Here is a 56370-nt window from a genome sequence, read left to right on the forward strand (position 1 = left end):
CGGGACACCGGCGCCGTGCCGTCGGGCTCGTCAGTCGTTGTTCTGCCCGAGGGCGTTGTCCTCGACGGCCAGGCTGTCGCTGGCGATCGTGTCCTCGACGGTGCTGAGGGAGCTGAGGGTCTCCCCCACGTCGAGGTCCGTCAGATCGCTGCCGAGCGAGTGGGACGGCGTGACGGCCGCGACGACGAATCCGGTGGCCAGGGAGGCGATGGCGAGCATGCTGCGCTTCTTCATGGCCGGTTCAACTGCGCCGCGGGTGAAGGGTCACGGTGTCGCGGCCGGAAAGCGGATCACCCACGGCCGCCGGAACGTTCCTGCCGCCCCCACCAGAAGATCAGACCGCTGCCGCGTCCACCCGCCGCGTCAGCGCCGCGGCCGCCGCCCCCACGAGCCCCGCGTCCGTGCCCATCTGGGCCGGTGTCACCGCCAGGCGCTGGACGAAGGAGAGGGTGGCGTAGTCGGCGAGGGCCTTGCGCAGGGGGGCGAGCAGGACCTCGCCCGCCTTGCCCACGCCGCCGCCGATGACGGCGATGTCGATCTCGACCAGGGTCGCGGTGGCCGCGATCCCGGCGGCCAGGGCCTGTGCGGCCCGCTCGAAGGAGGCCACGGCGACGGGATCGCCGGCGCGGGCGGCGGCGGCCACCGCGGCGGCGGAGGTGTCACCGTCGGGGCCGGGCACCCAGCCGTTCTCCAGGGCACGCCGGGCGATGTTGGGACCGCTCGCGATCCGCTCCACGCAGCCGCGCGCACCGCACGGGCAGGGGTCGCCGTCGAGATCGACACTGATGTGGCCGATGTGGCCCGCGTTGCCGGTGGGGCCGGGATGCAGCCGGCCGTTGAGGACGAGACCGCCGCCGACGCCGGTGGACACCACCATGCACAGGGCGTTGTCGTGGCCGCGCGCGGCGCCCTGCCAGTGCTCGGCCGCCGTGATGGCCACCCCGTCGCCGATCAGCTCGACAGGCAGCCCGCCCGTCGCCTCACGAACCCGTCGGACCAGCGGGTACTCCCGCCAGCCCGGCACGTTCACCGGACTCACCGTGCCCGCCGAGGCGTCCACCGGCCCCGCGCTGCCGATCCCGAGGGCGCCCACCCGCGCCCACAGCGAGGAGGCCGTCAGTTCACCCAGCACCGCCTCGACGGCACCCATCACGGTGTCACCGTCCTCCCGCGCCGGCGTCGGACGCTGGGCGCGCGCCAGGATCCGGCCGTGGCCGTCCACCAAACCTCCGGCGATCTTCGTTCCGCCGATGTCGAGCGCGGCCACGAGGTCGGTGTGCATCAGAGTCAGATCTCCCGGTCAACTGCGGAAAAGGGCAGGCCGGTCACGCCGTGGGGTGCGGGCCGGAAAGTGCGGTGGACAGTGTCCCCCGCATCTGACAACGTTGTCCAGGCTCTATGCTCGACGCCACATCCTCATACAAACTGTGGATCGACGCATCCCCATGGCCGAAGCCGCACCCCCGTGGACGAAGACGCATCCTCGTAGACGAGGACGCACCCGTGGACGAACAGGACAGGACCCGCATCGTGCCCGAGACCATCCGCCGCGCCGACCGCTCGCCCCAGAACCGCTACGGCAACCGGCCGACGATGAAGGACGTGGCCGCGCGGGCGGGGGTGGGCCTGAAGACGGTCTCGCGAGTGGTCAACGGCGAGCCCGGGGTCACGCCCGAGACGGAGCGCCGCGTCCAGGAGGCCATCGAGGCGCTCGGCTTCCGCCGCAACGACAGCGCGAGGGTGCTGCGCAAGGGCCGTACCGCCAGCATCGGCCTGGTCCTGGAGGACCTCGCGGACCCCTTCTACGGCCCGCTCAGCCGCGCGGTCGAGGAGGTGGCGCGGGCGCACGGCGCGCTGCTGATCAACGGCTCCAGCGCCGAGGACGCGGACCGGGAGCAGGAGTTGGCGCTGGCGCTGTGCGCACGGCGGGTGGACGGCCTGGTGGTGATCCCCGCGGGCGACGACCACCGGTATCTGGAGCCGGAGATCAGAGCGGGCGTGGCCACGGTGTTCGTGGACCGTCCGGCGGGGAAGATCGACGCCGATGTCGTGCTGTCGGACAACTACGGCGGCGCCCGGGACGGCGTCGCCCATCTGATCGCCCACGGCCACCGCCGGATCGGCTTCATCGGCGACATGCCCCGCATCCACACCGCCGCCGAGCGGCTGCGCGGCTACCGGGCGGCCATGGAGGACGCGGAGATACCGGTCGAGGACTCCTGGATGTCCCTGGGCGTCACCGACCCCGAGCGGGTGCGCAGGGCCGCCGAGGAGATGCTTGCCGGGCCCCGGCCGGTCACCGCGATCTTCGCGGGCAACAACCGGGTGACGGTGACCGTCATCCGCGTGCTGGCCGAGCAGAACCGCCAGGTCGCGCTCGTCGGCTTCGACGACCTGGAGCTCGCCGATCTGCTGCAGCCGGGCGTCACCGTCGTCGCGCAGGACGCGGCCGCCCTCGGCCGTACCGCCGCCGAGCGGCTGTTCCGGCAGCTCGACGGCACCCTCGTCACTCCCGAGCGCATCGAGCTGCCCACGCGCCTGATCACCCGCGGCTCGGGCGAACTGCCCCCGGCGGACTGAGGTCGCCATGGACGACCGGACCCTTGAGGCACTGGGACTCGCACTCGCGCCCCGCGACCATCCGCTGCTCTACCCCGGCACCTGGCCCGCGGACTCCGGGCTCCTGGACGGCGAGCGGTTCCTGTCCCTGGACCGGCTCACCCACACCGACCGCGCCCCCGTCCTCGCCATCGGCTCCAACGCCTGCCCCGGCCAACTGCGGGACAAGATGGCCGAGTCGGGCATCGCCTCCCCGGTCCCCATGGTCAGGGCCCGGGTCACGGGCGTGGAGATCGGTGTGTCCGCGCACGTGAGCCGCCTGGGCTACGTGTCGGCGTCGCCGGTCCACTCCCCCGGCACCGTACGGGAGTTGTTCGTGCTCTGGCTCGACCCCGAGCAGCTCGCGGTGATCGACGCCAGCGAGGGCGTACCGCTGCCCCTCGGCAACTACCGCCGCGCCTGGCTGCCTTCACCCGAGGTGCGGGTCGACCTGGCGGACGGCACGACGCTGCCGGGTGTCTTCTCGTACGTCAATCGCCGGGGCGTCCTGCGCAACGGCACCGGAGCGCCGCGCACCCATCCCGGCCAGCGGGAGCTGCTGACCGAACTGCTCCTCGGTTCCGCCCGGTTGAGGGAGCTGTTCGGGGAGACCCCGGAGGAGTTCTGCGAGCGGGCCCGCGCCGACCACGTGCTGTGCGAGCGCGGCACCCGGCTCTTCGCACGGGAGAAGCTGGTGACCGAGCACGGCCTGGAGCGGTACGCCGGTCAGCAGAGCGGGAGTCCCGGCACCGGTTCGTCGTTGTCGCCGCCCATGACGTAGACGTCGCTGACCCAGACGTCGGCGTTTCCGCTGTCGTCGTCGGTCTTCGCCCACCAGACGTTGGTCCACCGCCCGGACGTCTCGCGGCGGCCCAGGTTCTGCTGGCAGTAGAAGTAGTTGGTGCCCTCGCCCAGGACACCGACCTCGGTGCCGTCGGCGGTGTAGGACTTCGCGGTCTTCCACACCTCGCAGTTGTACTTGCCGTCGCCGATGGGGTGGCAGGCGGACGCGGGGATCGTGGCGCCGCCTCCGCCCGAGGTCTTGCTCGGGGTGGGCTTGGGCGTCGGCGTGGCCTCGGCGCTGCGGCTCGGGGTCGGGGACTTCTCCTCGGGCGTGCCGGTGGGCTTCGTGCCGGTGGGCTTCGCGTCGGCGGATGTCGTCTCGGGCGAGGACGGCGTGCCCGAGCCGGCGTCCGAGGTGGGCCCTCCGGCCGACTTGGTGTCGTCCCCGCTGTTCAGCACGGCCACGGTGGCGCCGGCGGTGGCGAGGACGACGGCGACCGCGGCGGCGGCGAGCAGGACGCGGTGCCTTCGGCGGGAGCGGGCGGGGCTGTCCAGCGGGCTGGTGGCCGCCGCAGGCCCTGCTAGGCCTGCTTGGCCTGCTTGGCCTGCCTGCCCCGCCTGTCCCGTCAGTTCCGCCTGTCCCGTCTGTTCCGTCCGTCCCGTCTGTTCCGTCCGTCCCGGCGGGCCGAAGCCCTGCGGCACCGCCGCAACTCCGATCTCCGTCGCCGCCCGGTCCGGCGGAGCCGTGCCGCGCAGGGTCGTGGTGGGCGTGTCGCGGGCGACGGAGTCGGCGACGGCCTGGAGCAGCTCGCGGGCCTCCTCGGCCTCTGGACGGGCCTCGGGGCGCTTCTCCAACAGCCGCTGGAGGACCGGGGCGAGCGGTCCGGCGCGGTGCGGTTCGGGCAGCGGCTCGCTGACGATCGCGGTGAGCGTGGAGAAGGTCGAGGTGCGGCGGAAGGGCGAGGAGCCCTCGACGGCCGCGTAGAGCGTGGCTCCGAGCGCCCAGACGTCGGAGGCGGGGCCCGGCTGGGAGCCCTGGGCTCGCTCGGGCGCCAGGTAGTCCAGGGAGCCGACCAGTTCGCCGCTGCGGGTGAGGTGGGTGGCCGAGCCGTCGCCCGGGTCCTCCATGGTGGCGATGCCGAAGTCGGTGAGCACGACCCGGCCGGAGCGGTCGAGCAGGATGTTGCCCGGCTTGACGTCGCGGTGCAGCACGCCGGCGCGGTGGGCGGCGGCCAGCGCGTCCATGACCTTGGCACCGATCCCGGCCGCCTCCCGGGCGTCCAGCGTGCCGCGCTCACGCAGCACGTCGTCCAGGGAGGGGCCGTCGACCAGCTCCATGACGATCAGCGGCCGTCCGTCGACCTCGGTGACGTCGTGCACCGCCACCACTCCGGGGTGGCGCACCCGGGCCGCCGCCCGGGCCTCGCGCTGCATCCGCAGTCGCAGTGCGTCGAGTTCGGGGCTCTCGGCGTCGATGTAGGTGCGCAGTTCCTTGACGGCGACCTCGCGCCCGAGGACGTCGTCGACGGCCCGCCAGACCACGCCCATGCCACCCCGGCCGAGCTGGCCCAGGACGCGGTACCGCCCGGCCAGCAGCCGCCCGGTCTCGCCGGTCCGCCCGTTCTCCCCCGAAGACACCCCTGCCCCGTTCCTGTGAGCCGTCCGTGTGTGGCGTACAGCCTAAGGGGCAGGGGTGACCGGGCTCCGCCGGGTGCCGACGGCCGTGACGGACCCGCTACTTGGCGGACGGCGTCAGGTCCGCGCGGCGCGGGCCGGCGTAGGCCTGGAGGCGGGCCAGGGTCAGGCCGGTGAGGCGGGTGACCTCGCCGGTGTCGAGGGCGCCGCAGTCCAGGCCGCGCAGGAGGTATCCGGCGAGGGCCTTGGCGGTGGCGGGCTCGTCCATGACGTCGCCGTCGACCTGGTTGGCGTAGGCGGCGAGGCGCTTGGCTGCGGCCTCGAAGCCCTCGCGGTAGAAGGCGAAGACGGCCGCGTACCGGGTGGGGAGGTGGCCGGGGTGCATGTCCCAGCCCTGGTAGTAGGCGCGGGCGAGGGCGCGGCGGGTGAGGCCGTAGTGCAGCTTCCAGGCCTCGTGCACCTTCTTTGTCGTACCGACCGGAAGGACGTTGGTGGAGCCGTCCGAGACGCGCACGCCGGTGCCGGCCGCCGCGACCTGCATGATCGCCTTGGCGTGGTCGGCGGCCGGGTGGTCGCTGGCCTGGTAGGCGGCGGAGACGCCGAGGCAGGCGCTGTAGTCGAAGGTGCCGTAGTGCAGTCCGGTGGCGCGGCCCTCGGCTGCCTGGATCATGCGGGCGACGGCGGCGGTGCCGTCGGTGGCGAGGATGGACTGGCTGGTCTCGATCTGGATCTCGAAACCGATCCGGCCGGGCGTGAGGCCGCGGGCCTTCTCGAACTCCTCCAGCAGCCGGACCATCGCGGTGACCTGCTCGGGATAGGTCACCTTGGGCAGGGTGAGGACCAGGCCGTCGGGCAGCCCGCCGGCCTCCATCAGGCCGCTGAGGAAGATGTCGAGGGTGCGGATGCCGCGGTCCCGGACCGGGGCCTCCATGCACTTCATGCGGATGCCCATGTACGGGGCAGCCGTGCCGTTCTTGCAGGCGTCGGCGACGAGCCGGGCGGCGCGGGCGGCGTGCTGGTCCTCGTCGGTTCCCTTGTAGCCGTCCTCGAAGTCGACGCGCAGGTCCTCCACGGGCTCGCGCTCCAGCTTGGCCCGCACACGCGTGTAGACCGGGCCGGCGAGTTCGTCGGACAGGCCGAGGACGGCCGCGAAGGACGCGGCGTCCGGGGCGTGTTCGTCGAGCGCGGCGAGGGCCTGGTCGCCCCAGGAGCGGATCGTGCCGGCGGCGAAGACGTCGCCGGGGACGTAGACGGTGTGGACGGGCTGGCGGGTGCCGGGGTCTCCGGGGTAGCGGCGCTCCAGTTCGGCGTCGACCGGCGCGAGGGAGGCGCTGATCTCCTCGCTGACGGCGCCCGCGAGGCTCGTCGCCACCTGCTCCTGCTGGCCCTGACCCATCCCACACCCTCCTGTTTTCCGCTGTACGGAATCAACAATCCGTAGAACGAAGTTATCCGGGGCCCTCCTGAAGGTCAACACCATGTCCACGGGGCGAAACCCCGCACTCTCGCCATGTTCACGTCCACCTCATGGCACGCTATGACACTCATTGGGCACGTCCGCACGACTCGTCCGGCAGTTCCCACCGAAGGAGCCACCGTGCCGCACCACAGCCGAGTCACGCGCCGTCTGGGCCTGAAGGCCGCGTTAGCCGCCGCGGTGACCACACCCCTCTCCAGTACAGCACTGACCTCCGAGTCCGCGGCGGCGGAACGCCCGCGCCGCCATCTGGAGGTCATGTCCTTCAACCTGCGCTTCGCGAGCACCGTCGAACCCAACAGCTGGGCCGTGCGCAGACCGGTGATGCGCGAACTGCTGCGGCGCGAGGCCCCGCACGTCATCGGCACCCAGGAGGGCCTGTTTCCGCAGCTCCTCGACATCGACGCCGACCTCGGCCGGCACTACGACTGGGTGGGCACCGGCCGCCTGCACGGCAGCGCCGACGAATCCATGGCCGTCTTCTACGACACCCGCCGCCTCACCCCGCTCGAGTACGACCACTTCTGGCTCTCCGACACGCCGTACGTGATCGGCTCGAACACCTGGGGCGCCGCCTTCCCCCGGATGGTCACCTGGATCCGCTTTCGCGACCGGCGCGCGGGCGGGCGGGAGTTCTACGTCCTGAACACCCACTTCGACCACCGCGGCCAGCCCGCGCGCGAACGCAGCGCCGCCCTGATCGCCGAGCGGATCGCCGGCTTCGACCCGGCCCTGCCGGTCGTGGTGACCGGCGACTTCAACGTCGCCGCACACAAGAACGTCGTCTACGACAAGCTGCTGGGCGCCGGACTCCTCGACACCTGGGACACGGCCGCCGAGCGGAGCCCGCAGTACGCGACCTTCCACGGCTACCGTCCGCTGGTGCCGGACGGCGACCGCATCGACTGGGTCCTGACCACCCCAGGCGTCACCGCGCACCGGGCGGCCATCAACACCTTCGCCCTGGACGACCAGTTCCCGAGCGACCATCTGCCCGTACAGGCCTCGCTGACCCTGGGCTGAACACGCCGAGGCCCCCGCGACCGCAGGAACGGTCACGGGGGCCTCGTACAGCCTGCCGCGGGATCAGCCCTTGCGGGTCTTGATCTCCTCGGTGAGCTGGGGGACGACGTCGAAGAGGTCGCCGACCACGCCGTAGTCGACGAGGTCGAAGATCGGGGCCTCGGCGTCCTTGTTGATCGCCACGATCGTCTTCGAGGTCTGCATACCGGCGCGGTGCTGGATCGCGCCGGAGATGCCGGAGGCGATGTACAGCTGCGGCGAGACCGACTTGCCGGTCTGGCCGACCTGGTTGGTGTGCGGGTACCAGCCGGCGTCGACGGCGGCACGCGAGGCGCCGACGGCCGCGCCGAGGGAGTCGGCGAGCGACTCGATGATCGCGAAGTTCTCCGCGCCATTGACGCCACGGCCACCGGAGACCACGATCGCGGCCTCCGTCAGCTCCGGACGGCCCGTGGACTCACGCGGCGTGCGGCCGGTGACCTTGGTGCCGGTGGCCTGGGCGGAGAAGGTCACGGCCAGGGCCTCGACGGCACCGGCGGCCGGGGCGGCCTCGACAGCGGCCGAGTTCGGCTTGACCGTGATGACCGGGGTGCCCTTGGCGACCCGGGACTTGGTGGTGAAGGACGCGGCGAACACCGACTGGGTGGCCACCGGGCCCTCATCGCCGGCCTCGAGGTCGACGGCGTCGGTGATGATGCCGGAGCCGATGCGCAGCGCCAGACGGGCGGCGATCTCCTTGCCCTCGGCGGAGGAGGGGACCAGCACGGCGGCCGGGGAGACCGCCTCGACGGCGGCCTGGAGGGCGTCGACCTTCGGCACGACCAGGTAGTCGGCGTACTCGGCGGCGTCGTGGGTGAGGACCTTGACCGCGCCGTGCTCGGCGAGGGCGGCGGCGGTGTCGGCGGCGCCGTTGCCGAGGGCCACGGCGACCGGCTCGCCGACGCGGCGGGCCAGGGTCAGCAGCTCCAGAGTGGGCTTGCGGACGGCACCGTCCACGTGGTCGACGTAGACGAGAACTTCAGCCATGGGACTTCTTCTCTCCTGCTTGCGAAAGATGAGGGGCGGTCAGCGAAGTGGGGCTCAGATGAACTTCTGGCCCGCGAGGAACTCAGCGAGCTGCTTGCCGCCCTCGCCCTCGTCCTTGACGATCGTGCCGGCGGTACGGGCCGGACGCTCGGCCGCGGAGTCGACCACCGTGTAGGAGCCCTCCAGACCGACCTCCTCGGCGTCGATCTCGAGGTCCTCCAGGTCCCAGGACTGAACCGGCTTCTTCTTGGCCGCCATGATGCCCTTGAAGGACGGGTAACGCGCCTCGCCCGACTGGTCGGTGACCGACACGACCGCCGGCAGGGAAGCCTCCAGCTGCTCGGAGGCGGCGTCGCCGTCACGGCGGCCCTTGACCGTGCCGTCCGCGACCGAGACCTCGGAGAGCAGCGTGACCTGCGGGACGCCCAGACGCTCGGCGAGCAGCGCGGGAACGACACCCATGGTGCCGTCGGTGGACGCCATACCGGAGATGACCAGGTCGTAGCCGGCCTTCTCGATCGCCTTCGCCAGCACCAGCGAGGTGCCCAGGGCGTCGGTGCCGTGCAGATCGTCGTCCTCGACGTGGATCGCCTTGTCGGCGCCCATCGAAAGCGCCTTGCGCAGCGCGTCCTTGGCGTCCTCCGGGCCCACGGTCAGGACGGTGATCTCGACGTCGTCGTCCGAGTTCTCGGAGATCTGCAGCGCCTGCTCGACGGCGTACTCGTCGAGCTCGGAGAGCAGACCGTCCACGTCGTCCCGGTCGACGGTCAGGTCATCGGCGAAGTGCCGGTCGCCAGTGGCGTCGGGCACGTACTTCACAGTGACAACGATCCTCAAGCTCACGCCGGCTCTCCTACTGCGTCGACATTTCTCTGCTGCCTGCTTGCAGGCAGCATAGGCGCCTGAAGCGGCCGTTCCCGATCGGGGCGACCTGCGCTCCGACCGCAATATTACTCGTCAGTACACCCAGTTCGTTCCCGCTAAGCAAGCGCTTTGAACTGTGACCTTCGCAACGCAGCGTAATCGGAACTGACCGACTTCGCAGAACTGTCCGATACACGGTCAGTCACGCAGGCCGGTGAACCGGCCCTGGTGGTACAGCAGGGGACGCCCGGGGCCCGTGTGGTCACCGAGCAGGACTTCCGCCAGCACGATCCGATGGTCCCCGGCCGGCACGCGCGCGGTGATCCGGCCGATCAGCCAGGCGGGGACGCCGTCGAGGACGGGGACACCCTCGGGGCCCTCGCGCCAGGCGGTGGGCGCGCCGAAGCGGTCGGCGCCGCTGCGGGCGAAGGTGGCGGCCAGCTCCCGCTGGTGCTCGCCGAGCAGGTGCACGCCGACATGACCGGCCCGCGCCACGGTGGGCCAACAGGAGGAACCGGTGCCGATGCCGAAGGAGAGCATCGGGGGTTCGGCGGAGACCGAGGTGAGGGAGGTCGCGGTGAACCCGACGGGGCCGTCCGCGCCGCGGGCGGTGATCACCGCGACTCCCGCGGCGTGCCGCCGGAAGACGGAGCGCAGCAGTTCGGGAGAGGCGAGCCGGGAGGCGTCGACGTCGGGCGTGGCGGTCATGGAACCCTGGGGAGGAGGAGCGGGGCGGACATCTTGTCAGACTGACGATAGGTGGTCCGTACAGTCAAGTCGGTCCCGGGATGTAGGAGATGACTCACTGTCGGGTCGTGGCCTGTCACACGGCCTCGCCGAGGGCCGCGATGACGTCCGCCTTGCGGGGCTGGCCGGTGGCCCGGCGCACCACCTGCCCGGCGGCGTCGAGGACCAGCACGGTGGGCGTCCTGAGGATTTCCAGCTCCCTCACGAGCTCCAGGCGGGCCTCGGCGTCGATCTCGACATGGACGACACCGGGGACCATGGCGGCCACCTCGTCCAGGACCCGCCGGGTCGCCCGGCAGGGAGCGCAGAAGGCGCTGGAGAACTGTACGAGGGTGGCCCGTTCACCGAGCCGGCCGCCCAACTCCCGCGGCCCCAGCCGCTTGCCCTCACCCTGCACGCGCACCCCTGTCCTCCTCCGGTCCTCGACTCCTCAGCGTTCACCGGTACGTAAAGATTCCCCGCCGCGACTACAGCGACGTGACGAGGATCTCGCTGTTCACCGGCACCAGGACTGGCTCCCCGTCCGTTCTTGGGGCACGATCTGCGAAAGCCGTAAACCTACGGCTCCGTAACTTTCCCGCCGGGAGCACTCCTTCCCAGGCAGAGAAGGAAGGGTCCACCCCGTCCATGGCAGAGCTTGTCTACCGTCCCGTCGTCGGTCTCGCCCTCACGATGTTCAAGGCGTGGGACCTCAAGATCGACTGCAAGGGTTCGGAGAACATCCCGCGCTCGGGCGGCGCCGTACTGGTGAGCAACCACATCAGTTACCTGGACTTCATCTTCAACGGCCTGGCCGCGCTCCCCCAGAAGCGCCTGGTGCGCTTCATGGCGAAGGAGTCGGTCTTCCGGCACAGGATCTCCGGTCCGCTGATGCGCGGGATGAAGCACATCCCGGTCGACCGCACGCAGGGCGAGGCGGCCTACCAGCACGCCCTGGAGTCGCTGCGGTCCGGTGAGATCGTGGGCGTCTTCCCGGAGGCGACGATCTCGCAGTCGTTCACGCTGAAGAGCTTCAAGTCGGGCGCCGCGCGGCTCGCGCAGGAGGCCGGTGTCCCGCTGATCCCGATGGCCGTGTGGGGCACCCAGCGGCTGTGGACCAAGGGACACCCGAAGAACTTCAAGCGCAGCCACACCCCGATCACGATCCGGGTCGGCGAGGCGATCGAGGCGTCCAAGGACAAGTACGCGGGCGCGATCACGCGGCAGCTGCGGGAGCGGGTGCAGGAGCTGCTGGAGGCGGCGCAGCGGGCGTATCCCGTGCGCCCCAAGGACGCGACCGACACCTGGTGGATGCCGGCGCACCTCGGGGGGACGGCGCCCACGCCGGAGCAGGTCCGGGAAGCCGAAGCGCGGTAGTCGTTCGGCCGCACGACGGTGGGGGCTGGTCGCGCCCACGCGGCGGAGCCGCATGTCGACACAGCCCCGCACCCCTAAAGGGGCGCCACTGCGCCGCCTACCTCGATGCGTGCCCCGGGACAGAACTTCTCCAGGTGCTCAGCCAGTTCCGCTCCCGCCCGCTCCACCTCGGCCACCGGCATCGGGGCCATGCCCTCCAGCAGGAAGATCGCCGAGACCGACTCCTCGGTGAGGCGGGTGCGCGGCCCCTGGCGCCAGTTCCAGCGGCGGCAGGTCACTCCGGCCTCGTCGCACCACACCACCTCACCGGCTTCGGGGTGCTCCACGACCTCGGTGCCGTCGGCGACGGTCACGAAGGGCTCCTCGCCGGTGGCCCTGATCAGCCGCATCCCGCCCTGGACACGGTCGAGGTCCTCGCCGCCGACCGGGATCAGATGGGCCACGCTGATCGCGTTGTAGAGGTCGACGAGCGCGTTGATCCGGGGCAGCCCGGGGCCCGACAGCGCCCGCTTGGCCAGCGCCTCCGCCGAGTTGCGGGTGCGCGAGGGCTTGGACCCGAACGCCGAGTACACCTCGCGCCAGGCCGCCATGTGCGGGTCCTCGTGCGGGGCCCGGCCGTCCAGGCGTACGGCGAGCCTGTGGGCCGCGTCGTCGAGGAGCGCGGAACTCGCCTCCGTGCTGGGCCCGTTGACGAGTCCGTGGGCCTCGACGGCGACGTGGGTGAAGCCGGGCGCTAGGGCGCGCACCTCGTCGGAGACGGTCAGGGTGAGGGTCATGGTCGGCCTTGCCTCAGAGTGCGGTCGGGAGGATCTGCCACAGGTGCGGCCGGTCGGTGGCGCTTCGGAGGGCGCCCAGCACCGCAGCGTGAGGTTTAGCGTACAGGACTGGGTAGTCCAGTTCATTGGACTTCGGGTCGACGGGGAAGGCCAGCCGCTCCCCGTCGAGGGAGAACCGCGCGTCCACACCCGGCTTGTTGCCACGGGGATCCTGCCGATGCCAGGCGCCGTTGAAGCGCACCGCCACCAGACCGTGCACCACGTCGAACTTCTGATAGCAGAGCGCGGTGGGGATGTCCTCGGCCCGCAACAGCGCCGCCAGCGCATGGGACTTGGCGTAGCAGATGCCCGTCCCCTGCTCCAGTACGTCGGAGGCGCGCCACGTCACCCGAAGGTCGCCGGAGTCCTGGGAGTGCGGGATGGTGTCGCGTACGAACTCGAAGGCAAGCCGCGCATAGGCATACGAGTCCTCAGCCTGGCCGGCGAGTCGCGCGGCCGTCCGCCGTACCGTCGGATGGTCGTGATCGATGGCCTCGTCGGCAGCCAAGTAGGCGGAGAGGTCGGGGATTTCCTGGATGAGCTCCATGGCCGCAGAGCATAGGAAAGCGATCACCCGGGAGTCAATGCTTTTCCGGGCGACCGCATACCTATGCATTACCAGGGGCTACCGCGCCATCTCCTCCTTCAGCGCCGCCACGAAGGCGTCCACGTCGTCCTCGACGGTGTCGAAGGCGCACATCCAGCGCACGGTGCCCGCGGCCTCGTCCCAGAAGTAGAACCGGAACCGCTTCTGCAGACGGACGCTCACGTCGTGCGGGAGCTGGGCGAAGACGGCGTTGGCCTGCACGGGGTAGAGGATCTCGACGCCGTGCACCGCGCGGACGCCCTCGGCGAGGCGCTGCGCCATCTCATTGGCGTGCCGGGCGTTGCGCAGCCACAGGTCCTTGGCGAGCAGCGCCTCCAACTGCACCGACACGAAGCGCATCTTGGAGGCGAGCTGCATGGACAGCTTGCGCAGATGCTTCATGTGGCTGACGGCGTCCTGGTTGATCACCACGACCGCCTCGCCGAACAGGGCGCCGTTCTTGGTGCCGCCGAGCGAGAGGATGTCGACGCCGACGGCGTTGGTGAAGGTCCGCATCGGGACGTTCAGGGAGGCCGCCGCGTTGGCTATCCGGGAGCCGTCGAGGTGCACCTTCATGCCGCGCGCGTGGGCGTGGTCGCAGATGGCGCGGATCTCCTCGGGCGTGTAGAGCGTGCCCAGCTCCGTGTTCTGGGTGATCGAGACGACCTGCGGCATCGCGCGGTGCTCGTCCTCCCAGCCCCAGGCCTGCCGGTCGATCAGCTCGGGGGTGAGCTTGCCGTCCGGCGTGGGCACGGTGAGCAGCTTCAGCCCGCCCATCCGCTCGGGCGCGCCGCCCTCGTCCACGTTGATGTGGGCGCTCTCGGCGCAGATCACCGCGCCCCAGCGGTCGGTGACCGCCTGGAGCGCGACCACGTTCGCGCCGGTGCCGTTGAAGACCGGGAACGCCTCCGCCGTAGGACCGAAGTGGCTGCGGATGATCGTCTGGAGGTTCTCCGTGTACACGTCCTCGCCGTAGGCCACCTGGTGGCCGCCGTTGGCCAGGGCCAGGGCGGCGAGGACCTCGGGGTGCGCGCCGGCGTAGTTGTCGCTGGCGAAGCCGCGCAGCTCCGGGTCGTGATGGCGACGCGCATCGGTCTTCGGGGGGTTCACGGCTTCTCGGTGAGCCACAGACGCTGTCCGTTCACTTCGGCTGCGGGCTTGTCCCAGACGCCGGCGATGGCCTCGGCGAGGTCCGTGACGTCGGTGAAGCCCGCGAACTTCGCGTTGGGCCGCTCGGCGCGCATCGCCTCGTGCACCAACGCCTTCACCACCAGGATCGCAGCCGCCGAGGTCGGGCCCTCCGCGCCCCCGGCCTTCTTGAAGTAGTCGGCCATGGCCAGCGTCCAGGCCTCGGCGGCGGCCTTGCCCGCGGCGTACGCGGCGTTGCCCGCGGTCGGCTTGCTCGCCCCGGCCGCGCTGATCAGCACGTACCGGCCCCGGTCGCTGCGCTGGAGCGCCTCGTGGAAGGCCAGGGAGGTGTGCTGCACGGTGCGGATGAGCAGCAGCTCCAAAAAGTCCCAGTCGTCGAGGCTGGTCTTGGTGAATGTCTCGCTGCCGCGCCAGCCGCCCACGAGGTGGACCAGGCCGTCGACGCGGCCGAAGTCCTTCTCGATCCGGGTGGCCCAGTCGCGGGTGGAGTTCAGGTCCAGCAGATCGACCGTGTCGCCGACGACGGTGGCGCCGCCGTGCGCGTAGCTGGCCGCGTCCACGGCCGCCGCCAGCCGCTCGGGGTCGTTGTCGGAGCCGACGACGGTGGCGCCCGCCTCGGCCAGGCGCAGCAGCGCCGCCCGGCCGGCCGGTCCGCCCGCCCCGGCCACCGCGATCACCGCACCGCTGAGCGGCCCGTTTCCGTTCGCCATCTTGCCCTCCTGAGCCACGTCCTCGGTACGGTCGCTCACGCGGCGACCCGCTCGGCGCTGTCCGCCGTGATGCCCTTCGCGGAGGCGATCACGTTCTTGAGCTTCTTGGACAGTGCCTCATAGAACATGCTCAGCGGAAACTCGTCCGGAAGCACGTCATCCACGAGCTTGCGCGGCGGCAGGCTCAGGTCCAGGGCGTCGGGGCCCTTGGCCCACTTGGAGCCGGGGTGCGGGGCGAGGTAGGTGGAGACCAGTTCGTAGCCGGCGAACCAGTGCACGAGCTTGGGGCGGTCGATGCCGTCGCGGTACAGCTTCTCGATCTCGCCGCACAGCTCGTTGGTGACCTGCGGGGCCCGCTGCCAGTCGATGAAGAGCTTGTTGTCGGTCCAGCGGACGACGTCGTGCTTGTGCAGGTAGGCGAAGAGCAGCTGGCCGCCGAGGCCGTCGTAGTTGCGGTTGCGGTCGCCGGTGACGGGGAAGCGGAACATCCGGTCGAACAGGACCGCGTACTGCACGTCACGGGCCTGCGGGACGCCCTCGGCCTCCAGCTTCACGGCCTCCTTGAAGGCGGTGAGGTCGCAGCGCAGCTCCTCCAGGCCGTACATCCAGAACGGCTGGCGCTGCTTGATCATGAAGGGGTCGAACGGCAGGTCGCCGTGGCTGTGGGTGCGGTCGTGGACCATGTCCCACAGGACGAAGGCCTCCTCGCAGCGCTTCTGGTCGTGGACCATCGCGGCGATGTCCTCGGGCAGCTCCAGGCCCAGGATGTCGACGGCGGCGTCGGTGACCCGGCGGAAGCGCGCGGCCTCGCGGTCGCAGAAGATCCCGCCCCAGGTGAATCGTTCCGGCGCCTCGCGCACGGCGATCGTCTCGGGGAAGAGCACGGCGGAGTTGGTGTCGTAGCCGGCCGTGAAGTCCTCGAACTTGATGCCGCAGAACAGCGGGTTGTCGTAGCGGGTGCGCTCCAGTTCGGCCAGCCAGTCCGGCCAGACCATGCGCAGCACGACCGCTTCCAGATTGCGGTCGGGGTTGCCGTTCTGCGTGTACATCGGGAAGACCACCAGGTGCTGGAGGCCGTCCGCGCGGTTCGCGGCGGGCTGGAAGGCCAGCAGCGAGTCCAGGAAGTCGGGCACCTCGAAGCCGCCCTCGGCCCAGCGGCCCAGGTCCCGCACCAGGGCCTTGTGGTAGGCCGCGTCGTGCGGCAGCAGCGGCGACAGCTCCTCGACGGCGGTCACGATCCGGGCCACGACGGCCTCGGCGTCGGCGGCGGCCGGGGCATCCTCGGCCGCGAAGTCGATCGACCCGTCCTTGGACTGCCATGGCCGGATCTGCTCCACGGCATCCTTGAGCACGGGCCATGCCGGGTGCTCCACCACCCTGGCCACAGGAGCAACCTGCTCCCCCACACCCGACTGCACAAGAATTTCCGTCATGTCCCATCCTCCACGGGAGAACCTCGCGTAAGGACACCGTATGCGTACGAGGTTTCTCTCAGCAAGAGGGACCTCGGGAAATTATCCTGCGCAACCCCTATCGTCACCGAACTTTTTCCTGCCGGAAGGGGTTGCGGCACTCTCTCGGGGTAGGCGCAACGATTCGGCCGGTCAATGCGCGTGAGACTCGCCCACGGCCGGGTGACCGGCCACCGGGGTCAGCCCGAGCGTCGGCCAGGTACTGGCCGGATCCTTCCGTCCACCGCCCCGATCCCGCGTGTACGCACGGGTTTCATCCGGGGTCCCGGCGGTTAGGCTGCGGCCCTGCCGCGCGAACGTCCCGTTCCGGTCGTGCGCGCGCCGAGCCGCCGTCGACGGAAGCGAGTCGAACCTTGAACTTCCTTACCATCGGTCACCGCGGAGTGATGGGTGTCGAGCCCGAGAACACCCTCCGTTCCTTCGTCGCCGCCCAGCAGGCCGGCCTCGACGTCATCGAACTCGATCTGCATCTGAGCAAGGACGGCCATCTCGTCGTGATGCACGACACCGAGGTGGACCGCACGACCGACGGCAGCGGCCCCATCGCCGAGAAGACCCTCGCGGAGCTGCGCGCGCTCGACGCGGGCAAGGGCGAGCGGGTGCCGGTGTTCGAGGAGGTCCTGGACGCCGTCGCGGCTCCGCTGCAGGCCGAGATCAAGGACGTGGCCGCGGCACGGGCGCTGGCCGAGGTGATGGGGCGACGGGACCTGCTCTGCCGGGTGGAGGTGTCCTCCTTCCACGACGAGGCGGTCGCCGAGATCACCCGCCTCGTGCCGGGTGTCCGCACCGCGCTGATCGGCAGCCGCTACGGCACCGACATCGTGGAGCGGGCCGTCGAGGTGGGCGCAAAAACGGTCTGCCTGAACATCCGCCGGCTCACCCTGGAGGTGGTGGAGGAGGCCCGCGAGGCGAACCTCCGGATCATCGGCTGGGTGGTCAACACCCAGGACCACCTGCGCCTCGTACGCGCCCTGGAACTCGACGGCGCGACCACCGACTATCCCGAGATCAAGCGCACGGGACGCTTCACCGCCTGACGTCAGGCTCCGAGTTCCTTGGTCAGCAGCTCGAACCGGAGGTCGTCGCGCTGCGGGATGCCGAAGCGCTCGTCGCCGTACGGGAAGGGGGTCATCTTTCCCGTACGGCGGTAGCCGCGCCGCTCGTACCAGGCGATGAGGTCCTCGCGTACGGAGATCACCGTCATGTGCATCTCGGTGGCGCCCCAGCTCTCGCGGGCGACGCGCTCCGCCTCGGCGATGACGGCCTTGCCGAGACCCGCGCCCTGGAGGGCGGGGCTGACCGCGAACATCCCGAAGTAGGCGTGCGTACCGCGGTGTTCGAGCTGGCAGCAGGCGACGACCTCGCCGTCCCGTTCGACCGTGAGCAGCCGGCTGTCGGCGGCCTTGATGACCTCCCGTACGCCCTGCGGGTCGGTGCGCTGACCCTGGAGGATGTCCGCCTCGGTGGTCCAGCCGACCCTGCTGGCCTCACCGCGGTAGGCCGACTCGATCAGCGCGACGAGAACGTCGACGTCGGCGTCGGTGGCGTCACGGAAGGTCAGTCCGGCTGCGGTCTCCATGAGGCGGGTCTCCCCTTCTAGGCACTGCTTCTCCTGGGCACCGCCTCGGGCTGCTTCCAGGCACCGCGCGGCCAGGGACGAGAGTAACGCCCTGGCGCTACGCTCCGGGATCATGGTGCATGTACTGAGCAGCCGCATCCTGCTCCACCCCGTCGACCCCGACCGCACCCGCCGCTTCTACGGCGACCAACTGGGCCTCGCCATCCAGCGCGAGTTCGGCACGGGCCCCGAGCGCGGCACCGTCTACTTCCTCGGCGGAGGCTTCCTGGAGGTCTCCGGCCGCTCCGAGACCCCGCCCTCCCCCGCGCTCCAGCTCTGGCTCCAGGTCGAGAACGCGGAGGCGACCCACCAGGAGCTCCTCACCAAGGGCGTGGAGATCGTCCGACCGCCGGTGCGGGAGCCGTGGGGGCTGATCGAGATGTGGATCGCGGATCCGGACGGCTGCAAGATCGTGATCGTCGAAACCCCTGGAGATCATCCCCTCCGCTACCGCCCGGGCATCTGACACGGTCTGCGGGCTCGAAGGGCGTCACGGGACATCACGGGGCGTCCCGGGGCGCCAACCGCCAGTACGCCTGGCTGACGGTCCGGAAGCGCGTGTGGTGCGGGTGGAGGGCCTGACGCCGCTCCGCCCACCCCACGACGTCATTCCCGCCCTCGCCGGCCTCCAGGCACCGGACGCACTCGATCCACCCCCTCACGGGAATGCCTTCGGCCTGCAGCCTCGTCGCCGGCGCAGACGGCTGCGGGGAACTCGGATGCGGTGAACTCACACCCGCCCCCGCTGCTTCCGGTCATGCGGATGCCGACGGATCTCGACCGCGCAGTCCGTCGCCCGCGTCATGTCGTACGACGGACCCCCGGGCGTCGAGGCCGCTCTCCACTGCCTGAAGAGCGCGGCACACACGTCGCACCCTTCCGCCGGCTCCGGCGCCGCGAAACTGAGCGGATCCATCAAAGTGACGGGCCCACTCAGCGCCCCTTCCAGTGCCATCCCTACACCTCCGCCGTCGGTCTCGATACGGATGACGCTAGGCAGGGAGGGCGAGGCCGTTCCACAGAATTCTATGAAGTTCTATGCGACGTCAGTCGAGGGCGTCGATCGCCGCGGCGACCAGTGTCCTGGCTTCGGCTCCGTAGACGGCGAGCGATGCCATTTCCTCGAATGCGCGCGCGTACATGGCGAGTTCACCGGGGGCTGTGACGGTGACAGCGGCTGTCAGAAGCTCGACGGACACACGCTCTTCGTCGAAGAGGGTGAAGGTCTCCAGGGTCCACATACTCCGCTCGCGGCCTGCGGGGATGATCCCGACGGACCCGGACGGCAGCGCCATCACGGAGAGCAGATGGCCCAGCTGGCCGGCCATGATCGCGGCATCGCCGACGACGTGGCGGAGGACGGACTCCTCCAGGAGGAAGGCGAACTGTCGGCCGCCCTCACGGATCACACGCGAACGCTCGACTCGCGCGGACGCCGCGTCGGCCACGTCGTCAGGCGCCCCGTGTACGCGCGCGACGTTCCCGAGCAGTGCCGCCGCGTACTCGTGGGTCTGGACGAAGCCCGGGATGACAGTCGAGCTGTAAACGCGGAACCTCGTCGTCCGCTCGTAGAGCGGGATGCGTGATTCCTGGAGCCGCAAGAGTCCGCTCCTCTGCACGCGGCGCCACTCGACGTACATCGAGTCAGCCGTGCGGTTGGCGGCGATCAGATCGGGGATCCGGTCGTCTGCGCCGCACACCGTGCACCACGTCCGGATGTCGTCGTCGGAAGGTGGTGTGGTGGCGTTCTGGATGCGGGAGATCTTCGAGGGTTGCCACCCCGCCCGAGCCGCGACCTCTCTACCCGTCAGGCCCGCGTCACGCCGGATCTCACGCAGCTTCTCCGCGATCGAGCGGCGAGCCTCGTCGAGGGCGGAAGACGGGTAGGGAGGTTGCATCGGCCGGCGGCGCTCAGATCTTGTAGTTCTCGTGCGGAACGGCGCGCTCCCAGACGGCTTCGAACGCCTCCGAGTGGCGCTTCACGACGTCAGGGGCGTCGCTCATGACGTCCTCGACGAACCGGCCGTCCCCGGCGAAGAGGCTGAACCGGATGAGGCGACCGTCAAAGATCCACAGATCGTTGCCGGGGAGGAGCAGATCGGATGCCAGACGTCGGGGCAACCACCGGACGTCTTCGCCGGCCGCCAGGTTCTGCGGCGTGCACGAGTGCTCGAATCGGATGTAGTCACTCACGGGCTCCGATACGACCCGGGCGCGACGCACCACGACTCCGCGGCCCACGGCATCGGCCACCACGCCATGGAACGGGTTCCACCATGACGCCCGGTCGGCCAGGTCGTGCCGATGCCCAGCGCGCCATGCTGCGAAATCCGCGTCCTCCTCCTCGACGCCGTAGACGTCGCGCGCCTCCAGGTGGACGGCAGACCGAGAGCACCCCGCGAGCAGATCAGCGAACGGTGGCGCCTGCGGCGGCATCACACGCCTCCCTGATCTGCTGCACCATGCGGGCGGGCAGTCGAACGACTGCCTCCGTGTGGGGGATCGGCCCCGTGGCAAGGCATTGTGCCTGAAGTTCCTCGTCCGCCTTCCACCCCTGGAACACGAACTCCTGCCGCGTCTCGTCGAACCACACCGTGGGGCAGTGATCGCCGTTGGTCTCAGGGTCCTTGCCGAAGAACCGTAGGGGCATGATGACCTCCGTTGGCTCGCGAATTGCGCAATGTTCTACAAACCATCACGCCATCGGCCGTCGCCGTCAATGGCGCGTACCGCGGTGTGGGGCTTAGCGTGCTGGAGGGGGACGGGCTCTCGGAAGGAATGTCATGAAGCTCGACAAGGCGGTGATCGGCGGACCCTGCTGGACCGAGCTGGGGACCAGTGACGTGGAGGCCGCCAAGCGGTTCTATACCCGGCTCTTCGGCTGGCGTCCCGAGACCGACCCGCGCGCGGAGGCGGGCGGCTACACGATGGCCCACCTGGGGGAGGCGGCGGTCGCCGCGCTGACCCCGCTGTACCAGGAGTCCCAGCCGGTCGCCTGGAACGTGTCCTTCCTGGTGGCCGACGTCGACGCCACCGCGGCGCGGGCGGAGGCGTCCGGCGCGACAGTGCTGGTCGGTCCGATGGACGTGTTCGACGTGGGCCGGTTCGCGGTGGTCCTCGACCCGACCGGCGCCGCCTTCCAGATGTGGCAGGCCCGCGCCTTCCCCGGCGCCGGGCTGTTCAACGCGCCCGGCTCGCTCGGCTGGGTGGAGCTCATGACCCGTGCGCCGGAACGGGCCGTGGCCTTCTACCAGGCGCTGTTCGGCTGGAGCGTCAACGCCTCGGAGCACTACACGCAGTGGGGCATCGACGGCGCCGACTTCGGCGGCATGGTGACGATGGACGACAAGTTCCCGCACGAGGTGCCCGCGCACTGGCTGCCGTACTTCGCCGTGGCCGACGTCGACGACGCCACGGCCGCCGCGACCGAGGCCGGCGGCAACGTCCTCATGGAACCGACGTCCGTCCCCGACGGCCCCCGGATCGCGGTCCTGCGCGACCCGCAGGGCGCCATGTTCGGCGTCTACCGCGCGGCGGACTACGCCGACTGAGGCGCCTGCCCCCGGCTGACCCGCCTTGCCTTGAAGCGCGCTCCAGCACCTAGCGTCGGTCGCACGAACCGCCCGAAGGGATGGAAACGTGCGGTACACACTGTTCGGCAGGACCGGGCTGCGGGTCAGCGAGTTGAGCCTCGGGGCGATGACCATCGGCGACGACTGGGGCTGGGGCGCCGGCAAGGAGACCAGCGCCCGGATCCTGGACGCCTACGCCGAGGCGGGCGGCAACTTCGTCGACACCGCGAACAACTACACCGACGGCAGCTCGGAGCGGATCCTCGGCGAGCTGCTGGCAGGGCGGCGCGACGAGTTCGTGCTGGCCAGCAAGTACACCTGCGGCATCCGCGACGGCGACGTCAACGCGGCGGGCAACCACCGCAAGAACCTGCTCCAGTCGGTCGAGGCGAGCCTGCGGCGGCTGCGCACCGACCGGCTCGACGTGCTGTGGGTGCACGCCCGCGACAACTTCACCCCCGTCGAGGAGGTCATGCGCTCCCTCGACGACCTCGTGCGCGCCGGCAAGGTGCTCTACGTCGGCGTCTCGGACTGGCCGGCCTGGGAGATCGCCCAGGCCAACACGCTGGCGGAGCTGCGGGGTTGGACCGCGTTCGCCGGCTCTCAGCTGCGGTACAGCCTGCTGGAGCGCACCCCGGAGCGTGAACTGCTCCCGCAGGCGCGGGCGTTCGACCTCGCCGTGCTGGCCTGGGCGCCGCTGGCGGCGGGGCGGCTCACCGGCAAGTACCGCCGGGGCGAGAGCGGACGGCTCGCGGCGAACGGCGAGCCGGATCCCCGCGAGGAGGAGATCGTCAGCGCGGTCCTCGACATCGCCGAGGCGGGCGGCTGGAGCCCGGCCCAGGTCGCCCTGGCCTGGCTGCTCGGCCGGCCCGGCAATGTCGTTCCGATCATCGCCGCCACCAAGGAGAGCCAGCTCACCGACAACCTCGGCGCCGTCGACGTCCGTCTCGACGCGGACGCGGTGGCCCGCCTGGACGCGGTGAGCGCGGTCCCCCTGGGCTTCCCGCACGACTTCGTCCGGGAGCCGCAGATCACCCGCAACATCTACGGCGACCGCTGGACGCGGATCGACGACCGTCGCTCCACCCATCGCCGTACGGCACACGACGTGCTCTGAGCGCACGTCACAACCGCAGCCCGCGTCACAACCGCAGTCCCTCCAGACGTACGAGCAACTCGGCGAGCAGGGCGGCCAGTTGCTCCCTGTCCTCGATGCCGGACAGCACCGTCGTCTCGTAGGTGAGCTGTTCCGGCAGGATGCCGTCCACGAGGTCCCGCCCGGCGTCGGTGAGGCGGACGTGGGCGACCCTGCGGTCCCGGGCGTCGCCGCGGCGCTCCACGAGGCCGCGCTCGGTGAGCTGCTTGAGGCGCTTGGTGACGGCCGCGCCCGAGGAGAAGGTCTCGCGGGCCAGTTCGCTGGGGGTCAGCTCGTGCCCGGTGCGCCGCAGCGCGCCGAGCAGGTCGAACTCGGGGCGGCTGAGTCCGGCCCGGCGCAGCGGCGCGTCCTCGGCCTGCTGGAGGAGGGCGGCGCAGCGGTTGATGCGGCCGATGATCTCCATGGGCCCGGTGTCGAGGCCGGGGTGGACGGCCCGCCACTGCCGGACCACGGCGGCGACCGTGTCGGCCGGTCCTCTGCCTTCGTCGGCTGCCGTCATGGTCGTACGCCTTCCTTGATCCGGTGTCGGGTGGTCGCCGCGAGCGTACGGTGCCCGGCCCGCTCGGCGAGCACGACCCGCTCCAGGGGCAGGGCGCGCCGCCACCAGTCGCCGGAAGCGGCGTCGACGGTGGCGCGCAGGTCGACCAGGGCGACCGCGAGGGACCGGTGAGCGGCGGCCACGTCGGCGGGCGCGGCCTGCGGCTCGGCGAGCAGACGGGCGGCCTGCTCCCGCGCGCGTTCCACGGTCGCCAGCGCCCGCTCGACCCGGTCGCCCGCGCGCCGGTCGGTGACGACCAGGGCCGCGAGGAAGCCGAGGACGGCGCCGACCAGGGTGTCCACGACCCGCTCGGTGATCAGTGCGCCGGGTTCCTGGAAGCCGGTGAACTCGGTGATCAGGAGTGCCATGGGGGTCACGCAGACGCTGCCCAGCCAGTAGTTGCGGCTGATCAGCGCCTCGGCGCCGAAGTTCAGCGCCACGCAGCACAGGACGAGGGCCGCTTGGCCGAGGTGGGCCAGCGGTGCGAGGGCGGCGAAGAACAGGACGCCGGCGAGGTTGCCGACGACCCGCTGGACGCCGCGGCTCCAGGTGAGGGTGAGGTTGGCCTGGTAGAGGGCGGCGGCGGTGACCAGCGCCCAGTAGGGGCGGCCGATGCCGAGGGCGAGCGAGGCGTATCCGGCGAGGGCGCAGCCGAGGGCGGTGCGCGCGGCGAGCGGCGCCAGCGGGCGCAGGCGGTGCCACAGCGGCTCTCGTGGTACGGCGGACTCGGCGGCGACGCCCAGCAGTTCTTCGGGCACGGTTCCGGTGCCGCGCAGGTCCCGGGCCCAGCCGCGCAGCCGCTCGGGGTCGGCGTCGGCGGGGGCCGCGAGGGCGACCTCGGCGCTGACGACGAGCCGTTCCAGGGCGCTGCGGGTGGCGGAGCGGCGACCGGCGGAGAGCAGCGACTGCCAGGCCGCCTGGATCGCCGCCGCGGCCTGGGCGCGGGTGCGGCCGTCGCGGGTGCTCGCATGGGCCGCTGCCGCGTTCAGCGCGGCCGCGGTCGCCCGGCGCTCCGGTCCGTGCGGGCGGACCAGGCCCGGCGCCATGCCGACGATCCAGGCCCAGGCACCGGCCACGACGGCGAGCGCCAGATGGGCGGGGACCTGGGTGAGGCTCTGCGGGGCGAACAGGGCGGCGGAGGTGATGAAGGTGAGGACCACGTTGCCGGGCGGTCCGATGCGGGTGGCGTCGCACAGTGCCTTCTGGGCGGCGGCCAGCAGGGCTCCGACGGTGACCAGGACGACCGCGCTGGAGGTCAGCGACGCGGTGACGAGCGCTACGGCGAGACCGCCGACCATGCCCGCGACGACCCAGGCCAGTGCGCGGGCGCGGGCCGCGTAGGGGCGGTTGTGGGCGTAGAGGGCGCACAGGGACCCGGCCATCGTGTACATCGCCAGGTCGAGGCGGCCGAGCGCCAGCAGGAGCAGGTTGGGCGGGGCGACGGCCGCGACGACGCTCAGGGCGGGCTTGAACCAGATCTCCGAGGGGCGGCCGAGGCGCAGCACACCGGCCGGCCGGAGACGTCGAGGTGGGGTCGCACTGCTCATGACGTACAACCTTAGCAGGTGTTTTACTCGTAAAGCATATGGGGTGACCTGCCGTGCTCCCGTGAATGCTCCCCGTGTACACCCTTGCGCTCGCGTGCGCGCCGCATGGCCCGGGCAGTCTCCGACCGACCCGGGCGACTGCCCGGCAGCACCGTCGAGCGGGGAGGGCGTGTGCATCTACCGGCTTCGCCCGGCTGGCTGCTGGTCGCGCTGTGCGCGGCGACCGGCGCCTACTGCCTGCTGCGCATGCGCAGCGACGTCGAGGAGCAGCGCCGGTCCGCGGGCGGCGAGGCGCTAATGGGCTTCGGCATGGCCGCGATGGCCGTGCCCGCCGCGGTCTTCACCCCACCGGCCTGGACCTGGCCGGTCTACGCGGTGGTCTTCGGCGCGGCGGCGCTGCGCGCGCTGTGGGCGGCGCGGACGAGCTCGCACCACCTGCACCACCTGGTGGGCGCCTCGGCCATGGTCTACATGGCGGTCACGATGGCCGCCTCCCCCGGCCACGGCGCCTCCGGCGTGCCGCTGCTGACGGGCGTACTGCTGCTGTACTTCACCGGGTACGTACTGCTGACCGGCGTCCGGCTGGTCCCCGTCACCGCGGGCGGCGGCGCCCTGCGCCTGGGCGACCGGCCGGAGTTGGCGCGGGCGTGCCGGCTGTCGATGGGGATCGCCATGGTCGCGATGCTGCTCACCATGTGAGCCCCACCGCTCGCCACGCCGCACTCCATGCGATCCCCGTGGCATGGGTCACTTCGCCGCGGCCGCCCCTGCCCAGGGCGCCCCGGCGCTCATAGGCTTCGCACATGATGGTCCCCGCGGCACTGTTGCTGCTCGGCGCCCTGACCGCCGTGGCCGCGCCCCGACTGCTCGCCCGGGCCGACTGGCAGGACCGCGAACCGGTCGTGGCGCTGTGGGTGTGGCAGTGCGTGGTCGTGGCCGTACTGCTGTGCTGCGCGCTGTCGATGACGCTGAGCGCCGCCGCGGCCTGGGAGGCGGTGCGCGGGCAGGTCTTCGCGCCCGCGCCGCGGACCGTCGTGGAGGCCTACGCCCTAGGCGTGGCCGGTCCTTGGGCGGCGACGACCGCGGTGGCGCTCGCCTGCGGCGCGGTGTGGAGCGCGGTGATGCTGGTGCGCGAGGTCGCGCGGGCACGGGCCCGGCGTCGGCGGCGCCGGGCCGAACTCCTCCTGCGGGCACCGCTGTTGCCCGGCGAGGAGCCGGGTCCCGACCACCGGCTGGTGGTCCTGGAGGGCGAGCGCCCGGACGCCTGGTGGCTGTCCGGCACGGCCCCTCGGCTCGTCGTCACCACGGCCGCGCTGCGCCGCCTGAAGGGCCGGCAGCTGGACGCCGTACTCGCCCATGAGCAGGGCCACGCCCGGGCCCGGCACGACTGGCTGCTGCATTCCTCGGCGGCGCTGGCCACCGCGTTCCCGCAGGTGCCGGTGTTCGCCGCGTTCCGCGACGAGATGCACCGCCTGGTCGAACTCGCCGCCGACGACATGGCCTCCCGCCGCTTCGGCCGCCTCACCACCGCGCTGGCCCTGGTCGAACTCAACGAGGACCGGGGCGTGTTCGGCCCCTGCCCGACCGCGCACGGGCATGTGCCGCAGCGGGTGACCCGGCTCCTGACGCCCCCGGACCGGCTCACGGCGGCACGTCGGCTGCGCCTGACGGCGGCGGCCGCGCTGGTGCCCGTGGTGCCGGTCGTGGTGGCCTTCGTGCCGGGGCTGCGGGCGCTGGGATAGGCCGGTATCGACTCCCGTATTGGCCTACGGACCCAGGAGTCGGCGAGGATCGCAGTATGCACACCCAGTCCGTCGACTCCCCGACCCGCCCGTCGATCCGCAGGCCCTCCGTCCGTTGGGCCGCCGCCCTGGCGCTGTGCTCCGCGCTGCTGCTGGCGCTGGTGGCGGTCCGGTGGCACCCGCTCATGACACTCGACGGCGACATCGCCGAGACCACTCACCGCTGGGCGGTCGCCGAGTCCGGGCTGACCCAGACGTTCCGGATCCTCACGGACTGGGTCTGGGACCCGTGGACCATGCGCATCCTCTGCGCGGTCGTCGTGCTGTGGCTGCTGTGGCGGCACGCGGCGCGCTGGGCGGCCGTGTGGCTCGTGGTCACCACCGCGCTCGGCACCGCGCTCCAGCAGGGCCTGAAGGCCGCCGTGGACCGCTCCCGCCCGGTCTGGCCGGACCCCGTCGACTCCGCCCACTACGCCGCCTTCCCCTCCGGGCACGCCATGACGGCCACCGTGGTGTGCGGCCTCCTGCTGTACCTGCTGCACCGGGCGGGCGTGGGCCGCGCGGTGTGGCGTACGGCCGTGGCGGTGGCCGTCGTGTCGGTCGTCGGCGTCGGTCTGACCCGGGTCTGGCTGGGCGTGCACTGGGCGACGGACGTCATCGGCGGCTGGCTTCTCGGCGCCGCGCTGGTGGCGCTGGCGGTGTCCCTGTACGGCCGACGGCGGCCCCGGACGACCGAGCGCTCGGCCACCGACCACGCACCGGACGACGACTGAACCGATCTGCCCGCGCGGGCCGTCGACTCCCCCGTAGGGTTCGAGCATGATCGCAGTCCTGTTCGACTTCTCCGGCACCCTCTTCCGCGTCCAGTCCACCGAGACCTGGCTGCGCGGGGCGCTCGCCGAGCGGGAAGTGGAGCTGAGCGAGACGGAGTTGGCCGAGACGGCGCGGGCGCTGGAGCGGATGGGGGCGCTGCCGGGCGGGGCGAGCCCGGCGTGGCTGCCGGAGGACGTGGCGAGCGTCTGGGGCGTCCGGGACAAGAGCCAGGAGCTGCACCGGGCCGCGTACACGGGTCTGTCCCGGCACGTCAGGCTGCCCGACGAACGGCTGCACGACACGCTCTACGAGCGCCACATGACGCCGTCCGCCTGGGAGCCGTACCCCGACGCGGCCGACGTACTGGGCTCGCTGCGGGACCGCGGGATCGGGATCGGCGTGGTCAGCAACATCGGCTGGGACCTGCGCCCGGTCTTCCGCGAGCACGGCCTCGACCGGTATGTGGACGTCTACGTCCTGTCCTTCGAGCACGGCGTCCAGAAGCCGGACCCCCGTCTCTTCCGGGCCGCCTGCGCCGAACTCGGCGCCGATCCGTGCGAGGTCCTGATGGTCGGCGACGACCGCAGGGCGGACGGCGGGGCCGCGGCGCTGGGCTGCGGGGTGCACTTCGTGGACCATCTTCCGGCGGCCGAGCGGCCGGAGGGCCTGCGGCCGGTGCTGGAGCTGGTCGGGCGCGGCCGGCGCGACGGCGCCTGAGAAGTCGCCCCAGGCCACCATCGGGGAAAGCGCACGCCTGCCTCAGGCGATCCCCCGCGTCGCCCAAGGCAGGCGGCACCGAACCGGCCGGCACAACGGCACGACCGGATGCGCTGAGTATAGTTGGCTGGCAGCCAGTCAACGCAGGAGTTACAGCATGTCCCCGCGAAGCGCTTCGGTCAATGAAGAACTGCGAAGGCGTTCCCGGGAACGGCTTCTGCAGGCGGCGGTCGAACTGGTCGGTGAGCGCGGCTTCGAGGCCACGACCCTCGGCGACATCGCGGACCGGGCCGGTTCGGCGCGCGGTCTGGTGTCGTACTACTTCCCCGGGAAACGCCAGCTCGTCCAGTCCGCGGTGCACCGGCTGATGCACCGCACCCTGGAGGAGGGGCTGGAGCGGGAGCCGCGCACCGAGGACGGCCGGGAGCGGATGGCGAGGGCCATCGACGCGATTCTGGGGCTCGCCCGGGACCGGCCGGTGCTGATGCGCCAGCACATGGCGGGCATCCTCCAGACCGAGGGCTTCATCCAGTGCCCGGAGCAGCGGCGCCTCGCCGAACTCCTGCGGGACACCTGCGCCCGGCACGGCTCGCCCGACGTGGACGCCGACTATCCGATGCTCCGCGCCCTGCTCATGGGCGCGGTCTACGCGGCGCTGGTGCCCGGGGTGCCGATGCCGGTGCCGGTGCTGCGCGCCGAGCTCTTCAAGCGCTACCGGCTGGACTGGGAGATGGGCGTCCCGCCGGACCCGGGGGGCGCGTCCGGCGGGACGTGCGACATGGACCTTTCACGGTTCTTCCAGACCGGGGAGGAGCCGGCCGGGCCGACGGGGAACCGAGTTCAGCGCCGGGCGTGACGTGGGGTCAGGAAGCCCGCGTCACGCGCCTGGGCGATCAGGCGCAGCGACTTGCGGCGGCTGTGTCCCGTCGCGCACATCACCGCGAGGACGGGGTCGAACCCCTCCTCCTGCGCCGCCCGGTACTCCTGCGCGATCAGCCATCGCCCCTCGACCCCGCGGGGCCACGCGGGCCGGGCGCGCCGGGCGCCGCCTGCCTCGCCCTCCGGGCCCTCGGCCACCCCGCAGGCCTCGGACAACGGCTCCTCGATCCAGTCGGCGAGCACGGTCAGATCGTGCAGCGAGAGCGCGGGCTGGGCCCGTACGTCCTCGATGGAGACGCGTCCCTCGGACACGACGGCGAGCGCGTCGACCCGGGCGCCGTCGGCGAACGCGAGGCGGACCTGGAACCACGCGGTCGCGCTCTCGCTCTCCTGCACTTCCCACGCGGGCCACACGGACACCTGGCCGTCCGTCGGACAACGATCAGAAAGATTAAGAAAGGATGCTTCTAGCACACACGGAACGTAACCGCATCATCACACTCCATAAAAAGGACACGCACGGCCACTCCGCGTCAGCACCCTGTCAGCGCAGCACCACAGGTGCGATGCTGGAAGCACCAGCGCTCTCCTGAGATCCCACGGGTGAGGAGTTCCGCCGTGCTGCATGTCGCCGTCGTCGGCTCAGGGCCGAGCGGGTGTTACACCGCGCAGAGTCTCGTACAGCAGGACCCCGCGGTGCGCGTCGACGTCCTGGACCGTCTGCCCTGCCCGTACGGACTCGTCCGGTACGGCGTGGCGCCCGACCACGAGAAGATCAAGTCCCTTCAGAACAACCTGCGGACAGTGCTCGAGCACGAGCGGGTGCGGTTCCTCGGCGGGGTGCAGATCGGTCCCGACGGAATCCCGGCCGCCCGGCTGCGGGAGCTGTACCACGCGGTGGTGTACTGCGTCGGCGCCGCCACCGACCGGCACCTCGGGATCCCCGGTGAGGACCTGCCGGGCAGCTGGTCGGCGACCCAGTTCGTGTCCTGGTACAGCGCCCACCCGGACGCCGTCGACGACGGTTTCGTGCGGAGTGCGCGCTCGGCCGTCGTGATCGGCGTCGGCAATGTCGCGGTGGACGTCGCCCGCATGCTGGCCCGCGGTACGGCCGAGCTGTCCCCGACGGACATGCCGCAGGCGGCGCTGACCGCGCTGTCCGCGAGCAAGGTGACCGAGATCAGCATGGTGGGCCGGCGCGGCCCCTCCCAGGCCCGTTTCACCACCAAGGAACTGCGCGAACTGGGCTCCCTGCCCGACACCGACGTCACCGTCGACCCGGCCGAGGCCGCCCTCGACCCGGCCTGGACGGATCCCTCGGCCCTGCCCGGCGCAACGCGCCGCAACGTGGAGGTGCTGCGGGGCTGGACGGAGACAGCGGCCACGGACGCCCTACGGCGCATCAGCCTGCGGTTCTACCTGCGGCCGGTCGAACTCCTCGCCGAGGACGGCCGCGTGGGCGCCGTCCGCTTCGAGCGCACGGCGCCGGACGGCCGCGGCGGGGTGGCCGGGACCGGGCAGTTCGAGGACATCGAGGCCCAGTTGGTGCTGCGCTCGGTGGGCTATCGCGGAGTTCCGCTGGAGGGCCTGCCGTTCGACCCCGCGACCGGCACGGTGCCGAATCTCGCGGGCCGCGTCCTGCGCGACGGGGTCGTCGTGCCGGGCGAGTACGTGGCCGGCTGGATCAAGCGAGGCCCCACTGGAGTCATCGGCACGAACAGGCCGTGCGCGAAGGAAACGGTGACGTCATTGATCGAGGACGCCGCCGTGCTCGTGGAAAGGGAAGTTCCCGAAGATCCGCTGACGGTCATGCGGGCAGCGGGAGTCGAGCCGGTCCGGTGGGAGGGCTGGCGCGCGATCGAGCAGGCGGAGGCGGCACTGGGGGCCACCCTGGGCCGGCGGGTCGTGAAGCTGGCGGACTGGCAGGCACTGATGAACGCCGCGCACGGCAACGGGTCATAGGGCCGGGACACGCACCGGAAACGCCTCGGAAATCAACAAACTGTTCAAGGGGCCTACGGTCTCGCGCATGACCTCACCACACCCCGTTGACGAAGTCCCACCGGTCCGCCACCTGGCCGCCTTCGGCCTGCAGCACGTCCTCGCGATGTACGCGGGCGCCGTGGCGGTCCCCCTGATCGTCGGCGGCGCGATGAACCTGTCGCCCGCGGACCTCGCGTATCTCATCACCGCCGACCTGCTGGTGTGCGGTGTCGCCACCCTCATCCAGTGCATCGGCTTCTGGCGCTTCGGCGTCCGGCTGCCGATCATGCAGGGCTGCACCTTCGCGGCCGTCTCCCCCATGGTGATCATCGGTACGGAGGGCGGCGGACTGCCCGCGATCTACGGCTCGGTGATCGTCGCGGGGCTCGCGATCGTGCTGCTGGCACCGGTGTTCGGAAAGCTGCTGCGCTTCTTCCCGCCGCTCGTCACCGGCACGGTGATCCTGATCATCGGTGTCTCCCTGCTGCCGGTCGCGGGCAACTGGGCCGCGGGCGGCGCCGGTTCGGAGGAGTTCGGCGAGCCGAAGAACCTCGCGCTGGCCGCGTTCGTGCTGGCGGTCGTGATCGGGGTGCAGCGGTTCGCGCCCGCTTTCCTCAGCCGGATCGCCGTGCTCGTCGGCATCGTCGTCGGCCTCGCCGTGTCCGTGCCGTTCGGGTTCACCGACTTCGGCGGGGTCTCCGACGCGGACTGGGTCGGCATCAGCACGCCCTTCCACTTCGGCGCGCCCACGTTCGAGGTGTCGGCCATCCTCGCCATGCTCGTGGTGGCCGTGGTGACGATGACGGAGACGACCGGTGACTTCATCGCGGTCGGCGAGATGACGGACCGCGAGGTCGACGCGCGGTCCCTCTCCGACGGACTGCGCGCCGACGGCCTGTCGACCGTCCTCGGCGGCGTCTTCAACACCTTCCCCTACACGGCGTACGCGCAGAACGTCGGGCTGGTCGGTATGACGCGGGTGCGCAGCCGCTGGGTCGTCGCGGCGGCCGGCGGCATCCTCGTGCTGCTCGGGCTGCTGCCCAAGCTCGGCGCGGTGGTCGCGGCGATACCGGCTCCGGTGCTGGGCGGCGCGGGTCTGGTGATGTTCGGGACGGTGGCCGCGAGCGGACTGCGAACCCTCGCGAAGGTCGACTTCACGGGTAACCACAACCTGACGGTGGTGGCCGTCTCGGTCGCCATGGGCGTGCTGCCGGTGGGGGTGCCGACGATCTACGACGAGTTCCCGGACTGGTTCCAGACGGTGATGCACAGCGGGATCAGCGCCGGGTGTCTGACGGCGATCGCCCTGAACCTGCTCTTCAACCACCTTCCCTCGAAGGCGGTCTCGCCCTCGAGGGAAGCCGCTCTGAAGGAAGAGGTCGACGACGGCGCTTCTAGCGGCGCGCCAACCGCATGACGGTGGACTCCAGTTGAGGCAGCGCCCGCTGGCTCGCCACCGCGAGGGCGATCGCCGCGGCGACGCCCGCCCAGGCGACCGGGCCGAGCGGGGTGCAGCCGAACAGGTTGCTGACGCCCGGGGTCTGGACCAGGGCGACCAGGGCGACCGCGGAGCCGAGCGAGGTGACCCGGACCAGGGGACTGTCGCGGCGGTCGGCGAGGGTCTGGGCGAGCTGGGTGCCCACCACCGCGCACAGCGCCATCGTGGTGGAGCGGCGGGCCGTGCCCGGCGTGAACCGGCCGATCAGCCAGGCGACCACCGCGCCCAGGGCCGTGGTCATGGCGCGGTGCCGGATCTGTTCCATCAGCGGGGCGCCGAGCAAGGACGTGCCGAGGGGATGGTCGTCGTGGGTCCCGGGGTCGCCGGGGTCCTGGTGCGGGGTGACGGCGACCGCCATCGCCGGGAAGAGGTCCGTGAACAGGTTCACCAGCAGCATCTGGCGGGTGGACAGCGGCGCGGACCCGCCCAGCAGCGTGCCGACGATGCCGAAGCCGACCTCGCCCGCGTTGCCGCCGATGAGGATGGCGATGGCGTCGGCGACGCTGTGCCACAGGGCGCGGCCCTCGGCGATCGCCTCGATCAGCACGGTCAGGTCGTCCCCGGTCAGCACCAGGTCGGCGGCGTTCCGGGCGGCCGCCGACCCCCGGGCGCTGATGCCGACGCCGATGTCGGCGGCGCGGATGGCGGCCGCGTCGTTGGCGCCGTCGCCGACCATGCCGACGACCCGGTCCGAGTCCCGCAGCGCCTCGACGACCTGGAGTTTCTGCTCCGGCGCGACCCGGGCGACGACACCGGCGTCGTGCAGCATCCGGGCCCGCTCCGCCCGGTCGACGGCGGCCAGTTCGTCGCCGGTGACCACCTCCGTGTCCTCGGGCCAGCCCAGTTCCACGGCGATGGCGAGCGCGGTCTGCGGATGGTCACCGGTCAGCATCACCGGCCGTACGCCTTCGTCGCGCAGCCCGTGCACCAGCGTCCGGGACGTCTCGCGGGGCACGTCGGCCAGCGCCAGCAGACCGACGAACTCCAGATCACGCAAGGCCTCCTCGGTGTCCTTGTCCGCCGCGTCACGGCGCCGGGCGACCGCGAGGACGCGCAGTCCGTCGCGGGCCAGGGAGTGCGCGGCCTCGGTGGCGTGGTCCGGCAGATCGCGGCAGGCGGGCAGGACGGTCTCGGGGGCGCCCTTGACCACGAGCACGCGGGCGTCGTCCTTCTCGTGGCCCACCGCGGCGGCGTAGCCGCGGGCGGCCTCGAAGGGCAGGCCCTCGGTCTGCGTCCAGTCCGGGTCGTCGTCGGCCGCGGCCAGGACGGCCTCGTCGGTGGCGTGCGCCGGGCGGTCGGAGCCGCCGTTGAGCTGGGGGCAGGCGCGGGCGGCGATCCGCAGGACGGGCGCTCCCGTCTCGTCGTCCGGCTTGCCCGTGCTGCCCTCGGCGTCGGTGAGGCGGACCAGCCGCAGCCGGTTCTCGGTGAGGGTGCCCGTCTTGTCGAAGCAGAGGGTGTCCATCCGGCCGAGGGCCTCCAGCGTGCGCGGGGCCCGCACCAGGACGCCCCGCCGACTGAGCCGGCGTGCGGCGGCCAGTTGCGCGGCCGTGGCCACCAGCGGCAGCCCCTCGGGCACGGCGGCCACCGCCACCGCCACACCGCCGCTGACCGCCTCCCGGATCGGCGTACCGCGCAGCAGCGAGATCCCGGTCACCGCGGCACCGCCCGCCATGGTCAACGGCAGGGCCTTGGCGGTGAGTTCCTGGAGCCGGGCCTGCACTCCGGCGGACGGCGGCTTGCGGGCGGCGAGGGCCACGGCACGGGCGGCCTCGGTGCGCTCACCGGTCTCCACGACCACGGCCCGGGCGTGTCCGGCGACGACGGTGGTGCCCTCGAAGACCATGCACCGGCGATCGGCCACGGGGGCGTGCGGGGTGGGATCGGTCTGCTTGTCCACGGGCAGCGATTCACCGGTCAGCGCGGACTCGTCGACCTCCAGACCTTCCTCCCACAGGAGGCGGGCGTCGGCGGGGACCACGTCGTCGGCCTTGAGCTCGATGATCTGGCCGGGGATGAGCTTGGCGGCGTCGACGGTGTGCGGGGGTTCATGCCCGGACTCGTCCGACGCGACGCGGGCCTTGCGCTTCTGCTCGGCCAGCAGACCGGCCAACGCCCTCTCCGCCCGCATCCGTTGCACACCGCCGACCAGCGCGTTCAGATCGAGGGCGCCGACGACGAGCAGCGCGTCCATGGCGGAGCCGAGGATCGCCGAGGCCGCCGAGCCGACGGCGAGCACCGGGGTGAGCGGATCGTCCAGTTCGCCGCGCACGGCACGCGCCAGCCGCACCGACCAACGCGCCGGCGCCAGCGCGGGGACGCGGCCCGCGGCGTCGGCCGCCCGCCGCACCCGGCCCGTCGCCTGCTCCACGGCCGACGGCTCCCCCTCGGACCTGCGGCGCAGCCGGGCCCGTACGTCCGAGTGCCGCAGGGCATGCCAGGCCACGCGGGCCCGGGGATGCGGCGCGGGGGTCGCCGCCACGCCGAGGGCGGCCCGCGCGCCGGAGAACAGGGCCACGGCGGCGCCGATGTCGACGGGCGCGTGCTGCAGCCCGGGCAGCGGGGACGGCCGGCCTCGCCGGGACTCGCCCACGGCCACCAGCAGGCCGGAGAGCGCGGCACCCGACCGGGCGAGCGTCTGGGACCTGCTGCCGACCTTGCGCGCGGCGGGCACGGCGGTGAGCAGCCGCCATACGTCGGCCAGTCCGCCCGTGGCCACGAGGTCCGCGGCCCACACGACCGGCGAGTCGCCGTCCGCGAGCGCGACGGCCAGGTCGGAGCTCAGCAGTCCGGTCAGTACGTCGGTGTCGTCGGCGGTCTCGGGACGGGCGACGGTGATCACGCAGCCGTGCTCGCGCAGCGACTCCACGACGTCGCGCAGCGGCCGGTCCCGTACGACGCGGTCGGCGAGGGCGGTGAAGTCCTCCAGGGCGGGATGGTCGACGACCACGACCCGCAGGCCGGCGTGGCGCGCGGCGTCCAGGACGGCCTCGGTCCAGGCGTCCGCGCTGTCCTCCCCCTCGCTGTGCAGGGCGCTGGGGTGCAGGACGAGTGTGCGGGCGGTCTCCAGCCGTCGTACCCGCTCCGCGTCCCGGACCAGCACTCCGCTCCGGGCCAGGGCGCAGCCGAGGACCGCGTTGAAGGCGGCCGGTCCGTAGCGGGCGGCCTTGGGCGAGCCCGCGAGCACGGCCTCGGCCGCCTCCCCGGCGCTGTGCTTGACCAGCAGGGTCGCGGCGGCGCCGACCATGCTGCCGGTCTCGGCGTGGTTGGCGTAGTCGTGGGCGGGTGTGGAGCGCAGGGGCGGGCGCTCGCAGACGTCGGGTGCCACGTCCGGGCGGTCGGGAACGCAGAGCCGGTCGTGCAGGGTGTCGAAGGCGCTCGCCCGCGCCAGGGTCTCCGCCAGCTGGAAGGTGCGCAGGGTGCCGTCGAGCAGCAGGGAGGTCGGGGTCTGTCCGGCGCCGTGCGTCGCGGCGTTGGCGACCGCCAGCAGCAGGTCGGTGCGGGATCGGCCGACCCGGTCGCGCAGCCGGCCGCGGAACCACGGGTTCTCCCGCAGTAGGGTCACCCCGGCGGTGACGAAGCGGGGCGAGGGCGGCAGCCGTAGCGCGTACGCGGTGAGCGCCGCCCCGGTGCCGACCACGTCGGCCAGGAGCGCGGCGGCAGCGGTGCGGATGCCGTCGGGGTCGCCGGGGTGCACGAAGTCCTCGACCGAGTCGTCGTCGCCCGGTCCCAGCCCGTGGCGTTCGGCGAGGGCGGACGCATGCTCCAGCACCTCGTCCGTGACGACTTCCTCGCGCGCGGCCACGACCAGCCGGGCCAGTCCGCCGTCCCAGTAGGCGTACGCCACCTCCGGGTGCTCGGCGAGGGCGACGGCCACCTTCCGGGCGGCCTGAGCGGTTCCGCCATGGTGCTGTACGCGCTCCGGTGCGGCGGGGCGCAAGGCGAGGTGCGCCCGTGGCCCGGAGCGCCAGTGGTGCTCGCCGCCCGGCAGCGCGTTGCGGGCGACGCGGCCGACCCGGGCGGCGGCGTCGGCGCTCCTGACCCCTGCCCGCGCGGTCCCGGCCACGGCTCCGGCGGCGACTCCCACGGCGGGCGCGGCTCCGCGTGCCAGCAGCCGGGGCCCGGCCAGCACGAGCCCGGCCACGGCGGCGGAGGGTCCGGTCAGCAATCCCCGTCCCATGGCGCGCCTCAGCTGCCGCTACGGCTGCCGGGGCGCACGGTGGACGCCTGGCCGGGAGAGGTCTTCCCTGCCTTCTTGGCCTTTTTCGCCTTCTTGGCCAGGGCCTTCTGCTTGGCGGCCGCGCGCTTCTTGGAGCCGCCCTTCAGAGTGCCCTTCTGCGTGGTCGGCTGCTGGTCGGCTCCCGTGCTCTGACGCAGCGTCTCTCCCGCGTGCGGTTCGTGCGGTCGCGGCTGGGTCAGCCAGGCCACAGCCGCCCCGGTGACGGCGACCGGCCATTCCACCAGGCCCGTAACCCCGAGCACGCCGGCGCCGGTGTAGACCGCGATCCGCCGCCCGCGGGGCGACACGCTGCCGATGGCGTCCAGTGCGCCCCCGGCGGCCCGGCCCACCGTGCCGGCGCCGGGGACCTTGCTCAGCGCCGAGGCCGTGGTGCGCAGCGGCTGCGGCAGGGTGGTCGACGATGTCTGCTCTGCCATGGCTTTCTCGCCTCCCGAGCGAATCGCCTGCTTGATCCGGCGGGTTCCCGTGATTCGGAATTCGAAAAGGGAGGTCGGCGGGTCTAGGGAGGATTCGGTGGTACGGCCGTCGCGGGCGCCGGCCCCCGACGGCCGTGGGTTCAGCCTGTCGTGCAGGCGGTGCCGTTCAGAGTGAAGGCGCTCGGTGCCGCGCTGTTGCCGGTGTGGGTCGCCTGATAGCCGATGCTGACGCTCGCGTTCGGCGCGATCGTGCCGTTGTACGAGGCGTTCGTCGCCGTCACCGCCCCCGAGACCGGGGTGTAGGTCGCGTTCCAGCCGTTGGTGATCGTCTGGCCGGTGGGCAGGGTGAGGCCGAGCCGCCAGCCGTTCACCGTCGTCGTGCTGGTGTTGGTGATCGTCACGGAGGCGGTCAGGCCGGTGTTCCAGGCGTTGGTGGTGACGCTGACCTTGCAGGGGCCGGCCGGGGGCTGCGGCGCGGGGCCGTCGTCGTCGAGGCCGAAGAAGGCGATGGCGAGCGGGCCCATGACGCCGTAGCTGTAGAGGTTGTGTCCGACGCCCTGGAGGCTGATCGCCTCGACGGGGGCCTGGTCACCGGTGCCGCCGTAGCGGGTACGGGTCCAGCCGGACCGGGGCGAGTCGGTGGCGGCCGGGGTCTGGCCGAGACCGAGCACGTTCGTCCACTGCTTGATCTCCTCCCCGAAGTTCGGGTAGCGCAGCACGTCGTCCTCCGTGCCGTGCCAGAGCTGCATGCGCGGCCGGGGGCCGGTGTAGCCGGGGTACGCGGAGCGGGCGAGGTCGCCCCAGGCCTGCGGGGTGCGGGTGATGGTGCCGTTGGCGCAGGCGCTGTTCCACTCGGAGCCGTCGGTGGTGGCGAAGCAGCCGAACGGTACGCCGGCGAAGGCGGCCCCGGCCTTGAAGACGTCGGGGTACACGCCGAGCAGGACGTTGGTCATCATCGCGCCGGAGGAGATGCCGGTGGCGTAGATCCGCGAGCTGTCGGCGTCGTAGGTGCTGACGGTCCAGTCGACCATGGACTTGATACCGACCGGATCGCTGCCGCCGCCCCTGGTCAGGGCCTGCGGGGAGGCGACGTCGAAGCACTTGCCGGCCCGGGTGACCGAGGGGTAGACCACGATGAAGCCGTAGCGGTCGGCGAGCGAGGCGTACTCGGTGCCGGAGTGCATCGCCGGGCCCGATCCGGTGCAGTAGTGGACGGCCACCAGGACCGCCGGGTTGTCGGTCACGCTGTCCGGGACGTACAGGTACATCTGGAGGTTGCTGGGGTTGGCGCCGAAGTCCGTGACTTCGGTGAGGGTCGCGGCGGGGCTGACGTAGGTCGTCCCGGCGCGGGTCGCCGAGGATGCGGGCGCGGTGACGAGCAGTGCCGTGAGCAGCGATAACAGTGCCGTGAGGAGAACGGCACGTCGTGTCGTGGGGGTGGGCACGTCCTGGTCCCTTCTGGTCGGCCGGTCCAGCATCGTGGCATGCACATGGCCGCCATGGAAGCGCTCCCACGCGTCGAAAGAATTCGCTCGACCCGCCGTACACGGCGGCCGAAAGTGACTCGCGCGAAGCGTTGACCAGAAAGCGCTTTCCCTCTACCTTCCGTTCAACGGCGTGACCGGCCCGCACCCCAACGGGCACACAAGGCCGCACAGTTGAGGGATGGCGTTCATCATCACGAACGTCATTCACGGATGAGATTCGAAGGAACGGACAAGAGCCGAAAGATCTGCCCCCCACTCAGAAGAAGGCATCGGGACATGACTTCACGAAGGACCAGGCATCGCGCGCTGATCGGCGGGCTCGCCTCACTCGGCGTCACGGTTGGCATGATCACGACAGGAACGACTCCGGCGGCGCACGCCGCCACCTGGCCGACTCCCACCAGCAGCCAGGCGGTGAGCGCCACGATCCCCGTCTCCGGCACGGTGGACGGCGGGATGAAGCGCTACTACGGCAGCGGCGACCTCGCCGGCGACGGGCAGGAGGAGGGCCAGGACCCGATCTTCCGGCTTGCGGCCGGCGCGACGCTGAAGAACGTCATCATCGGCGCGCCCGGCGCCGACGGCATCCACTGCGAGGGCAACTGCACACTGCAGAACGTCTGGTGGGAGGACGTCGGCGAGGACGCGGCCACTTTCCGGGGCGGCTCGACGTACACGGTGACCGGCGGCGGCGCCAAAAAGGCCGCCGACAAGGTCTTCCAGCACAACGGCCCCGGCACGGTGAACATCTCCAACTTCGCCGTCAGCGAGTTCAAGACGCTGTACCGCTCGTGCGGTGACTGCTCCACGCAGTACACGCGGCGGGTCAACCTCAGCAACATCGAGGTGACCGGCACCGGGACCACCGCGCGTCTGGTCGGCATCAACGTCAACCGCAACGACGTGGCCACCCTGCGCGGCATCACAATCCTCAACGACGCGAGCCGCCGGGTCGTCCCCTGCCAGAAGTACAACAACACCACCGCGGTCGGTACGGGCCCGGACAGCACCAACTGCCTGTACTCGACCTCGGACATCACCTACCGATAACCCTCCCCCCGCGGTGAAGGCGGCCGTACGAAGCGTCCCCGCACGGCGCTTCGTACGGCCGCCGTGCCGTTCCCGGACGCTACGCGCGCGTGCCGCCTCGGCGGGTCAGTGCGGCCCGCACGCGCGCGTACCCCGCCGGGTCATTCCGCCCGCGCACGTCTTCGCGTCATCTCCGCTGCACGCGCGCGTACCTGTCCGCGTCATTTCCGCTCCACGCGAGCGTGTACCCGTTCGCGTCATTTCCGCTCCACGCGAGCGCGTACCTGCTCGGTCACGTCCCGCAGATACCCCGTGTAGGCGGCGCGCAGCCGCGCCCCCGGCCAGTCGGCGGGCAGGAGTTCGGGCGGCAGCACGGGATCGGCCAGCAGATGACGTACGACGGCGGCGAAGCCCGTGAACCGGTCGGCGGGACCCTGCGCTTCGGCGACGTGGGCCAGCAGCGCCCGCGCGGTCGCGGCCCACTCCTCCACGGGCCACAGCGTCTCGGCCAATTCCCGCGCGGGAGTGGCGGGTCGGGCGGCGTAGTGCTGGGACACCGGGTCGAGGTCCGGCGGGAGGGGGCGAGTGAGGTTGGCGGGACGCAGCCAGACGCCCTCGCGGAGTTCGGCCAGGCGCAGCGCGGTCAGCCGGGCGCGCAGTTCGGCCCGCTCGGCGGGGCCCCGGCCGGTCGCGGTGATCACGATCATCTCCCAGTCGCCGTCCCACGCGCGCGTGCGGGGCCGTACCGCCTCGTCCTGGCGGCGCTGACGCTCCAGCAGTCGGTCGCTGAGCCGGTAGACGGTGTCCGCGCGCTGGAGGTCCCCGGCCGCCACCATCCGGCTGAGCGCGGCCCGAACCGTGGAGCCGCCCACCCCGAAGGGCTCCACCCCGCGCACGAGGTCCTTCACGGGCAGCTCCGGCGGATGGCTGCCGAGCAGCAGGCTCAGCACGACCGAGCGAGCGGACAGCGGGCGCAGGGCGAGTTCCACCGCCTCGGCCGCCCCGGCCGTCTCGTTCGTCCCCATGGGCCGTACTGTACGGCGCCGATTTCGATGTTGCACTATTGCTGCGATCGCAGCACAAGTGCAACACTCGCCGTATGGTCCTGACACCCGAGCACGAGCCGTACGCCACGCACGAGGTCACCAATCAGCCCCCTCCCCTGGCCCCTTACGACGCCTCCGAGGACACGGCCCTGCTCGAAGGGCTGCGCCGGGAGGGCGCCGGATGGGCCGAGGCGGACGTCCGGCGGCTGGGCCGTGCGGCCGGTGGGCCCGAGGCCCAGGAGTGGAGCGAGCGGGCCAACCGCCACGAGCCGGAGCTGCGCACCCACGACCGGTACGGCCATCGCGTCGACGAGGTCGAGTTCCACCCGAGCTGGCACCAGCTGATGCGGGTCGCGGTCGGCGAGGGCCTGGCCGCGGCGCCCTGGGCCGAGGACCGGGAGGGCGCCCATGTCGCCCGTTCCGCCGGCGGCCTGGTGTGGGGGCACACCGACGCCGGACACGGCTGCCCGACGTCGATGACGTACGCCGCAGTCCCCGCGCTGCGCGCCCAGCCGGACCTCGCCAAGATCTACGAACCCCTGCTGACCAGCAGGGAGTACGACCCCGGGCTGCGCGTGCCGACCGAGAAGCGGGGCCTGCTCGCGGGCATGGGGATGACCGAGAAGCAGGGCGGCTCCGACGTCCGCACCAACACCACGGCCGCCACGCCGACCGCGGAACCCGGTGTGTACACCCTGCGCGGCCACAAGTGGTTCACCTCGGCGCCCATGTGCGACCTCTTCCTGGTGCTGGCCCAGGCGCCGGGCGGGCTGTCGTGCTTCCTGGTGCCGCGCGTCCTGCCCGACGGCACCCGCAACACCTTCCGCGTCCAGCGCCTGAAGGAGAAACTGGGAAACCGGTCAAACGCCTCCTGCGAGCCCGAGTTCGACGGGACCGTCGCCTGGCTGGTCGGGCCTGAGGGACGGGGGGTCAAGACCATCATCGAGATGGTCAACTGCACCCGCCTGGACTGCGTGATGATGTCGGCGGCGCTGATGCGCAAGACGCTCGTCGAGGCCGGGCACCACACACGTCACCGCAGCGCGTTCGGGGCGCGGCTCGTCGACCAGCCGCTGATGCGCAATGTTCTGGCCGACCTGGCCCTGGAGTCCGAGGCCGCCACCACGCTCACCCTGCGTCTGGCGGGCGCCGCCGACCGGGCGGTGCGCGGCGACGCCGGTGAGGGCGCGTTCCGCCGGATCGCCACCGCCGTCGGCAAGTACTGGGTCACCAAGCGGGGCCCGGCCTTCACGGCGGAGGCGCTGGAGTGCCTCGGCGGCAACGGCTACGTGGAGGAGTCGGGCATGCCCCGCCACTACCGCGAGGCCCCACTGCTGTCGATCTGGGAGGGCTCGGGCAATGTCAACGCCCTCGACGTGCTGCGCGCCCTCGGCCGGGAACCCGGCGTGGCCCAGGCCCTGTTCGACGAACTCGCCCTCGCCCATGGGGCGGACGCCCGGCTGGACGCGGCCGTGACACGGCTCAAGAACATGCTCTCCGAAGCCTCGCAGAGCGGCGCCCGGCGCCTGGTGGAGCTGATGGCGATGGCGCTCCAGGCGTCGCTGCTGGTCCGGCACGCCCCGCCCGCGGTCGCCGACGCGTTCTGCGCGAGCCGGCTGGGCGGCGACTGGGGGCACGCCTTCGGGACGCTCCCCGACGGGGCGGACGTGGCCGGAATAGTGGACCGCGCGCTGCCGCACTGACCGGTTCGCACACAGTCACAGCACGATTCCGACCCGTTGTCAGTGCCGTGGTGCAGACTCCCAACCAGGTGGTTTTTGCCTGGGGAGGACTAGTGTTCACGGGGATCGACGAGGTCGACTGGGCCTCGATGCACCATGCGTACGGCAGCGCCGAGGACGTGCCCGCACTGCTGAGGGGCCTGGCCTCGGCGGACCTCGCCGAGCGTGAGACCGCGCTCGACGGCCTTTACGGCGCCGTGCACCACCAGGGAGACGTGTACGACTCGACGCTGGCCTGCGTGCCGTTCCTGTTCGCCCTCGCGGCGTGCCCGCTCGTGCCGGACCGGGGCGCCGTCGTGGAACTGCTGGTCAGCATCGGCGGGGAGGGCGACGGCCCGTCCGCCGTACGGGCGGGCGCGGAGGTGTTCGTGCAGCTCGCCGGGGACCCGGACCCCGGGGTGCGCCGGACCGCGCCGGGCGCGCTCGTGCGGTTCCTCGACGAACCGGCCCGCGTCCTGCGCCTGTTGCGGGAGCGGATCACCGTCGAGCGGGACGACCGCGTGCTGCTCGCCCTGACCGAGAGCCTCGGTCTCTTCGCCCGGAGGCACCCCGCGCACGCCGACGCCGCGGTGGACCTCCTGGCCGCGCAGTGCGCGCTGCCCCACGGGCCCGAGCTGCGCCTCGCGGCGCTGGGCCAACTCGCGGGCTGCGCCCCGGACCGGATACCGGCCGACCTGGTCGCCGTCGCCGTGGAGCTGCTGCGGGAGCGGTCACGGCGGCGCGCCTGCCGGTCGGTGGTGTGCGCCCGCCCGCACGCCACCGACACCCTCGTCGGCCGGCTGCGCCGGCTGCGGCCGTCGGACGAAGAGGGCTCGCAACTGCTGCGCACCCTCCACCACGCGCTGGACGGCCGGACAGCCGACCGGACCGCCCTGCTGGTGGGCCAGTTGAGCAGCCCGGACTGGGCGGACCGGTGCAACGCGGTGTGGATGTCCGGGACCCTGTTCCGTACCTGGCGCGGCGACTTCAGCGAACCGGTGGCCCTCATCGGGGCCCAACTGGGCGCGGAGGAAGACCGGTTGCGGGACGCGGCGGTGGCCGCGCTCAAGCAGCTGTTCGGGCTGGCCGCACCCGCGGCCGACGACCTCCACACCCTGGTGCGGGCCCGGCCCGCCCACTGGGTACGGCGATGGGAACACGGAGCGCCGACCTTGGGCGATCCGCTCCGGGCGCTGGTCCGGTCCGGGGATCCGCGGGCGGTGCCGGTGCTGGCCGAGGTGCTCGCCGGGGCCGTGGTGCCGGACGACCTGGGCCACGAGATCTCCTGGCTGGGCGCCGCCGCGGCGCCCTTGGCCCCGGCACTGCGCCGCCGCCTCGGCTCACTCGCCCTCGACGACCCCGAGACGCCGGGCAGGGCGGGACCCCTGCTGCGGGCGCTCACCGTGCTGGGCCATGCGGAGGCGGTGCCGGAGGCTCTGCGGCTGCTGGAGGGCGGCGACCGCTCGCGGAGGATGCTGATCGAGTCCACGGTCGCCGCGCTCGGTGCGTGGGGCTCCGGGGCGCGGGAGGCGATACCGGCGCTGCGGGGGCTGCTGGACACGGAGTACGCGGTCCCGGCGGCGGCCGCACTGCTCTCGGCCGAGGAGGAGCCCTCCGCTGTACTGCCGGTCCTGCTGGCCGGGTTGGCGGATCCCGACGCCCGCCGGTGGGGGGTGGCCGCCGAGGCGCTCGGGCGGCTGGGGCCGGTGAGCGAGGCCGCGCTGCCGGAACTGCGCCGGGCCGCGGAGTCCGCCGGGTCGGCGGAACGGCGCGCGACGGCCGCGGGTGCGCTGTGGCGGATCGGCGGCGAGGCGGAGACGGCTCTCCCGGTGCTGCGCACCACCTGGGAGGAGAAGCCGCACCTGCGCCGCTCGGTCGCCGCATGCCTGCGGGCGATGGGCCCGGCGGGCGCGCCACTGCGGGACCTGGTGGAAACAGAACTCGTCACACCCCGGCGGCACACGGCCCATACCGACGGTCACGGCAGCCATGACATCGCCTACGACGAGGAGCTGTTGAGGGTGTGCCGGGAGATGTTGGAGGCGATGTAGGGCGCCGATTCTTGGGCACGGTGGGTCTCGGTGCTGGGGCCATCGGCGCCCGGTTCTCGGCCCCAGGCAGGGCGCGCCGCGCGCAGTCCGGGGACCTGCGGAGGGCGCGCGGGTATCTCAGGCGTAGGCCCCGGGAGCCCGCGGTGTTCAGCCCGTCGTGCGGCCGCCCCAGCTCGGTCCGAAGCGGGCCCACTCGACGTCCCACTGGGCGATGCGGTGGCGTTCCAGGCGGCGGCGCAGCATGCGGCCGCCCAGGAAGGGGACGAGCGCCGCGCTCGCTCCCACCAGGCCGCCGGTAAGGGCGGCCCGTGAGCGGGCCTGGGTGGCGGTGGCGGGCTCGGTGACCAGGCGGCCGACGGGGTCCGTCCAGACGGTGACCGGCGTGCCCGCTCCGCTGCCCGGGCCGACCCTGGCCTGCCCGGTGCGCTCGGACCCGTCCGGCGCCGTCCAGCGGACCTTCGCCCAGATCTGCCCGCCGCTCGAGGTCGCGGGCGCCCGATCCGTGAGCCGGGCCTGGACCGGGCGCCACTCGGCGCGCTCACGGGCCAGGCCGTCCTCGATGGACCCGGCCGTCGTGAAACCGGCCGCCACCCCGACGAGGACGGTGATCGCCCAGGCCCCGAACAGCACCCAGGACTCCACCGCGTCGGCGCGGCGCTTGAGCGGATTGCGCCGCCAGCGCCACAGCCACACCCTCGGACCTCGCAACGCCATCGCGGGGTTCCTCCTCATGCGCACACCACCTGCCGGACCGTCCTCCCATACGGCGGACGGCCTCCCGATGCTCACGACAGCCGCCGGATCGCGTACGCCGACCGCCCTGTCTCCGACCGTGGCACCGGCCCGGGGCCCGGGCGGGCGTCTTCCGGAAATCGCCCCCGCCGATCCGGAAGGCGGTCTATCATCGCCGCGCTGACCTGCGACGAAGCCGTTTCCAGAGGTGACTGTCAGTGCCGGGGTGCAGACTGGCCCGTGTCTGAGACGAAGACGTCGCGGAGGTGTTGGGCATGACCGAGGTACTGCTGGCCGTGGGCACACGCAAGGGCCTGTTCATCGGGCGGAAGCGGGGTGACGCCTGGGAGTTCGACGAGAGCCCGTACTTCAACGCGCAGGCGGTGTACTCGGTCGCCATCGACACCAGGGGTGAGCGTCCGCGGCTCCTGGCCGGCGGCGACAGCGCGCACTGGGGCCCGTCCGTGTTCCACTCCGACGACCTGGGCCGCAGCTGGACCGAACCGGCCCAGCCGGCCGTCAAGTTCCCCAAGGACACCGGGGCTTCGCTGGAGCGGGTCTGGCAGCTGCACCCGGCGGCGGCCGAGCCGGACGTGGTCTACGCGGGCACGGAACCGGCAGCGCTGTACCGCTCTGAGGACCGCGGCGAGACCTTCGAGCTGGTCCGCCCGCTGTGGGAGCACCCCACCCGCTCCCAGTGGGTGCCGGGCGGCGGCGGAGAGGGACTGCACACCGTGCTCACCGACGCGCGCGACCCGCGGTCGGTGACCGTGGCCGTGTCCACCGCGGGCGTCTTCCGCACCTCGGACGGCGGCGCGAACTGGGCGCCCTCCAACTCCGGTGTGTCCGCGGTGTTCCTGCCCGACCCCAACCCGGAGTTCGGCCAGTGCGTGCACAAGGTGGCGCGGGACGCGGCGACCCCGGACCGGCTGTACCTGCAGAACCACTGGGGGGTGTACCGCAGCGACGACGCGGGCGCGACCTGGACGGACATCGGCGAGGGACTGCCGTCCACGTTCGGCTTCGCGGTGGCCGCCCATCCGCACCGGGGTGACACGGCGTACGTGTTCCCGATCAACGCCGACGCGGACCGGGTGCCCGCGGGCCGGCGCTGCCGGGTCTTCCGCACCGGGGACGCGGGCAAGACGTGGGAGGCGCTGTCGGCGGGGCTGCCCCAGGAGGACCACTTCGGCACGGTGCTGCGCGACGCTTTGTGCACGGACGACGCGGACCCGGCGGGCGTGTACTTCGGCAACCGCAACGGCGAGGTGTTCGCCTCCTCCGACGACGGCGACAGCTGGCGCCAGTTGGCCTCGCACCTGCCGGACGTGCTGTGCGTGCGCGCGGCGGTGATCGGATGAGTGGCACCGTGCCTGCCGGCAGCCCTGCGACGAGGGGCGGTACTTGATCGTCGGACAGGACCCGTGTCCGAGTCGATCGTCAGGGCGCCCGTCGGGGCAGCTGACCGCCTCAGTCCTCCTGCCCCGCGGGGGGCAGTTCGGTGCCGGCCCGGCAGCCGATGAAGGACGCGTTGGGGCAGAAGGCGTCGAAGCCCATGCCGTAGCGGACGAAGGATCCCCAGGCAGCCGTGCGGACCTTGGGGTACTCGGCCTCAGTGAAGGCCGTGCCCCTGAGGTCCTTCAGGGCACGCAGGATCGCGCCACGGGCGGTGAGGAACGACGGGTTCTTCGGGGTGAGTTTCAGCCCGTCGACCACGGCCTGCCAGGCCACCCGGTAGCCGCGTTCCTTGCTGCCGAGTTCCGCGCTGATCCGGCGGGTCATCTCCAGGAGCGCGGAGCACCAGATCTCGCCGACGTTGTGGATCTTCGTGTAGTCCAGCCCGTTCGCGACCCGTCCGATGTCCCCGAAGCCACCGGGGTACTGGTCGTCGTACGGCCGCTGGCGGATGCCGCCCGGCCTGCCGACCGCCCAGTCGCCGATCACGGGATGCTCCCGCTCCCGGAAGTAGTTGCGGATGGTGAGTGCGAAGTAGTCCGACCAGCCCTCTCCCATCGCCCGCGACTGCGCCTCACGCAGACCGTTGGCGTCGTGCAGACCGCCGACGAGGCGGTTGGTCACACCGTGGGTGAACTCGTGTCGGAGGATGTCGACGTCCATGGCCGTGTGCCGATTGGTTCTGGCGACCAGTCCCATGTTCATTTCCGCTGCCACACCGTCGGCGCGCGAGAGCATATTGGCCGTGCCGAGCACGGGCCCGGGGTGGGTGAGGGCCACGACGGGGTCGGCGCCCTTGCCCAGGCCTGAGAAATTGACGGTCTGGAAGTTGCCGTGCTTCTCCGTGAAGCCGAGCATCATGAAGAAGTCGTGCATGTAGTTGCACACGAAGAAGATGTTGGTGATGCGCTGTTCCACTGTGTCGGGGTGGGGGGCGAACACCCCGTTGCCCGCCGCGTCGACATCGACCTGGAAGCTCTTGCCGGTGTCCGCGTCGACGGCCCGCACATTGTTCCCGACGGTCGCCACATGCCCGTTCTGCTGCGTGGCCCACGGGCCGGGGAACCCGGGCAACGGCTCTGGCGGGAGTCTGACCGGATAGTCGTTCAGCGGGAGCGGGAAGGAGGCCAGGGCGGGCTCGGTCTCGGCCGGGTTCTGCCGGACCACCAGTCCTCCGACGATGTGATCGGTCAGGTCCTGGAGATACAGGACCTGGGGTGCTGTCGGGTCCGCCGTCTTCGCGTCAGCCTCCACGAGCGCGTGGTACTGCACGGCGCCGCTCGCGCGGGAGAACCTGAACGACCAGGCGAGACGGACGTCGTCGCCCATGTAGAAGTACACCAGCCGCCCGGGGATCGCCTCGTCGAAGGCGCCTGCCTCGAAGGTCGTCGGCTGGTCGTTGCGCGCCTGGGAGCTGAGCCGGCGGAAGCCGTCCGAGATGTCCAGGGCCGGCAGCTCGTCGGTGCCGAACGGGCCCTCGATGGTGATCGGTTCGGCGGCCTTCGCGGCGCCGGCGGCAAGGGCTGCATCGACCGGCACTTCCGGCATCGTGGGAGCGTTGCTCTGCACACTCACCGTGTCGCCGACGACCCTGTCGACCGTGCCGTCCTCGCGCAGCCACACCTTGGGAGCCATGCCCCACACGTCGATGCCGTTGAGTGTCTGCTGAAGGCTGACCACGCGCATACCGCCGCTCGTGGACGTCACCTTCGGATCGGCCTCGAACTCGGCGGGCTCTCCGGCGGCGAAGCCGATCGCCCCCGAGACCGAGGAGAGGTACTCCTTGGCGCGGGCGATGTAGTCGCCGTCGGCGGCCTCGGTGCCCGGCCGGTCGGTGGGGCCGGCTTGTGCGCCCTCCACCCGTAGTTCGGTCAGGTGCCCGGTGAAGCGGTTCACCTTGCTGTCGTCGGCGATGAGGGTGTGGTGCACCGACTCCGCCACGCGATTGGTCTCGTGGAGAAATGCCTGGGCGCCTTGGACGCGGTCGAACCGGTCGTACGCCAGATTCCGCTTGTCGATGAGTTGGGTCATGACGCACGCTCCTGGGACCCGGGCCTGAGGCCCGGCTTCGACTGTCTTGTGGGCTACGGGCCGTCGAGAGTGGTTACAGGCCCGCGAGGGTGAGGGCGGTCGCCGTGACGGAGCGGGCGACCGTGGCCGCGAACTCCGGGCTGTGATCCTGGTCGAGGAGGGTGTCTCCCGGGGTGTGGTACTGCCTGGTCCCCGTACCGGGCCCGCCGTCCGGAGCGAAGATGTCCTCGGAGACGGCGATGGCCGCCCACCCTCGCTCGTGGAAGCTGGTGTGGTCGCTCCGTCCGATCGCCGGATCGGAGGGGCCGGTGAGCTGCTGGACCGTCACCGCGGGGTCGAGGGCGGGGATGGTGTCCGCGACGAGCGCGCCCAGCGCGTCGGAAGCGCCGACGACCGGACCCGGCACCGAGGAGCCGGCGTGGATCTCGACGGTGGGTGGGCTGCCCTGCCGACGACCCGCGATCATGTCCATCTGGAAGACACCGGCGATGCGGTCGTCGGCCGCGGCGGCGGCCCGCGCGTAGAACTTGCTGCCGAGCAGGGCCTGTTCCTCGGCGTTGAAGAGCACGAAGCGTAGGTTCCGGGTCGGTGTCCTGCCCTCGGCGAGCAAGCGGTGCAGGCACTCGGCCGCGGCCATGACGGCGGCGGTTCCGCTGCCGTCGTCGTCGGCGCCCGGCGCGGGGTCCTCGGTGGGGTCGTAGGGGCGCGGGTCGCCGTTCTCGTCGACGAATTCGCCGTTGGAGGCGGTGGAGTCCAGGTGCGCGGTGATGAGAACCGTGGAGTCCGCCCCGGCCGCACGGTGCTCGGCCTCCACGTTGAACAACGGTTGTCCGCGCCACCGGAACCGGTGCAGTCGTACCGCCAGGCCGAGGTTCTGGAAGCGGTCCGCAAGCGCCTCGACGACTCGGGGGTTGTCAGCGGCGGACGCGTCACGGCTGCGCACCCGCAACGCCTCGCCGTCTCTCAGCGGTTCCACGCCGGAGATGCGCGCGACATGGCCGCGCAGCACCCCGGGGGTCACGGCCGCCCTTACCGCGGCGATCGTCTCCGGGGAGGGGTCCGACCGGAGTGGGCCCGGCTCTGGGCCTTCCGTGGATTCTGCGCCGAGTCCTTGTGTCCATGCCTCGCCGGGGCGGGAGAGGAGCGCCGGGTCCGGAAGCAGTCGCTCGGTGTGGCCGGGCTTCGCACCCGGCAGGTGGACGTTCTCGATCGGAACGCCGGCGGGTGCGGCGAGGTAGACACCGCCCGGCGCGGGGCCCAGCGGAAGCAGCGGTCGGGCGGTGAAGCCGGCGAGCTCGTCGGCGACGAGGCCGAAAGCGGACGTGGCGCGTGCCGTCGCCCTGTCCGGGGCGTCCGCGGAGCCCGGCGGGAGGGGGAGGTCGTCGCGGATGAGGAAGGCCGCCGTCTCCTCCACCGGCCCCCGCAGGTCGACCGTGAACCCGGCCTGTTCGAGTGCGGCGGCGCCGCGCATGGTCGCCATGGCCAGCACGAGCCGCGCGGAGGCGATGTGGACGGGAACGGCCTCGGTCTGGTTCGCCGCCGTCTCCAGAGCGGGCAGTCCTCGGTCCTCGGGCAGTTCGATCCGCGCCCACAGCACGGGACGGTTCTCCACGGCGGCGCCGGTGAACACGGGGTGAGCCGCCGTACGGAGTCCTGCCTCCCGGGCGAACGCGCGCTCCTGGTGGTCCTCCCCCACGAAGACGCACTCGTCGGCAGCGGAGGCCGTGATCTCCCGCCCCGCCGTGCCGGCGACCGCCTCGTCGAAGATCCCCCGGCTGTTCTTGGGGCCCCAATGGATCAGCGTGTCGTCCGTGAACCGGCCCGGGAATGCCTCCCGCAGGGCTGAGGCGGCCCGCTCCGCGTCGCCCGCACTCGAGCCCGGGTTGGAGATGACGCCCTTGCGTACGTCGGGGAAGGCGTCGAGCACGGCGAGGACGCGGGGTCGGGGCAGCAGCGTCAGGGAACCGTCCGCCTCCTCCCGGGCATCCGCCAGGGTCGCTCCTATGTCGAAGAAGAGCACGGGCATTTCGGTGCCTCCACGAAATGGACCGGTCCGGAATGAGCACGTGACCGAATTGACGTCCCGGACGGCAGTAACCGCTCCCGCTCTCTCCATCGTCCGTCTTCGGTTGCGCGCTCGCATCCTGGGATGTACGGGAGGACGAAGCAGGCGAACGTTCAACGATACTTGGTTGCATCGTCTACGACTGTGAAAAGGCTTAGCCTGGTTTGGGGGAGGTAATTCCGGCTACGTGCGATGGGAGTAGTAGCCATGGGCAGGCAAATTCACTACACCTTCGAGACTTACAAAGCAGTGGCCGACAGCAGCCGCGCCGTGGAACTCGCCGCGACCACTTCCCCGTTCCAGATCGAGGTGCGGTTCCTCAGAGGATTGACAAGCAGTCAGAGGAGCATCTTCGCCGAAGCCGCGGACCGTTGGGCGCGTGTCATCGTGGGTGACCTGGAAACCGCGGTCATCAACGACTTCTCCGGCCGGGTAGTGATCGACGATCTCTTGATCGATGCCGAAGGCGTGCCGATCGACGGTGTCAACAACGTCCCCAACACCCTCGGGGAGGCAGGCCCGACGCGGTTCCGGAGTGAGGACGCGGCCAGCGGAGCGGGTCTTCCGGTGAAGGGGCACATGAGGTTCGACAGCGCCGACCTGGCACAGATGGAAGAGGAAGGCTCACTCCTCGACGTCATCACGCACGAGATGGGGCACGTTCTGGGAATCGGAACCGTTTGGACGGACTTCGGCCTGCTGAAGAACTTCCCCGGCCCGAACTTCCGGAACAGCGACCCGACCTTCGTGGGGCCCGGCGCCATGGAGGAGTTCGGCAAACTCACCGGCGGGGGTCCTGCCCCGGTACCGGTGGCCAATGTCGGCGGCCCCGGAAGCGCGGGCGGCCACTGGCGCGAGACCGTCTTCGACAACGAGTTGATGTCGCCGAACATCGATGGCAGCAACAACCCCTTGAGCCGGCTGACGGTGGCGAGTCTGGGGGACCTCGGGTACACGGTCGACCTCGACGCCGCGGAAGACTACGAGCTCCCGAACTTCCTGGAGATCGCACGCTCTGGCCGCGTCTCGACCTCGGCGCCGCAGCGAGTGGTGCTCCCGACCGTCCCGACCCGCATCCCGGCCGAGCGGCCCTGACGCAGGAACCCGGCTTCTCCGCCGCTTGCGCCGCTGCGAAGGAGTGGTGTGATGGACCTTCTGCCGGTCGAAATCAAGGTCAACATCGAGGACGACGTGGCATCGGCGTTTGCGGCCCTCGGTGCGGCTCACGGGCCGAGGAGGACGCGTCGGATCTGGTTCGCCGAGGACCGGGACGGCGTCACCAAGGGCCGACTGCCCCTGCTGGCCAGTGGCGCGATCGTACGATTCCGTGTCGGCGGCGGTCCGGATGACCTGACCGTCAAGTTGCGTCCCTGCACCAGGGAGCAGTTGGTCGGCCGGTTCTCCGCTCCGTTCGAGGCGGAGCCGTTCACGTACAAGATCGAACAGGATTGGTCGACGAACGGCCGTGTGCTGGCTGCCTCGTTGGTACATGACCATCCGCCGGGGGCCCTGTCGGACGCCGTGGAACTCGGGGCCGATCCCGCCGCACCGATCGACGCGGTGCAGGACCAGTTCCTGCACGCCTGTGCGCCCGCCGTCCGGGTCGACGGACTGGTCGCGCTGGGACCGATCGTCTCGACGAAGGTCGAAGACGTTCCACTCGACGACCTGGAGGTGAACCTGGAGGCGTGGTCGGCCGCCGGTCTGCACTTCCTGGAGGCCTCGATCCGGGTGAAACCCAAGGACGAGGACAATGCCGAGGAGTTCAGGGCGCGGGCCGAGCGGAAGCAGCGAAAGCTGGAGGCCGCGGTGCGTGAGCGCGGGGTGAAACTCTCCGAGCATCCGGAGAGCAAGACCGGACGCGTCCTCACCGCCTTGGCGAGGGCCAGGCAGAGTTGAGGCCGGCGGCCCGGCCACAGCCCGCCGGGCTGCCCGAACGGACCCGGCGAGGGCCGTGACCTACGGCAGTTGCCAGTTCACCGGCTGGGCACCCTGCTTGATCAGCAGGTCGTTGGCCCGGCTGAACGGGCGGGACCCGAAGAACCCGCGGTCGGCCGACATCGGCGACGGGTGCGCGGACTCCACGGCCGGCAGATCGCCCAGCAGCGGCCGCAGATTGCGTGCGTCACGCCCCCACAGGATCGACACCAGCGGCGTACCCCGCGCGGCCAACGCCCGGATCGCCTGCTCGGTGACCTCCTCCCAGCCCTTGCCCCGATGCGCGGCGGGCTTGCGCGGGGCCGTCGTCAAAGCCCTGTTGAGCAACAGCACACCCTGCTTCGTCCACGGCGTCAGATCGCCGTTCGAGGGCCTGGGGAGCCCGAGATCGGAGTGCATCTCGCGGAAGATGTTCTCCAGACTTCCCGGCAGAGAGCGCACCTCCGGCGATACGGCGAAGCTCAACCCGATCGCCATACCCGGGGTGGGGTAGGGATCCTGCCCCACGATCAGGACACGGACCTCCTCGAAGGGCTGCTGGAAGGCCCGCAGGACGTTCGCCCCGGACGGAAGGTAGGTCCGGCCGGCCGCTATCTCGGCCCGCAGGAAGTCCCCCATGGCCGCGATGCGTTCAGCTACAGGGTCAAGGGCCTTCGCCCAGCCTGCTTCAACAAGTTCATGCAAAGGTCGTGGTGCCACGGCGCGTCACTCTACTGGTACGGGTCACGCCCCCGGCACAAACCCATGAGCCGTCCCGCACAGCCACCGCTCCGGGCGCTACTCTTCCTCCTCATCGAGATCTTCGAACCGGTCGAGCAGGTCACCCAGCCGGTGTCCGGGAGGAGGGGGAAACCGTTGCGTCCAGTGATCAAGCCACTCCGTGATTGTGATCATGCCTGGTCAGCTGCTCCCACTCGATACACAGATCCACGGCCCGGCAGCACGCTGATCCAGCAGGGCGGTCAGCCGGTGGTACGTCGCCTGCCGTGACCGCGGCCCGTGGACTCCTCGCCGTCGACTCCGGAGGCTCCGGTCTGCGGGTCGTCGTCGGCACCGCCGACCGGGGCGTACTGGCCCGGCGCGAGTCCCGCGAGCCGGTGCGCACCGGGGCCCGCGGGATCGACCCCGGGCATCTGATGGAGCAGTTGGTGCCCTTGGTGCGGGAGTTGACCGCCGAGGCTCAACTCGCCGACGTGGGCACCGCCGTGATCGGGGCGGCTGGGCTCGCCACTCTGGGGGACGCCCTGCGCGCGGAACTTCCGGCATGGCTCGGGCGGGAGTTCGGGGTCCGCAGGGTCGCGCTGGCCGCCGACGCGGTCACCGCCTACGCCGGTGCCCTGGGCCTCGGAGCTGGTGCTGTCGTGGCGGCCGGCACGGGTCTGATCGCCATCGGCACCGACCTGGCACGCTGGTACCGGGCGGACGGCTGGGGGCATCTGCTCGGCGACTGCGGCGGCGGGGCGTGGATCGGGCGGGCGGGCCTCGAGGCGGCGCTGCGCGCGTACGACGGGCGGCCCGGCGGATCGGCCGGTCTGCTGGCCCGCGCCGAGAAGATGTTCGGCGCGCTGTCCGGGCTGCCCGGACAGCTGTACCCGCGGCCCGACCGTCCGGCCGTCCTCGCCTCCTTCGCCCCCGAAGTGGCCGCCTGCGCCGAGGGGGACCCGGTCGCCGGGGGCATCCTGCGGGCGGCCGCTCGCTGCATGGCCGAGTCCGCGGCGGCCGTCTGTCCGGCCGAGGGGGAGCCCCGAGTCGCGCTCACCGGCGGGCTGTTCAAGATGGGCGACCCCCTCCTCGTACCGCTGGAGGAGGAGTTGGCGGCGCGGCTGCCGCACGCGCGTCGGGTTCCGGCCGACGGGGATCCGTTGTCCGGGGCGGTGCGCATCGCGACCGAGCTGGCGTCCGGGCGGCTCACTCTGCCGAGTGACGGGACGATGCTCTCCGTGGTGACGGCGTGATGACGACGTGAAGGCGACGCGAAGGCTACGTGGTAACTGGCGTGGCGACCGACGCCGTGACCACAGGGGACTGATCGCCCGCACCCGCCCGGTTCCGCAACGCGCGTAACTCATCAGACAAAACCGGACGGATACCGCTCACCTGCACCCTCCCCGAACAGGGGAACCCCGGAAACCAGTAACATGCGGCGCCATGAGCTCCCCCACTGGGCCCGCGTCCGGCCTGCCAGTACGAATGCCGCGCCCCCGCCAGCCCGGGCGGCACCGCCGACCCGAACCCCTGGCTGCTCCCGAGGGCGCGCCCGCACTCGTCCTCGCGGTGCCGGGCACCCCGGGCGCCGCCACGCGCAGCCTCGCCGAGGAGGTCGTGAGCATCGCCCGCTCCGAGCTCCCCGGCCTTGACGCCCGGATCGGGTACCTCGACGGGGACGACGCGGAGTTCCCCACCCTCCAGACCGTGCTCGCGCACACCGCCCAGGAGCGCACCGCTCGCTACGAGCAGGCGCTCGCCGCGGGTGTCGAGGCCAAGGCGCCCGAGGGCCCCGTGGCCGTCGTGGTGCCCCTGCTGGCCGGTCCGGACAACGCGCTGCTGCGCCAGGTCCGCCAGGCCGTGATGGAGAGCCGGGTCGCCGCCGATCTGACGGACGCGCTCGGCCCGCACCCGCTGCTCGCGGAGGCGCTGCACGTGCGCCTGTCGGAGGCCGGTCTGGCCCGCGCCGACCGCGCCCGCCTCTTCACCGTGGCGACCGCCGCCGACGGCATCATCCTGGCCTCCGTGGGTGGCGAGGAGGCCGTGCAGGCGGCCGGGATCACGGGCATGCTGCTCGCCGCGCGTCTCGCCGTGCCGGTGATGGCGGCCGCCCTGGACCAGGAGGGTTCGATCGCCTCCGTCGCCGAGCAGCTGCGCGGTTCCGGTTCGCAGCAGCTGGCGCTCGCGCCGTACCTGATAGGGCCCGAGATCGACCCGGCGCTGATCGAGGACGCGGCCAAGGAGGCGGGCTGCTCCGCCGCCGAGGCACTCGGTCCGTACCCGGCGATCGGCAAGCTGGCCCTGGCCAAGTACACGACGGCGCTGGGCATCGCGCCCCAGCAGCCGCAGGGCACGCCGGTCCGCTGACGGCGCCCGCCTGCCCACAGCACGACGGAAAGGGCCCGCTCCACATCGGGAGCGGGCCCTTCGTCGTAGGCGAACGGTCAGCCGATGAGCACCCGAACGGTCAGCCGCTGAGCACCCGAACGGTCACCGATGAGTACCCGAAAGGTCAGCCGATGACCACCCAAGGGCCAGCCGATGAGTACCCGAAGGGTCAGCCGATGACCACGCAGGACGCCGCCGGGACCTCGATCGAGCCGCCGTAGCGCGGCAGGCCCGTGGCCGGGTCCACGGCGAACCAGGACACGTCGCCGGAGCGCTCGTTGGCGGCGTACAGGAAGCCGCCGGCCTCGGTGAGGGCCCTCGGCCAGTGGCCGCGGCAGGGCACCGTGCCGAGGAGCCGGAGCCCCTCCCCCTCGACGGCGAACGTCGACAGGACGTCCTCGCCGCGGGTCGCGGTCCACAGGAAGCGGCCGTCGGGCGACACGACGATGCCGGACGGGTAGGCGTCGCCCGCCGGGGCGCCCGGGAGCACCTGGGTCTCGGACAGCGGCTTCAGGGAGCCGTCGACGGCGTCCCAGCGGCAGACGGTGACGGTGGGGGTGAGCTCGTTGACCACGTACGCGTACGAGCCGTCCGGGTGGAAGGCCAGGTGACGGGGGCCCGAGCCGGGGCGCAGGGCGTACTCGCCGTGGATGTCGAGGCGGCCGTCCATCAGCGTGCAGACCCGGACCGAGTCCGTGCCGAGATCCACACTGACGGCCCAGCGGCCGCTGGGATCGGCCTGGACCTGGTGGGCGTGCGGGGCGT

Annotated in this window: 52 protein-coding genes (1 of these 52 only partly in view); 23 read left to right on the forward strand and 29 right to left on the reverse strand. The window is 71.9% G+C overall.

Annotated elements, in window-relative coordinates; all coding sequences use genetic code 11:
* Positions 1–30: 30 nt before the first annotated feature.
* Entirely contained in the window at positions 31–234 is a 204-nt protein-coding gene (locus AC068Z_RS19530; RefSeq protein ID WP_478556845.1) for a hypothetical protein, read from the reverse strand.
* A 100-nt stretch (positions 235–334) separates the two neighbouring features.
* Positions 335–1282, reverse strand: a complete 948-nt coding sequence (locus AC068Z_RS19535; protein WP_478556847.1) for an ROK family protein — start codon at positions 1280–1282, stop codon at positions 335–337.
* 248 nt (positions 1283–1530) lie between these two features.
* Here AC068Z_RS19535 and AC068Z_RS19540 point away from each other — a divergent pair, with 248 nt between their 5' ends.
* Positions 1531–2580: a LacI family DNA-binding transcriptional regulator gene (locus tag AC068Z_RS19540; RefSeq protein WP_478557275.1), complete on the forward strand. Its 1050-nt coding sequence runs from the start codon at positions 1531–1533 to the stop codon at positions 2578–2580.
* Between the two features lie 7 nt (positions 2581–2587).
* Entirely contained in the window at positions 2588–3379 is a 792-nt protein-coding gene (locus tag AC068Z_RS19545; protein WP_478556849.1) for a hypothetical protein, read from the forward strand.
* Here AC068Z_RS19545 and AC068Z_RS19550 read toward each other — a convergent pair.
* Together AC068Z_RS19550 and AC068Z_RS19555 are read right to left on the reverse strand one after the other, a co-directional pair.
* On the reverse strand, positions 3325–5019 hold the full coding sequence (locus AC068Z_RS19550; RefSeq protein WP_478556851.1) for a serine/threonine-protein kinase: 1695 nt from the start codon (positions 5017–5019) through the stop codon (positions 3325–3327). The two genes, AC068Z_RS19545 and AC068Z_RS19550, sit on opposite strands and share 55 nt — an antisense overlap.
* A 97-nt stretch (positions 5020–5116) precedes the next feature.
* Positions 5117–6412 carry a DUF6986 family protein gene (locus AC068Z_RS19555; protein WP_478556853.1) on the reverse strand — a complete coding sequence of 432 codons (1296 nt, stop codon included), beginning with the start codon at positions 6410–6412 and terminating at the stop codon, positions 5117–5119.
* A gap of 201 nt (positions 6413–6613) precedes the next feature.
* Between AC068Z_RS19555 and AC068Z_RS19560 the strand changes: the two genes are divergently transcribed.
* A complete protein-coding gene (locus tag AC068Z_RS19560; RefSeq protein ID WP_478556855.1) occupies positions 6614–7516 on the forward strand; it encodes an endonuclease/exonuclease/phosphatase family protein in 903 nt (300 codons plus the stop codon).
* A gap of 63 nt (positions 7517–7579) precedes the next feature.
* Here the strand turns inward: AC068Z_RS19560 and AC068Z_RS19565 are convergent, their stop codons facing one another.
* The 4 genes from AC068Z_RS19565 to AC068Z_RS19580 all read right to left on the reverse strand — a co-directional run bounded on the left by AC068Z_RS19565 (position 7580) and on the right by AC068Z_RS19580 (position 10556).
* Complete coding sequence (locus AC068Z_RS19565; protein WP_478556856.1) at positions 7580–8542, reverse strand: electron transfer flavoprotein subunit alpha/FixB family protein; 963 nt, start codon at positions 8540–8542, stop codon at positions 7580–7582.
* Between the two features lie 54 nt (positions 8543–8596).
* Positions 8597–9385 (reverse strand): electron transfer flavoprotein subunit beta/FixA family protein, encoded by a 789-nt coding sequence (locus AC068Z_RS19570; RefSeq protein WP_478556858.1) that lies wholly within the window; start codon positions 9383–9385, stop codon positions 8597–8599.
* Positions 9386–9604: 219 nt separating this feature from the next.
* Entirely contained in the window at positions 9605–10114 is a 510-nt protein-coding gene (locus AC068Z_RS19575) for a flavin reductase family protein (RefSeq protein WP_478556860.1), read from the reverse strand.
* Between the two features lie 115 nt (positions 10115–10229).
* Positions 10230–10556 carry a thioredoxin family protein gene (locus AC068Z_RS19580; protein ID WP_478556862.1) on the reverse strand — a complete coding sequence of 109 codons (327 nt, stop codon included), beginning with the start codon at positions 10554–10556 and terminating at the stop codon, positions 10230–10232.
* 224 nt (positions 10557–10780) lie between these two features.
* Here AC068Z_RS19580 and AC068Z_RS19585 point away from each other — a divergent pair, with 224 nt between their 5' ends.
* The gene (locus tag AC068Z_RS19585; protein ID WP_478556864.1) at positions 10781–11509 is read left to right on the forward strand and encodes a lysophospholipid acyltransferase family protein; all 729 of its coding nucleotides are present in this window, start codon (positions 10781–10783) and stop codon (positions 11507–11509) included.
* Positions 11510–11583: 74 nt separating this feature from the next.
* On the opposite strand, the gene AC068Z_RS19590 is transcribed toward AC068Z_RS19585, so the two are convergent.
* The 5 genes from AC068Z_RS19590 to AC068Z_RS19610 form a co-directional block, all read right to left on the reverse strand.
* The gene (locus AC068Z_RS19590; RefSeq protein WP_478556866.1) at positions 11584–12285 is read right to left on the reverse strand and encodes a B3/B4 domain-containing protein; all 702 of its coding nucleotides are present in this window, start codon (positions 12283–12285) and stop codon (positions 11584–11586) included.
* Between the two features lie 13 nt (positions 12286–12298).
* Complete coding sequence (locus tag AC068Z_RS19595) at positions 12299–12871, reverse strand: transglutaminase-like domain-containing protein (RefSeq protein WP_478556868.1); 573 nt, start codon at positions 12869–12871, stop codon at positions 12299–12301.
* Positions 12872–12949: 78 nt separating this feature from the next.
* Positions 12950–14020 (reverse strand): threonine aldolase family protein, encoded by a 1071-nt coding sequence (locus AC068Z_RS19600; protein ID WP_478556870.1) that lies wholly within the window; start codon positions 14018–14020, stop codon positions 12950–12952.
* A complete protein-coding gene (locus AC068Z_RS19605) occupies positions 14017–14769 on the reverse strand; it encodes an SDR family NAD(P)-dependent oxidoreductase (protein WP_478557277.1) in 753 nt (250 codons plus the stop codon). Before AC068Z_RS19605 ends, AC068Z_RS19600 begins: the two co-directional genes overlap by 4 nt.
* Positions 14770–14804: 35 nt before the next feature.
* Positions 14805–16202, reverse strand: coding sequence for a DUF6421 family protein (locus AC068Z_RS19610; protein ID WP_478556872.1), 1398 nt, complete (start codon positions 16200–16202; stop codon positions 14805–14807).
* A gap of 392 nt (positions 16203–16594) precedes the next feature.
* Here AC068Z_RS19610 and AC068Z_RS19615 point away from each other — a divergent pair, with 392 nt between their 5' ends.
* Positions 16595–17278, forward strand: a complete 684-nt coding sequence (locus tag AC068Z_RS19615; RefSeq protein ID WP_478556874.1) for a glycerophosphodiester phosphodiesterase — start codon at positions 16595–16597, stop codon at positions 17276–17278.
* Positions 17279–17280: 2 nt separating this feature from the next.
* Here AC068Z_RS19615 and AC068Z_RS19620 read toward each other — a convergent pair whose 3' ends face one another.
* A complete protein-coding gene (locus tag AC068Z_RS19620; RefSeq protein ID WP_478556876.1) occupies positions 17281–17820 on the reverse strand; it encodes a GNAT family N-acetyltransferase in 540 nt (179 codons plus the stop codon).
* A 112-nt stretch (positions 17821–17932) separates the two neighbouring features.
* Here AC068Z_RS19620 and AC068Z_RS19625 point away from each other — a divergent pair, with 112 nt between their 5' ends.
* On the forward strand, positions 17933–18325 hold the full coding sequence (locus tag AC068Z_RS19625) for a VOC family protein (protein WP_478556878.1): 393 nt from the start codon (positions 17933–17935) through the stop codon (positions 18323–18325).
* Positions 18326–18905: 580 nt separating this feature from the next.
* Here AC068Z_RS19625 and AC068Z_RS19630 read toward each other — a convergent pair.
* From AC068Z_RS19630 to AC068Z_RS19640, 3 genes are read right to left on the reverse strand one after another with little or no spacing between them, the layout of a single operon-like run.
* Positions 18906–19757 (reverse strand): helix-turn-helix domain-containing protein, encoded by an 852-nt coding sequence (locus AC068Z_RS19630; protein WP_478556880.1) that lies wholly within the window; start codon positions 19755–19757, stop codon positions 18906–18908.
* A 13-nt stretch (positions 19758–19770) separates the two neighbouring features.
* Positions 19771–20295, reverse strand: coding sequence for a DUF6879 family protein (locus AC068Z_RS19635; protein ID WP_478556882.1), 525 nt, complete (start codon positions 20293–20295; stop codon positions 19771–19773).
* On the reverse strand, positions 20267–20509 hold the full coding sequence (locus tag AC068Z_RS19640) for a hypothetical protein (RefSeq protein ID WP_478556884.1): 243 nt from the start codon (positions 20507–20509) through the stop codon (positions 20267–20269). Before AC068Z_RS19640 ends, AC068Z_RS19635 begins: the two co-directional genes overlap by 29 nt.
* A 133-nt stretch (positions 20510–20642) precedes the next feature.
* On the opposite strand from AC068Z_RS19640, the gene AC068Z_RS19645 reads away from it, so the two are divergent.
* On the forward strand, positions 20643–21410 hold the full coding sequence (locus AC068Z_RS19645; RefSeq protein ID WP_478556885.1) for a VOC family protein: 768 nt from the start codon (positions 20643–20645) through the stop codon (positions 21408–21410).
* A gap of 88 nt (positions 21411–21498) precedes the next feature.
* Positions 21499–22548, forward strand: coding sequence for an aldo/keto reductase (locus AC068Z_RS19650; RefSeq protein ID WP_478556887.1), 1050 nt, complete (start codon positions 21499–21501; stop codon positions 22546–22548).
* A 25-nt stretch (positions 22549–22573) separates the two neighbouring features.
* On the opposite strand, the gene AC068Z_RS19655 is transcribed toward AC068Z_RS19650, so the two are convergent.
* Together AC068Z_RS19655 and AC068Z_RS19660 are read right to left on the reverse strand one after the other, a co-directional pair.
* Positions 22574–23086: a MarR family winged helix-turn-helix transcriptional regulator gene (locus AC068Z_RS19655; RefSeq protein ID WP_478556889.1), complete on the reverse strand. Its 513-nt coding sequence runs from the start codon at positions 23084–23086 to the stop codon at positions 22574–22576.
* Positions 23083–24672 carry an FUSC family protein gene (locus tag AC068Z_RS19660; RefSeq protein ID WP_478556891.1) on the reverse strand — a complete coding sequence of 530 codons (1590 nt, stop codon included), beginning with the start codon at positions 24670–24672 and terminating at the stop codon, positions 23083–23085. Before AC068Z_RS19660 ends, AC068Z_RS19655 begins: the two co-directional genes overlap by 4 nt.
* 171 nt (positions 24673–24843) lie before the next feature.
* Here AC068Z_RS19660 and AC068Z_RS19665 point away from each other — a divergent pair, with 171 nt between their 5' ends.
* From AC068Z_RS19665 to AC068Z_RS19685, 5 genes are all read left to right on the forward strand, one after another.
* The gene (locus AC068Z_RS19665; protein ID WP_478556893.1) at positions 24844–25371 is read left to right on the forward strand and encodes a DUF5134 domain-containing protein; all 528 of its coding nucleotides are present in this window, start codon (positions 24844–24846) and stop codon (positions 25369–25371) included.
* A 104-nt stretch (positions 25372–25475) separates the two neighbouring features.
* Complete coding sequence (locus AC068Z_RS19670; protein ID WP_478556895.1) at positions 25476–26414, forward strand: M56 family metallopeptidase; 939 nt, start codon at positions 25476–25478, stop codon at positions 26412–26414.
* 56 nt (positions 26415–26470) lie between these two features.
* Entirely contained in the window at positions 26471–27187 is a 717-nt protein-coding gene (locus tag AC068Z_RS19675; RefSeq protein ID WP_478556897.1) for a phosphatase PAP2 family protein, read from the forward strand.
* 46 nt (positions 27188–27233) lie between these two features.
* Positions 27234–27944, forward strand: a complete 711-nt coding sequence (locus tag AC068Z_RS19680; RefSeq protein ID WP_478556899.1) for an HAD family hydrolase — start codon at positions 27234–27236, stop codon at positions 27942–27944.
* Between the two features lie 157 nt (positions 27945–28101).
* Positions 28102–28800, forward strand: a complete 699-nt coding sequence (locus tag AC068Z_RS19685; protein WP_478556901.1) for a TetR/AcrR family transcriptional regulator — start codon at positions 28102–28104, stop codon at positions 28798–28800.
* On the opposite strand, the gene AC068Z_RS19690 is transcribed toward AC068Z_RS19685, so the two are convergent.
* Positions 28785–29243, reverse strand: a complete 459-nt coding sequence (locus AC068Z_RS19690) for a DUF6214 family protein (protein WP_478556903.1) — start codon at positions 29241–29243, stop codon at positions 28785–28787. The genes AC068Z_RS19685 and AC068Z_RS19690 overlap by 16 nt on opposite strands.
* A gap of 198 nt (positions 29244–29441) precedes the next feature.
* Between AC068Z_RS19690 and AC068Z_RS19695 the strand changes: the two genes are divergently transcribed.
* Positions 29442–30785: an FAD-dependent oxidoreductase gene (locus AC068Z_RS19695; protein ID WP_478556905.1), complete on the forward strand. Its 1344-nt coding sequence runs from the start codon at positions 29442–29444 to the stop codon at positions 30783–30785.
* Between the two features lie 67 nt (positions 30786–30852).
* Positions 30853–32223 (forward strand): nucleobase:cation symporter-2 family protein, encoded by a 1371-nt coding sequence (locus tag AC068Z_RS19700; RefSeq protein ID WP_478556907.1) that lies wholly within the window; start codon positions 30853–30855, stop codon positions 32221–32223.
* Here the strand turns inward: AC068Z_RS19700 and AC068Z_RS19705 are convergent.
* From AC068Z_RS19705 to AC068Z_RS19715, 3 genes are all read right to left on the reverse strand, one after another.
* Positions 32201–36481: an HAD-IC family P-type ATPase gene (locus AC068Z_RS19705; RefSeq protein WP_478556909.1), complete on the reverse strand. Its 4281-nt coding sequence runs from the start codon at positions 36479–36481 to the stop codon at positions 32201–32203. The two genes, AC068Z_RS19700 and AC068Z_RS19705, sit on opposite strands and share 23 nt — an antisense overlap.
* Positions 36482–36489: 8 nt before the next feature.
* Positions 36490–36957: a hypothetical protein gene (locus AC068Z_RS19710; RefSeq protein ID WP_478556911.1), complete on the reverse strand. Its 468-nt coding sequence runs from the start codon at positions 36955–36957 to the stop codon at positions 36490–36492.
* Between the two features lie 140 nt (positions 36958–37097).
* Complete coding sequence (locus AC068Z_RS19715) at positions 37098–38402, reverse strand: extracellular catalytic domain type 1 short-chain-length polyhydroxyalkanoate depolymerase (protein WP_478556913.1); 1305 nt, start codon at positions 38400–38402, stop codon at positions 37098–37100.
* Between the two features lie 318 nt (positions 38403–38720).
* Here AC068Z_RS19715 and AC068Z_RS19720 point away from each other — a divergent pair, with 318 nt between their 5' ends.
* Positions 38721–39494 (forward strand): pectate lyase, encoded by a 774-nt coding sequence (locus AC068Z_RS19720; protein WP_478556915.1) that lies wholly within the window; start codon positions 38721–38723, stop codon positions 39492–39494.
* A 236-nt stretch (positions 39495–39730) separates the two neighbouring features.
* On the opposite strand, the gene AC068Z_RS19725 is transcribed toward AC068Z_RS19720, so the two are convergent.
* The gene (locus tag AC068Z_RS19725) at positions 39731–40498 is read right to left on the reverse strand and encodes a PaaX family transcriptional regulator C-terminal domain-containing protein (RefSeq protein ID WP_478556917.1); all 768 of its coding nucleotides are present in this window, start codon (positions 40496–40498) and stop codon (positions 39731–39733) included.
* Positions 40499–40572: 74 nt separating this feature from the next.
* Here AC068Z_RS19725 and AC068Z_RS19730 point away from each other — a divergent pair, with 74 nt between their 5' ends.
* Positions 40573–42222, forward strand: a complete 1650-nt coding sequence (locus AC068Z_RS19730; protein WP_478556919.1) for an acyl-CoA dehydrogenase family protein — start codon at positions 40573–40575, stop codon at positions 42220–42222.
* Between the two features lie 92 nt (positions 42223–42314).
* On the forward strand, positions 42315–44291 hold the full coding sequence (locus AC068Z_RS19735; protein WP_478556921.1) for a HEAT repeat domain-containing protein: 1977 nt from the start codon (positions 42315–42317) through the stop codon (positions 44289–44291).
* 147 nt (positions 44292–44438) lie between these two features.
* Here the strand turns inward: AC068Z_RS19735 and AC068Z_RS19740 are convergent, their stop codons facing one another.
* Positions 44439–45005 carry an Rv1733c family protein gene (locus AC068Z_RS19740; RefSeq protein WP_478556923.1) on the reverse strand — a complete coding sequence of 189 codons (567 nt, stop codon included), beginning with the start codon at positions 45003–45005 and terminating at the stop codon, positions 44439–44441.
* Positions 45006–45298: 293 nt separating this feature from the next.
* On the opposite strand from AC068Z_RS19740, the gene AC068Z_RS19745 reads away from it, so the two are divergent.
* Positions 45299–46384, forward strand: coding sequence for a WD40/YVTN/BNR-like repeat-containing protein (locus AC068Z_RS19745; protein ID WP_478556925.1), 1086 nt, complete (start codon positions 45299–45301; stop codon positions 46382–46384).
* Positions 46385–46493: 109 nt separating this feature from the next.
* Here AC068Z_RS19745 and AC068Z_RS19750 read toward each other — a convergent pair whose 3' ends face one another.
* Together AC068Z_RS19750 and AC068Z_RS19755 are read right to left on the reverse strand one after the other, a co-directional pair.
* Positions 46494–48509, reverse strand: a complete 2016-nt coding sequence (locus AC068Z_RS19750) for a M36 family metallopeptidase (protein WP_478556927.1) — start codon at positions 48507–48509, stop codon at positions 46494–46496.
* Between the two features lie 73 nt (positions 48510–48582).
* On the reverse strand, positions 48583–50535 hold the full coding sequence (locus AC068Z_RS19755; protein ID WP_478556929.1) for a M28 family metallopeptidase: 1953 nt from the start codon (positions 50533–50535) through the stop codon (positions 48583–48585).
* Positions 50536–50781: 246 nt separating this feature from the next.
* Between AC068Z_RS19755 and AC068Z_RS19760 the strand changes: the two genes are divergently transcribed.
* Positions 50782–51669, forward strand: coding sequence for a leishmanolysin-related zinc metalloendopeptidase (locus AC068Z_RS19760; protein ID WP_478556931.1), 888 nt, complete (start codon positions 50782–50784; stop codon positions 51667–51669).
* Positions 51670–51720: 51 nt separating this feature from the next.
* Positions 51721–52473 carry a hypothetical protein gene (locus AC068Z_RS19765; protein ID WP_478556933.1) on the forward strand — a complete coding sequence of 251 codons (753 nt, stop codon included), beginning with the start codon at positions 51721–51723 and terminating at the stop codon, positions 52471–52473.
* 60 nt (positions 52474–52533) lie between these two features.
* On the opposite strand, the gene AC068Z_RS19770 is transcribed toward AC068Z_RS19765, so the two are convergent.
* Positions 52534–53211: a uracil-DNA glycosylase gene (locus tag AC068Z_RS19770; protein WP_478556935.1), complete on the reverse strand. Its 678-nt coding sequence runs from the start codon at positions 53209–53211 to the stop codon at positions 52534–52536.
* Between the two features lie 287 nt (positions 53212–53498).
* Between AC068Z_RS19770 and AC068Z_RS19775 the strand changes: the two genes are divergently transcribed.
* Together AC068Z_RS19775 and AC068Z_RS19780 are read left to right on the forward strand one after the other, a co-directional pair.
* Complete coding sequence (locus AC068Z_RS19775; RefSeq protein WP_478556937.1) at positions 53499–54467, forward strand: N-acetylglucosamine kinase; 969 nt, start codon at positions 53499–53501, stop codon at positions 54465–54467.
* Between the two features lie 193 nt (positions 54468–54660).
* Positions 54661–55584 (forward strand): sirohydrochlorin chelatase, encoded by a 924-nt coding sequence (locus AC068Z_RS19780; RefSeq protein ID WP_478556939.1) that lies wholly within the window; start codon positions 54661–54663, stop codon positions 55582–55584.
* Between the two features lie 190 nt (positions 55585–55774).
* Here AC068Z_RS19780 and AC068Z_RS19785 read toward each other — a convergent pair whose 3' ends face one another.
* Positions 55775–56370: the 3' portion of a lactonase family protein gene (locus tag AC068Z_RS19785; RefSeq protein WP_478556941.1), read on the reverse strand. It continues 430 nt past the right edge of the window; only the last 596 of its 1026 coding nucleotides appear in the window; its start codon lies beyond the right edge, outside the window; its stop codon occupies positions 55775–55777.

The organism is Streptomyces sp. NPDC043726, assembly GCF_056436565.1.

Excerpts from the sequence above, each read along its gene's own strand:
- AC068Z_RS19530 (WP_478556845.1), bottom strand. The coding sequence starts at position 234 with ATGAAGAAGCGCAGCATGCTCGCCATCGCCTCCCTGGCCACCGGATTC.
- AC068Z_RS19535 (WP_478556847.1), bottom strand. The coding sequence starts at position 1,282 with ATGCACACCGACCTCGTGGCCGCGCTCGACATCGGCGGAACGAAGATC.
- AC068Z_RS19545 (WP_478556849.1), top strand. The coding sequence starts at position 2,588 with ATGGACGACCGGACCCTTGAGGCACTGGGACTCGCACTCGCGCCCCGC.
- AC068Z_RS19555 (WP_478556853.1), bottom strand. The coding sequence starts at position 6,412 with ATGGGTCAGGGCCAGCAGGAGCAGGTGGCGACGAGCCTCGCGGGCGCC.
- AC068Z_RS19565 (WP_478556856.1), bottom strand. The coding sequence starts at position 8,542 with ATGGCTGAAGTTCTCGTCTACGTCGACCACGTGGACGGTGCCGTCCGC.
- AC068Z_RS19575 (WP_478556860.1), bottom strand. The coding sequence starts at position 10,114 with ATGACCGCCACGCCCGACGTCGACGCCTCCCGGCTCGCCTCTCCCGAA.
- AC068Z_RS19585 (WP_478556864.1), top strand. The coding sequence starts at position 10,781 with ATGGCAGAGCTTGTCTACCGTCCCGTCGTCGGTCTCGCCCTCACGATG.
- AC068Z_RS19590 (WP_478556866.1), bottom strand. The coding sequence starts at position 12,285 with ATGACCCTCACCCTGACCGTCTCCGACGAGGTGCGCGCCCTAGCGCCC.
- AC068Z_RS19595 (WP_478556868.1), bottom strand. The coding sequence starts at position 12,871 with ATGGAGCTCATCCAGGAAATCCCCGACCTCTCCGCCTACTTGGCTGCC.
- AC068Z_RS19605 (WP_478557277.1), bottom strand. The coding sequence starts at position 14,769 with ATGGCGAACGGAAACGGGCCGCTCAGCGGTGCGGTGATCGCGGTGGCC.
- AC068Z_RS19610 (WP_478556872.1), bottom strand. The coding sequence starts at position 16,202 with ATGACGGAAATTCTTGTGCAGTCGGGTGTGGGGGAGCAGGTTGCTCCT.
- AC068Z_RS19620 (WP_478556876.1), bottom strand. The coding sequence starts at position 17,820 with ATGGAGACCGCAGCCGGACTGACCTTCCGTGACGCCACCGACGCCGAC.
- AC068Z_RS19625 (WP_478556878.1), top strand. The coding sequence starts at position 17,933 with ATGGTGCATGTACTGAGCAGCCGCATCCTGCTCCACCCCGTCGACCCC.
- AC068Z_RS19630 (WP_478556880.1), bottom strand. The coding sequence starts at position 19,757 with ATGCAACCTCCCTACCCGTCTTCCGCCCTCGACGAGGCTCGCCGCTCG.
- AC068Z_RS19635 (WP_478556882.1), bottom strand. The coding sequence starts at position 20,295 with ATGCCGCCGCAGGCGCCACCGTTCGCTGATCTGCTCGCGGGGTGCTCT.
- AC068Z_RS19640 (WP_478556884.1), bottom strand. The coding sequence starts at position 20,509 with ATGCCCCTACGGTTCTTCGGCAAGGACCCTGAGACCAACGGCGATCAC.
- AC068Z_RS19645 (WP_478556885.1), top strand. The coding sequence starts at position 20,643 with ATGAAGCTCGACAAGGCGGTGATCGGCGGACCCTGCTGGACCGAGCTG.
- AC068Z_RS19655 (WP_478556889.1), bottom strand. The coding sequence starts at position 23,086 with ATGACGGCAGCCGACGAAGGCAGAGGACCGGCCGACACGGTCGCCGCC.
- AC068Z_RS19660 (WP_478556891.1), bottom strand. The coding sequence starts at position 24,672 with ATGAGCAGTGCGACCCCACCTCGACGTCTCCGGCCGGCCGGTGTGCTG.
- AC068Z_RS19670 (WP_478556895.1), top strand. The coding sequence starts at position 25,476 with ATGATGGTCCCCGCGGCACTGTTGCTGCTCGGCGCCCTGACCGCCGTG.
- AC068Z_RS19675 (WP_478556897.1), top strand. The coding sequence starts at position 26,471 with ATGCACACCCAGTCCGTCGACTCCCCGACCCGCCCGTCGATCCGCAGG.
- AC068Z_RS19680 (WP_478556899.1), top strand. The coding sequence starts at position 27,234 with ATGATCGCAGTCCTGTTCGACTTCTCCGGCACCCTCTTCCGCGTCCAG.
- AC068Z_RS19685 (WP_478556901.1), top strand. The coding sequence starts at position 28,102 with ATGTCCCCGCGAAGCGCTTCGGTCAATGAAGAACTGCGAAGGCGTTCC.
- AC068Z_RS19700 (WP_478556907.1), top strand. The coding sequence starts at position 30,853 with ATGACCTCACCACACCCCGTTGACGAAGTCCCACCGGTCCGCCACCTG.
- AC068Z_RS19705 (WP_478556909.1), bottom strand. The coding sequence starts at position 36,481 with ATGGGACGGGGATTGCTGACCGGACCCTCCGCCGCCGTGGCCGGGCTC.
- AC068Z_RS19710 (WP_478556911.1), bottom strand. The coding sequence starts at position 36,957 with ATGGCAGAGCAGACATCGTCGACCACCCTGCCGCAGCCGCTGCGCACC.
- AC068Z_RS19720 (WP_478556915.1), top strand. The coding sequence starts at position 38,721 with ATGACTTCACGAAGGACCAGGCATCGCGCGCTGATCGGCGGGCTCGCC.
- AC068Z_RS19725 (WP_478556917.1), bottom strand. The coding sequence starts at position 40,498 with ATGGGGACGAACGAGACGGCCGGGGCGGCCGAGGCGGTGGAACTCGCC.
- AC068Z_RS19730 (WP_478556919.1), top strand. The coding sequence starts at position 40,573 with ATGGTCCTGACACCCGAGCACGAGCCGTACGCCACGCACGAGGTCACC.
- AC068Z_RS19740 (WP_478556923.1), bottom strand. The coding sequence starts at position 45,005 with ATGGCGTTGCGAGGTCCGAGGGTGTGGCTGTGGCGCTGGCGGCGCAAT.
- AC068Z_RS19745 (WP_478556925.1), top strand. The coding sequence starts at position 45,299 with ATGACCGAGGTACTGCTGGCCGTGGGCACACGCAAGGGCCTGTTCATC.
- AC068Z_RS19750 (WP_478556927.1), bottom strand. The coding sequence starts at position 48,509 with ATGACCCAACTCATCGACAAGCGGAATCTGGCGTACGACCGGTTCGAC.
- AC068Z_RS19755 (WP_478556929.1), bottom strand. The coding sequence starts at position 50,535 with ATGCCCGTGCTCTTCTTCGACATAGGAGCGACCCTGGCGGATGCCCGG.
- AC068Z_RS19760 (WP_478556931.1), top strand. The coding sequence starts at position 50,782 with ATGGGCAGGCAAATTCACTACACCTTCGAGACTTACAAAGCAGTGGCC.
- AC068Z_RS19765 (WP_478556933.1), top strand. The coding sequence starts at position 51,721 with ATGGACCTTCTGCCGGTCGAAATCAAGGTCAACATCGAGGACGACGTG.
- AC068Z_RS19780 (WP_478556939.1), top strand. The coding sequence starts at position 54,661 with ATGAGCTCCCCCACTGGGCCCGCGTCCGGCCTGCCAGTACGAATGCCG.